The organism is Variovorax guangxiensis, from assembly GCF_003952165.1.
Classification (GTDB): Bacteria; Pseudomonadota; Gammaproteobacteria; order Burkholderiales; family Burkholderiaceae_C; genus Variovorax; species Variovorax guangxiensis.
The window spans coordinates 1-55,233 of sequence record NZ_RXFT01000006.1 but is presented as its reverse complement, the minus strand read 5'-3'; the positions used below and the strand labels follow the sequence as shown (position 1 = coordinate 55,233).

Here is a 55,233-nt window from a genome sequence, read left to right as displayed (position 1 = left end):
ATCAGCAGCGGGATGAAGCGCTTCGCCTGGTCGAGCATGGTGTCTTTTTTCTCGGGCATCAGCGCCAGCACGCGGTGGTAGCGGCGCTGCGCCGCGAGGTCGTTGGAGTCGGCGGTGCGCTGCGCCTCGTAGGCCGTGCCCAGTGCCGCGGCGAGGTCGCCCTCGGTGATGAACTGCGCCACCTCGGCGTCGATGCGCTGCGCCTCGATCTGCGCGGGCGTGCGGCGGTCGGCCGGCGCGCCGTCGGGCAGCTCGCTGCCCGGCACGGCGTCGAAGCCGAAGGCGTCGTGGTGCTGGAACATCACGTAGCCCAGCAGGCTCGCCATGACCCAGCCGAAGTAGATGAAGGCGAAGTTGACGATCGGCAGCACGATGCGTCCGTCGAACATCGGAAGCACCATCGCCAACGCCACCTGCGCGCCGGTGCTCAGCAGGAACAGGAAGAAGCAAAGCAGCGCATACGGCCAGCCGATGGTGCGCATCGCGTCCATCACGTGGCCGGGGTTGATCGCCTGGAAGAAGCTGCCCGACTGCACCAGCACGATCACCGCAGCCGGGAAGGTGAATGACATGACGAAAAGGCCCACGGTGCCGAGGATGGGCGCATACCAGGCGAGCCAGCCGATCAGGAAGGCCTGCACCAGGGAAATGGCGAAGAGCTTCCAGGGCAGGTAGGTCCACTCGTCGCTCGACTCGCGGCCGAAGTCGGCCGAGTCGCGGATGCCGCGCGCGCCCAGCGCGATGACCTTGAAGCCGTAGCGGCTGGACGCCAGCATGATGCCGACCTCGATCACGAAGAGCGCCAGCGCATCGGGCAGGAAGAAGATCGCGTCGAACAGCAGGCTGCAGAACGACAGCAGCAGGCCGTAGGCCAGCGGCCGCATCTGGAACGGAAAAGCGAAGAAGCTGTTGAGCCGGCGCCAGAAAGGCGGTGGCGGCGGCAGCGCATCCTTGACGACGATCATGGCAACTCCCTCGTTTCCTTTTCTTTTCTTCTTACTTGCGGAAGAAATCGCTCTGGCTCATGGCGCCGGCGCCGCCCATGCGCATCACCGTGGCCTCGTCGGCATGAACGAGGCGCATCTGGCCGAGTTCGCGCTCCAGGCGCTGGGTGAAACTGGTCTTGTACTGCAGCAGCGACTCGCCCATCTTCAGCACGCTGGTGCCCTTGACGGTGGCGCTCTTGCGGTCGGGGGCCACCTCGATGCCGTCGATGTTGTACTCGTACTCGATGGTGAGGATGCCGCCCATGCGTTCGCCGACCTTGCTGAAGGTCTCGAAGGCTTCTCGCGTCGCCTGGCAGGCCTCGTCGCGGTTGTGGGAGTGCTCGACCGTCTTGCCCATCATCGTGGTCCTGCTCTCGATGCGGGCCTTGCGGCTGAGCTGCTTGCACAGCGCCTCTGCATCGCGCGAGTAGATGGCGTGGGCCTCCTTCTGGTAGTAGTCGCGCACCATCGGCTCGTCGAGCTTGCGCCCGCCGATAAAGAAGTACCACGCGCCCACGCAGAGCGCGATCACGATCGCAATTTGCTTCATTCTTCTCCGTCCGCGCGTGCGCGCGCGGTCCCTCGGTTTTTGCGGGGCAGTATACGTTCACAAATGTTTCCAAAAGACTTCATTTGGCCGGCACAGTGAATCCGCCCGCCAGGTTGCTCCGTACTCCGGGCATGCGCATCGATGCCCCACAATCCCCGGATGCCCGCACCCAGCCCCGACGCCGAACTGATGGCGCTGATCGACCGGATCGGCCGTCGCGACGAAGCCGCCCTGCGGCAGCTCTACGACCGGACCGCGCCCCGGCTGATGGGCCTGGCGATGCGCGTGGTGCGGCAGCGCGAGTGGGCGGAAGACGTGCTCCAGGAAAGCTTCCTGACCGTCTGGCGCGTGGCCGGCGACTACCGCGCCTCGCTCAGCCCGCCGCTGGCCTGGCTCGGGCTCATCGTGCGCAGCCGGGCGCTCGACCTGCTGCGCCGCCGCGCCGCCGACCGGACCCGGCTCACGCAGGAATTCGACGAGCAGATGGCCGACCAGATCGAGGCCGACACCCCCGGCCCTGCCGAGAACGCCGATGCCAGCGAACAGGCCTGGGCACTGCACCAGTGCCTGAGCCAGCTGGAGGGCCGCCAGCGCGAGGTCGTGAGCCTGGCCTACCTGCGCGACATGAGCCACGGCGAACTGGCCAGGCAGCTCGAGCTGCCGCTGGGCACGGTCAAGAGCTGGATACGGCGCGGGCTCGAAAAGCTGCGCGTCTGCATGGGACGCTTCGCGTGACAGCGGTGACGACGAAGAAGGCGTTTCAAAAGGCGTTTGTCCCCTCATGAATCTCATCGCACACCCCGAATTGCTGGAGCTGCTGGCGGCGAGCCACGCGCTGGGCACCCTGCGCGGCGGCGCCCGCCGCCGCTTCGAGGCCATGGCGCGCGAGCAGGCGCCGGTGCGCGCCGCGGCGCTGGTCTGGCAGGGCCGGCTCGCGAGCATGACCGAGCTGCAGTCGCCCGTCGTGCCCGACGCGGCGGTGTGGACGCGCATCCGCAACATGATCGACGCCGAGCAGTCCGCGCTCGCGCTGGAACGCCAGCGCGCGGCGGCCAGTGCCGCCGGCGAGCCCCGCCAGGGCGGCTGGCTGCGCAGCCTCGCGCTGTGGCGCGGCGCCGCGGTGGCCGGCGCGCTGGCCACCGTGGTGGCCGTGACGGTCGGGCTGAACCTGCGCGACCAGCTGCAGAACGCGCCCGTGGTGCAGTACGTGGCCGTGCTCAGCGACGACAAGGCCGCCGCCTCGATGCTCGTGACCTTCGATCCGAAGAAGAAGCAGCTGGTGCTCCAGCGCGTCGGCGGCTACCAGGAAGGCGCGGACAAGTCGCTGCAGCTCTGGGCCCTGCCCCCGGGCGGCGCGCCGCGTTCGCTGGGCGTGCTCGGCAACGCGCCGGCCCTGCGCCTGACGGCGTCGGAATCCGACGTGCAGGCCGTGCCCGCGCTGGCCATCTCGCTCGAGGCCAAGGGCGGCGTGCCGCCGGGCAGCGGGCCGAAGGGTCCGATCCTGTTCAAGGGCGCGCTCATCGAGAAAACCATCTAGCCGGCGGCTGCCACTGTCAACGACCGCCCGGCCTGGGGCGTCGTGGTAGAAAACCCGCCTGCCCCGCCCTCCGCCTCTTTTTTCGTTCTTCCAATGTCTTCGATGAAAACCGCGCTGGCCGCGGTCGCCCTGCTGACCGCCGCGCTTGGAGCGCAAGCCCAGTCCAGCTTCTTCCCCCAGGAGTCCGAAACGGCCGCCGCCGAGGCTGCAGCCGCGCGCGACTACCTGGCCGCCAAGGACCGCTGGCACAACGAACTGGCCGCTTTCGCGCGCGCCGACCAGGAGCGCTTTCCGGCCCCCGGCGGCGTGGTGTTCGTGGGCAGCTCCACGGTGCGCATGTGGACGCGCCTGTCGCAGGATTTCGCGCGCGTGCCCGGCGGGGTGGTCAACCGCGGCTTCGGCGGCTCCACGCTGGCCGACTGCGCCCTCTTCGCGCGCGACCTGGTGGTGCGCTACAAGCCGCGCCAGGTGATGGTCTACGCGGGCGACAACGACCTGGCCGAGGGCCGCACCCCGCTGCAGGTGCTCGACAGCTTCGCGCGCTTCGCCAATGCGGTGCGCGCCGAACTGCCGGACACCCGCATCAGCTTCATCTCGGTCAAGCCCAGCCCCTCGCGCGAGCAGCTGCTGCCGCAGATCCGCGAGACCAACCACGTCGTTTCGGCCTACCTGAACCTGCTGCCGAACAGCGAATTCATCGACATCTACACGCCGATGCTGGGCGCGGACGGGCGCCCGCGCATGGAGCTCTTCCGTGGCGACAGGCTGCACCTCACGGACGAGGGCTACCGGCTCTGGCATTCGGTGATCGCGCCGCACCTGCCGAGCCCTCCGCCGGCGCCGACGGCCGGGCTGCCCTGAGCCGGGCGCTTCCGCTCAGGCCGGCGCGGGCTCCGACGGCACGTCGTCCGCCGGCGGCGGAACGTCCGCCCCGCGCGTGAAGCGCGCCACGAAGTACATCCCCGAGAACACCGCCGCCAGCAGCAGGCCGTCGCCCCACCAAGGCCGCGCCGTCTGGCTGTCGCCGTAGAAGGCCAGCACCAGCAGCACCGCGATCAGGTGCGCGCAGAACACCGGCAGCGAGGCCGAGCCCATCGCCTCCAGCCAGCGCAGCCGGGGAATGCGGCGCATCAGCCAGGGCCCGAAGCGCACCGCCAGGACGCCCAGCGCCACCAGGTTCACCAGCCGCAGCGGGCCCAGCTGCCACTTGTCGAACAGCAGGTTCAGCTCCACATCGCCGCCGAACGGCGCCTGTCCGTTGATGCCTGTGTGGCGCCAGTAGAAGCCGTAGAGGGCGATGCCCGCGGCCAGCGCCAGCAGCCACGCCGGAAAGCGCAGCGGCCGGGCACCGGGGTCATTGCGGGTCGCGCCGATGCACAGCCCCGCGAACCACAGGAACTGCCACGCATAGGTATTGAACGCGCCCATCTCGTGGAAGGGCACCGGCACGCCCAGGTAGCGCACCGCCAGCCCGTAGACCCATTCGCTGATGCCGAACTGCGCCGCCGCCCACACGGTGGCGCTCGCCACCATCACCCAGGTCCAGCCGTGGCGCATGGCGAAGGCCAGCACCCAGGGGCTCATGAGCATGAAAAAGATGTACATCGGCAGGATGTCGAGCAGTGCCGGTTCGTAGATGAGCAGCAGCCCGTAGATGAAGCCCTCGCGCGGCTCCGCCAGGTAGTACGAGACCAGGTTCTTCACCGCCGGCTGGTCGATGTGCAGGCCCACCGCCGTGATCACGGTGAACAAGAACAGCAGGGTCGCCGCCTGCGCCAGGTAGACCTTGAGCACGCGCCGCCAGAAGGCCTGGCGCATCGAGTCGACGCCGCGCACATGGCCGATGCGGCTGTACACCAGGCCGGCGACGAAGGCCGACAGCAGCACGAAGCCTTCGGCGGCCGATACGAAACCGAAGGGCTGGCCCAGCGGATCGGTCAATCGGGTGGGCAGATGGGTGACGGTCATCAGCACGAGCATCAGCCCGCGCAAGGCGTCAATTTCCCAGTAGCGTTTCATCGGTCGGCGGCGAGGTCTTGGTGGCGGTCCGCGCGGCGCACGCACGACGGCCCCGATTGTAAGAAGAGCGGCGTAAAGACCGCCGCACCCGCAACCGGGCCGACGGCCTATGACTGTTGGCACTCCCGAACCGTCGTGCAAATCGGCTACGCTGCGCGCTGCCTCTCAGGTGGAGATATAAAAAAGTGAACCGTTTCCTTCCAACATTGCTCCTGGCCGGCGGCGTTCTCGCGTCCAGCCCGGGCTTTGCCCTCCAGATCGTCAGCCTCTCGCCCCAGGGCGAAGTGGCGCGGGTTCGGCAGGTGGTCGCCAAGTTCGACCAGCCGGCCGTCAACTTCGGCGACCCCAAGGCCCCCGCCCCGCTCGCGGTGAGCTGCAACGACGCGCAGGCCGCCAAGGGCACCGGCCGCTGGACCGACGCCAAGGCCTGGGTCTACGACTTCGAGAACGACTTGCCGCCCGGCGTGCGCTGCACGGTCACCCGCATTCCCACCTTCAAGCCCGCCTCGGGCGAGCTCACCGGCCCCGAGCGCTATCAGTTCAACACCGGCGGCCCCTTCGTGCGCAACTACATGCCGGGCAGCTACAGCCGCATCGACGAGCAGCAGATGTTCATGCTGGAGCTCAACGGCGCGGCCACGCTGGAGAGCGTGCGCCAGAACGTCTGGTGCACGGCCGACGGCGTGGGCGAGCGCATTCCCGTCAAGCTGCTCGACGGCGAGCAGCGTGCCGGCCTGCTCAAGGCCTTCGGCCGCGAGAAGTCGGCCGAGAAAGACCCGCTGCGCTTCATCACGATGCAGTGCAACCGCACGCTCACGCCCGGCGCCAAGGTGCAGGTCGTCTACGGCAAGGGCGTGGCCACGCCCTCGGGTGTGGCCAACAACGTGGAACGCCGCCTCGAATTCCAGGTACGCGAGCCCTTCGCGGCTTCGTTCACCTGCGAGCGCGAGAACGCGCAGGCCGCCTGCCTGCCGCTGCGCCCGATGCAGCTGCAGTTCAACGCGCCCGTCACGCGCAAGCTGGCCTCGCAGATCCAGCTCAAGGGCGACAAGACCATCAAGGCCAAGCTGGACAACGAAGGCGGTTCGCAGAGCGACGACGACGTGGTCAACAGCGTGAGCTTCGAGCCGCCGCTGGCCGAGAGCGCGCAATACAGCATCGAGTTGCCTTCCAAGTTCGAGGACGCCTCGGGCCGCCCGCTGGCCACGCCCGGCAACTTTCCGATGAAGGTGGCGACCGGCGCGATGCCGCCGCTGGCCAAGTTCGCCGCCTCGCCCTTCGGCGTGGTCGAGCGACTGGCCGAGCCGGACACGCCGGCGATGATGCCGGTCACCGTGCGCCGCGTGGAGCCGAAGCTGATGGTGAACGCGCTCACGCCCGGCAAGGTGAGCGACATGAACCCGAAGACCGACGCGGAAATCATCGCGTGGTTCCGCAAGGTGCGCCGCTACGACAACTTCACCGTCTCGCGCGAACAGGCCCGCAAGGACGTGAAGGGCCCGCTGCCCCCGGTCATCGACAAGGACGACCGCACCACGCTGCAGACCCGCATGCTGTCGCTGCTGGCCGGCCAGCCGGGCGTGAAGGCGCTCGACATGCCCAAGGCCGACTCGGGCGATCCGCGCCCCTTCGAAGTCATCGGCATCCCGCTGACGCCGGGCTTCCACGTGCTCGAGATCGCCTCGCAGAAGCTGGGCGAGGCACTGCTCGACGAGCGCTACAACGCCGGGCGCACGATGTACGTGCGCACCACCGCGCTGGCCACCAACCTGGCGGTGCACTTCAAGCTGGGCCGCGAGAACTCGATGGCCTGGGTCACCACGCTGGACAAGGGCAAGGTCGTGGCCGGCGCCGAGGTGCGCGTTTCGAGCTGCGACGGCAAGGCCGTGGCCAGCGGCACCACCGACGCCAACGGCGTGGTCATGCTCGGCGGCGTCTCGCCGCAGGCGCCCTCGTGCAACGGCCCGAACGAATACGACAGCGGCGCATGGTTCGTCAGCGCCCGCGCCAAGGACGAGAAGGGCGTGGAAGACCTCGCCTTCACCTGGAGCGACTGGCAGCGCGGCATCGAGCCCTGGCGCTTCAACGTACCCACCAGCCTGCAGGCCGAGGCCGACCGCGTCGCCCACACCATCTTCGACCGCACGCTGCTGCGCGCCGGCGAGACGGTGTCGATGAAGAGCCTGATCCGCACGCAGACCAGCAAAGGCTTCGGCCTGCCCGAGAACCGCCCCGACACGCTGGTCATCACCCACGTGGGCAGCGGCCAGCGCTTCACCCAGCCGCTGAGCTGGCGCAAGACCGCCACCGGCGGCCTGAGCGCGGAGAACAGCTTCGCCATTCCGCCGGCCGCCAAGCTCGGCGTGTACGAGGTGATGCTGCGCAGCGGCAAGGGCAAGGACGCCAACGGCGAGGGCGAAGGTGAGGACGACGACGGCTACGGCCGCAGCTTCTCCACCGGCAGCTTCCGCGTCGAGGAGTTCCGCCTGCCCGTGCTCGAGGGCCGCATCGCGCCCACGGACAAGAAGCCGCTGGTGGCCGCCACCAGCGTGCCCGCCGACGTGCAGATCAACTACGTCTCCGGCGGCGGCGCAGCCAACCTGCCGGTGCGCGTGTCGGCCATGGTGCGTGGCAAGAGCCTGAGCTTCTCCGACTACGACGCCTTCAGCTTCAACCCGCCGCGCGCCTCGCAGGGCGACGGCAGCGAGGCGGCCACGGCGGTCACCGCCGCGGCCGAGGCCGGCTCGGGCGAGGAAGACCTCAACAGCGTGAACGACACCCGCGTGATCGCCGACAAGCTGCCGCTCACGCTGAACAAGGACGGCGCCGGCAAGGTCACGATCGACAAGGTGCCGAAGGTGAAGGCCGCGCGCGAGCTGCTGCTGGAGGCCACGTACGCCGACCCGAACGGCGAGGTGCAGACCATCCGCAGCACGCAGACGCTGTGGCCGGCCTCCGTCATCGCCGGCATCAAGACCGAGGGCTGGGTCTCCACCGCCCAGAAGCTGAAGTTCCAGGCGCTCGCGCTCGACCTCTCGGGCAAGCCCCAGGCCAACGTCACGCTCAACGTGCGCGCCGTGGCGCGCATCACCACCACCAGCCGCAAGCGCATGGTGGGCGGCTTCTACACCTACGACAACAAGACCGAGACCAAGGACATCGGCACCGTCTGCAGCGGCAAGAGCGACGCGCGCGGCCTGCTGCTGTGCGAATCGGAGCTGAAGGAAGCCGGCGAGGTCGAGCTCATCGCCAGCGCCACCGACAGCGAAGGCCGCGACGCCAAGGCCGTGAGCTCGGTTTACGTGACCAAGCAGGGCGAACTCTGGTTCGGCGGCGAGGACAACGACCGCATCGACGTGCTGCCCGAGAAGAAGAGCTACCAGCCCGGCGAGATCGCCAAGTTCCAGGTGCGCAGCCCCTTCCGCTTCGCGACCGCGCTGGTCGCGGTGGAACGCGAGGGCATCATCGAGACACACGTGGTCAAGCTCGACGGCAAGGACCCGACCGTCACCCTCGAAGTGAAGCCCGAGTGGGGCCCGAACGCCTACGTGAGCGTGCTCGCGCTGCGCGGCCGCCTGCGCGAGGTGCCCTGGTACAGCTTCTTCACCTGGGGCTTCAAGTCGCCGCGCGAGTGGTGGACGGCCTTCTGGTACGAAGGCAAGGAATACGTGGCGCCGACCGCCATGGTCGACTTGAGCAAGCCCGCCTACCGCCTCGGCATGGCCGAGATCCGCGTCGGCACGCGAGCGCACCAGCTCGACGTGAGCGTCACCAGCGACAAGCCCAGCTACCCGATCCGCAGCAAGGCGCAGGTCACCATCAGCGCCAAGCTGCCCGACGGCAAGCCGGCCGCCGGCGCCGAAGTGGCGCTCGCGGCGGTCGACCAGGCCCTGCTGGAGCTGATGCCCAACGACAGCTGGAACCTGCTCAACGCGATGCTGCAGCGGCGCAGCTGGGGCGTGAGCACTTCCACCGCGCAGATGGAAATCGTCGGCCGGCGCCACTACGGCCGCAAGGCCGTGCCCGCGGGCGGCGGCGGCGGCAAGGGACAGACGCGCGAACTGCTCGACACCCTGCTGGTGTGGAACCCGAAGGTGGTGCTCGACGCCAACGGCCAGGCCGTGGTGACGGTGCCGCTGAACGACGCACTCACCACCTTCAAGATCGTGGCCGTGGCCGATTCGGGCACCAACCTGTTCGGCACCGGCCAGGCCAGCATCCAGGCCACGCAAGATTTGCAGATCATCAGCGGCCTGCCGCCGCTGGTGCGCGAGGACGACCAGTTCCGCGCCCAGGTCACGCTGCGCAACACCACGCAGAAGCCGATGAAGGTCGAGGCCACGCCGCGCGCCACCCTGCTCACGCTGGAGCCGCAGACGGTCGACATCCCGGCCGGCGAGGCCCGCGAGGTGGCATGGACCGTGACCGCGCCTCCTCAGCTCGGGCAGACGCGTGCCGAAGCCATCCTGTGGGAGATCGAAGCGAAAGACACCCTCGGCGGCGCACGCGATGCGCTGAAGGTGCGCCAGCGCATCGTGCCCTCGGTGCCGCTCACGGTGCAGCAAGGCACGCTGGTGCAGGTCGACGGCCCGTTCACGCTCGACGTGGCGCCGCCGGCCGACGCCCTGCCCGGCCGCGGCGGCCTGAAGCTCTCGCTGCAGCCCAAGCTGGCCGAAGGCCTGCCGGGCGTGCGCGACTGGTTCGCCAACTACCCCTTCATCTGCCTGGAGCAAAAGACCAGCAAGTCGGTGGGCCTGCGCGACGCGAAGATGTGGCAGGGCGTGCTGGCGACGCTGCCGACCTATCTCGACAGCGACGGCCTGGCCAGCTACTTCCCGCCGCGCGACGGCGAGGCCAACCGCGGCAGCGACATCCTCACCTCGTACCTGCTCGCGGCGACGAATGAAGCGGCCCAGCTCAACCCGGCCTTCGCGCTCGCCGACGACGTGCGCGCACCGATGGAGTCGGGCCTGATCGCCTTCGTCGAAGGCCGCATCACGCGCGACTTCTGGAGCCCGCGCAAGGACCTCGACGTGCGCAAGCTGGCCGCGCTCGAAGCGCTCTCGCGCTACGGCAAGGCCAAGGGAAGCATGCTCGGCAGCATCACCATCGCGCCGAACCAGTGGCCCACCAGCGCGGTGATCGACTGGCTCAACATCCTCAAGCGCGTGAACGACGTGCCCCAGCGCCAGCAGCGCCTGGACGAGGCCAACAACGTGCTGAAGGCGCGCCTGTCGTACCAGGGCACCAAGCTGATCTTCAGCACCGAGCAGGACGACTACTGGTGGTGGCTGATGACCAACGGCGACGTCAACACCGCCCGGCTGCTGCTCAGCGTGATGGACGACCCGGCCTGGAAGGACGACATCGGCAAGCTCGCCAACGGCTTCATCGGCCGCCAGCAGAACGGCGCCTGGCACACCACCACCGCCAACCTGTGGGGCGGTCTGGCGCTGGAGAAGTTCAGCAAGGTGTTCGAGAGCACGCCGGTGGCCGGCGTCACCGCCGCCACGCTCGGCGCGGTGAAGGCGCAGGTCGACTGGAGCAAGGTCGAGCGCGTGAAGACCAGCGACGCGACCGGCGCGCCCAACCAGAGCACCTTCTTCGGCGCACCCGCCTCGCCGGGCAACCTGAAGAACAACACGATGTTCCTGCCGTGGGCATCGTCGCCATCTGGAGCCCCCGTGCGCGACACGCTGCTGGTCACCCAGCAGGGCACCGGCAAGCCGTGGCTCACGCTGCAGTCGATCGCCGCCGTGCAGCTGAAGGCGCCATTTGCCGCCGGCTACGCCATCAAGAAGACCATCACCCCGGTCGAGCAGGCCACCGCGGGCAAGTACACGCGCGGCGACGTGCTGCGCGTGACGCTGGAGGTGAACGCCAGCGCCGACATGACCTGGGTCGTCATCAGCGACCCGATCCCTGGCGGCGCCACCATCCTCGGCGGCGGCCTGGGCCGCGACTCGCAGATCGCCACCCAGGGCGAGAAGAAGTCGGGCGCCGGCTGGCCGGCCTTCGAGGAACGCAGCTTCGAGGCCTTCCGCAGCTACTACGAGTACCTGCCCAAGGGCGTGGTGAAGATGGAGTACACCGTGCGCCTGAACAACGTCGGCGATTTCGCCCTGCCGCCCAGCCGCGTCGAGGCGATGTACGCGCCCGAGATGTTCGGCGAGGCGCCGAACGCGCGGGTGAAGGTGGAAGCGGCGAAGTAAGCATCGCCAGGTACGGTGGAGGAGCGGCGGCCGGTCATCGCTCCTTCACCGGCCGCCGTCACCATCGCGGCGAACCAACAACCTGGAGGAAAACACCATGGGCCTGGCTGTCTGCGTCGGCATGCTCGCCGAACTGCTCGAGGACGATCCCGAAAGCGCCGAGGGCTTCGAGGAAGAACTGGCCGAAGTCAACCGCGTGCTGGCCGCCGCGGGGCTGCCCCCGCACACCGAACCGCGCGGTCCCCTCGAACTCGACTCGCGCGCCTCGATCGACGGTTTTCCCTATTCCTTCATCCACTACCTGCGCCGCGCGTACGCCCACCGCGTGCTGGCGCCCGACTGGGTCGCCACGCCGCTGGCTGACGACGTCGATCCCACGGCCGATCCGAAGATCCAGGCGCTGCTGGACGGCTCGGAAAGCCATCTGCTGTGCCACTCCGATGCCGAAGGCTTCTACGTTCCCATCGACTTCCAGGAAGTGCTGTTCGACAGTGACGGCAGCGACGAGGATGAAGAAGAAGACGACGCACAGGAAGAAGCGGACGAGGCCGAAGGCGACGCGGACCTCGAAGAACTGAGCGGCCTGCCCGGCGGCATGCTCGGTTCCTCCCAGCGCCTGCTCGAGGAACTCGTGTTCGTCGCTCCCGCCCTGGGCATCCGCCTCGAGAACGGCAAGCTCTCCGACGAGGAAGCCGAACGCATCGATGCACTCATCGACGACGACAACGGCCTGTACCGCGAATACGTGTCCTGGCTGCTGCTGTACGAATCGGCGCGGCTGAGCATCGAGCACAGGACGGCGATCGTTTTCTGCTGAATCGCCAGAGAATGCGCGGCATGGAGGCTCCACGACCTCACTCATGAGCTTTGCCACCACACTGCGCAGCTACTTCTCCCTGGCCTTCCGCTGGCAGCGCGGCCGCCAGGGCACGGGCTACGACAAGATGCTGCTGCTCACGGCGCGCTGGCCGCTGCCGTTCGACAGCTACCTCATCCGCTACCCCGAGGGCTCGGAGATTCCGCCGCACACCGACCCGGTGCAGGCCGGGCGGCACTACCGGCTGAACGTCGTGCTGAAATCGCCGCGCTCGGGTGGCGAGTTCGTGTGCGCCACGCCGATCTTCGCGACGCGGCGCATCAAGCTGTTCCGCCCCGATGCCTGCGAGCACAGCGTGACGCGGGTGGTGGGCGGCAGTCGCTATGTGTTCTCGCTCGGCTGGGTGTTGCCGGGCAGGTCCGACGCTGGGGAAAGGCCGCCGCCATGAAGCAGATGCTGCTGGAGATCCGAACCTACCGGCTCAAGCCCGGCACCCTCGATGCCTTCCACCAGGCCATGCACGAACGCGCCGTGCCGATGCTGCGCGGCAAGGGCATGGACGTGGTCGCCTACGGCAGGTCGGACCACGAGGAGGAGACCTACCACCTGGTGCGAGCCTATGCCGACCGCGCAGCGCTCGAAGCCGGGCAGGCCGCGTTCTACGGCTCCCCGGAATGGCGCGAGGGCCCGCGCGGCGCGCTGGTGGACCGCATCGAGACCTACCTGAACACCTTGCTGTGGGCCTCGCCCGAAGCCGTAGACAGCATGCGCGCGCTCAACGGCCCCGCTTCCTCCTGAGAAAGAAAAGCCGGCGAAAGACAGCCACCGCAGGCCTAAACTGCGCCCCCGGTCGTCGTTCATTCATTCATTCGCTCGCTCGTTCCCTCTCAACGTTCGCAGGAGAAACCCATGAACACCAAGGAAATCGCCGACAAGCTCGTGGCGCTGTGCAAGGACGGAAATTTCGAAGGCGCCCAGGTGCTCTATGCGCCCGAGGCCGTGAGCGTCGAGGCCAGCGCCCCGCCCGGCCAGGCGCGCGAGGCGGTCGGCCTTGCGGCCATCAGGGCCAAGGGCGAGTGGTGGACCGCCAATCATGAAGTGCACTCCATGCAGGTCGCCGGCCCGTGGCCGCACGACGACCGCTTCATCGTCGGCTTCCGCTTCGACGTGACGATGAAGGCCAACGGCCACCGCTTCACCATGGAGGAAATGGCGCTCTACACCGTCAAGGACGGGAAGATCGTGCGGGAAGAGTTCTTCTACGATGCCGGCTAGCAAGCGGCTGCTTCCGCCAATGCCGGTACGGGTCCGGCGGACGGCAAGTTCTCGTGCGGGCGCGACGCGGGCAGAATGCCCGCAGGTGCCCCCATGAACACAAGATTTGTAGAAGCCTTCCTCTGGGCCGCGCGGCTGGGCAGCTTCCGCGCGGCGAGCGACCGGCTCCACATCACGCAGGCGGCGGTGTCCAACCGCGTCGCCTCCCTCGAAGAAGACATCGGCGCACGCCTGTTCGAACGCGACGCGCGCGAGCTGCGGCTCACGCCCGTGGGCGTGCGGCTGATGGACTACGGCGAACGCCTGCTCGAGCTGCGCCGCGAGATCGTCTCGCTCGGCCGGCCGCGCGAAGACATCCTGGGGCTGGTGCGCATCGGCGCCATCGAAACCGTGGTCCACACCTGGCTGCTGGGCTTTCTCACCAACCTGCGCTCCACCTACCCGGGCATCGAGGTGCAGCTCACCTCCGAGACCACGCTGGCGCTGCACCGCGGCCTGCGCGAGGGCGCGCTCGACATCGCGCTGCAGACCGACCACATCGCCGGCGCGGGCATCGTGAGCACGCCCTGCCTGCCGATGCCCATGGGCTGGGTGGGCGCGCCCGGCGCCGAGCCCGTGCAGACGGTCGAGCAGCTGCTGCGACAACCCGTGCTCACGATGAGCCCCGGCTCGCAGCCGCACGAGGCGCTGAAGAACCTGTTCCGCGCGGCGGGCATTCCGCTGGGCAAGGTGCATTGCGTGAGCTCGATCTCGGCGCTGGCGCGGCTGGTGAAGGCGGGCTTCGGCAACGCGCTGGTGCCACTGCCGCCCTGCTATGAATATGTGGCGGCCGGCGACGTGAAGATCATCGAGTGCGACGCGCTCATCTCGCCGCAGCGCATCGTGGTGAGCCACCTGGAAGCCGCCGACTCCGACGCCATCCGGCTCGTGGCCGAGCTGGCCTGCCGGGCCTCCGACCAGTTCACGACATCGGCCGTCGCACCAACCTGGAGCACGGCCTCAGAGGGTTAACCCTCGGTTTGGCGCATTTCGGCCCCGAAAAGGGGCCAGTAATTCTTGTGGCTGTCGCCCAGAAAAACTCGTTTGTGACAGCCCGACCCTGCGACGGAAGATCGCGCCTTCATTTTTCGAAGGCCCGCCTCTTCTTCCGCCGCCATGAACACACCTGACTCCTCTTCCTCCGCAGCAGCAGTGAACGGCCTGCTGTTCGTCGCTTCCGGCGTCGACCCCGCCGACGAGGCCGACTTCAACCGCTGGTACGACCAGGAGCACGTGGAAGAGCGCGTGCGCATTCCCGGCTTTCTCTCCGGCGCTCGCTATTTCTCGCTCGAAGGCGGCCGCAAGTACCTGGGGCTTTACCGCACCGGGTCGCTGGCGGTGTTCGGCTCGCCCGGCTACCGCGCCGCGTTCGAGAAGCAGACGCCGTGGTCCGTCGCCAATCTCGACCGCATGCGCCAGCCGATGCGCCGCGTGTGCGCGGTGCGCGCCGTCACCGGCTTCGGCAGCGGCAGCCACGTGGCCGTGCTTCCGCTCGTGGCCGCCGCCGATGCCGAGGCGCAAGTGGCGCACGCCGCCGGCATCGGCGCGCAAATGCGCGAGGAGCAGGCAGGCTTCGTGCAGTCGTACCTGCTCGTGCCCGACGCCGCGCTCAGCACGCCGCTGCCGCGCGAATCCACCGAAGGCCGCGTGCTGCAGCCGCTGCTGGTGATCGAGACCAGCAGCGAAGCCGCCGCCCGCGCGGCGCGCGCCACGGCCGCCGCCGCATTCGACGCCGATCCCGCCGGCGGCTGGCTGCTCGCGCTCGGCTGGAAGCTGACAGCGGCCGAGCTGGCCTGACGCGGCGGCCATCCGCCCCCTCTCACCTCATCCCTCACCGAACAAAGGCATCCGATGACCGAACATGTTCTTCCCGCCGCGGGCTCCGCGGCACCCGGGCAGGCCGCCCCTGCTTCCGCCAAGATGGGCCGGCTGGCCATGGCCAGCTCCATCGGCACCACGCTGGAGTGGTACGACTTCACCGTCTACAACATCATGGCGGCGCTGGTCTTCAACGCGGTGTTCTTCCCCTCGTTCGACCCGCTCACCGGCACCATCCTCGCGTTCTCGACCTACGCGGTCGGCTACATTTCGCGCCCGCTGGGCGGCGTGGTGTTCGGCCACCTCGGCGACCGGCTGGGCCGGCGCTTCGTGCTGGTGGCCACGCTGGTCATCATGGGCGTCTCCACCGGCCTGATGGGCCTGCTGCCCACCTACGCGAGCTGGGGCATCTGGGCACCCGTCGCGCTGGTGGCACTGCGCTTCGTGCAAGGCGTGGCGCTCGGCGGCGAATGGGCCGGCGCGGTGCTGCTGTCGATGGAGCACGGCAAGCCCGACGAGCGCGGCCGCAACGCCTCGTTCACGCAGGTGGGCCCCTCGTGCGGCACGCTGATCGGCACCGGCTTCATTGCCGCCGTGTCGGCCTGGCTGAGCCCGGAGGACTTCCAGAACTGGGGCTGGCGCATTCCCTTCATCTCCAGCGTGGCGCTGGTGCTGTTCGGCCTGTGGCTGCGCCGCGGCGTGGACGAAACGCCCGTCTTCCGCGAGATGGAGGAGAAGAAGGCCACCGCCAAGACGCCGATCAAGGAAGTGCTGACGCAGCACTGGCGCCGCCTGCTGGTGGCCGGCGGCTCGCGCATCGGCTCCGACGTGCTGTATGCGCTGGTGGTGGTGTTCACGCTGACCTACGTGACCACCGTGCTGCTCCTGTCGCGTCCGCTGGCGCTCACCGCCACGATGATCGGCGCGGCCGGCAACGCCATTGCCGTGCCGTGGTTCGGCAGCCTGTCGGACCGCATCGGGCGCCGCCCGGTCTACATCGCCGGCGCGCTGCTGGGCATGGTCTGGGCCTTCGTGTTCTTCGTGCTGATGGACAGCGCGCACCCGGTCGCGATCTGCGCTGCTGTGGTGGTGGGCCTGCTGATCCACGCGATGATGTACGGCCCGCAGGCCGCCTTCGTCACCGAGCAGTTCCCGGGCCGCGTGCGCTATGCCGGCGCCTCGCTGGCGTACACGCTGGCGGGCATCCTGGGCGGCGGCTTCGCGCCGCTGATCATCGCGAGCCTGTTCAAGTCGTGGGGCAGCACGGTGGCCGTGTCGTTCTACGTGGTGGCCGCGCTGGGCGTGACGCTGATCGCCCTGCTGGTTGCGCGCGAAACCGCCAAGCGCCCGCTGGAGAGCTGATCGATGACGACGACGAACAACATGAATTCACGATTGCGCTTCGCCTGCGAAAGCATCGCCGACGACGGCACGCGCTCCACCTCCTTGCACCTGGTCGCGCCGCGCGCGCTGGTGGTGGCGGGCTGGACCGGGCGCGACATCGCCGCCATCGAACACCACATCGAGGAACTGGCCGAGCTCGGCGTGCCGCGCCCTTCGAGCGTGCCGCTGTACTACCGCGTGGCGGCCCAGCTGCTGACGCAATCGAGCGCCATCGAGGCGCTGGGCGACCGGAGCTCCGGCGAGGCCGAGCCGGTGCTGTTCTTCTCGCAAGGCGAGTGGTGGCTGAGCGTGGCCTCGGACCACACCGACCGGCAGGTCGAGAGCTACTCGGTGGCCGTGTCGAAGCAGATGTGCGCCAAGCCCGTGGCCGAGACCGCATGGCGCTGGCGCGACGTGCAGGCGCACCAGGACACGCTGGAGCTTCGCTCGCGCATCCTGGAGGATGGTCGCTGGGTCGACTACCAGCGCGGCACGCTCGCATCGATCCGCCCGCTGGCCGGCCTGCGCGACGGCATGCCCGGTGCCGGTGCCGCGCCCGAGGGGCTCTTCATGACCTGCGGCACGCTGGGCGCATTGCCCAACGCCAAGGGCGAAGGCATCCGGCCCGCGACGCAGATGGAGATCGAGCTGCACGATGCGAAGCTGCAGCGCCGCATCGTGCATCGCTATGCGGTGGAAGCACTACCGGTGGTGGCGTGACGATGACGATGAAGAACGGCAACACCATCGCGGCGCTGCGCGGGCGCATCGCGCGCGGCGAGCTCTCGCACGAGGCGCTGATCGACGAAGTGCTCGAAGCGGCCGGACAGCCTGCCGCGCAGCATGTCTTCACCCGCCTGTACGCCGACGCGGCCCGCGCCGCCGCGCGCCATGCCGATGCGGCACGCAAGGCCGGCATCGAGACCGCCCCGCTCGCCGGCCTGCCCGTGTCGGTCAAGGACCTCTACGACGTGGCCGGCGAAACCACCATGGCGGGCTCCGCCGTCTGCGCGGGCGAAGCGCCTGCCGCACACGACGCGACCGCCGTGGCGCGGCTGCGCGCACAGGGCGCGGCCATCGTCGGCAAGACCAACATGACCGAGTTCGCGTTCTCCGGCGTGGGCATCAACCCGCACTACGGCACGCCGCGCAACCCGGCCGACGCGCAGACGCCGCGCATTCCAGGCGGCTCGTCGTCCGGCGCGGCGGTGTCGGTGGCGCTCGGGCTCGCGGTGGCGGGGCTGGGCTCGGACACGGGCGGCTCCATCCGCATTCCCGCCGCGCTGTGCGGGCTGGTCGGCTTCAAGAGCACGCAGTCGCGCGTGCCGCGCACGGGCGCCTTCGAACTGGCGCGCTCGCTCGACACGGTGTGCGCCATGGCGCGCAGCGTGGAAGACTGCCTGATCGCCGATGCCGCCATCGCCGACGTGCCGCTCGCGGTGCGCCGCCGTCCGCTGCAGGGCATGCGCCTGGCCGTGCCGCGCACGCTGGTGTTCGACGACATCGAACCCGCCGTGGCGCGCGCCTTCGACCGCGCGCTGCAGGCGCTCTCGGCCGCGGGCGCGCAGGTCGTGGACATCACGCTGGCGGAACTGGCCGAGATCGCCAGCGTCAACGCGCCCGGCGGCTTCTCGCCGGTGGAAGCCGCCGCCGTGCACCGCGAGCGCTTCGCCGCGAAGCGCGACGGATTCGACGCGCGCGTGGCCGCCCGCATCGCGCTGGGCACCGAGGTGCGCGCCGCCGACTACATCGCCATGCAGGACCGCCGCCGCGACTGGATCGGACGCGTCGAGCGCGCCATCGAAGGCTTCGACGCGCTCGTGTGCCCGACCGTGCCCATCGTCGCGCCGCCTATCGAGGCGCTGGCGGAAGACGCCGCCTTCTTCAGGGCCAACGGCCTGCTGCTGCGCAACACCTTCGCGATCAACCTGCTTGACGGCTGCGCTTTCAGCCTGCCCTGCCATGCGCCGGGCGATCTGCCGGTGGGCCTGATGCTGGCCTCGGTGCGCGGCGACGACGCGCGGCTGGCGGCGGTGGCGCTGGCGGCCGAGGCCGCGCTGCAGCGGTGAACGGTGGGCGGCGGCCTCAGGCCGTGGCGGTGGTCACCGGCTTGGTGAGGGTGGCCGTCGCCTTGGCGCCGAGCGTCATCTCGGTGATCCACGACACCAGCAGCGCGCCGTAGGCCTGGCGCCACTCCTGCTTCGAGAGCGCGTGGTCCGCGTCGGAGAGCACGCGGTAGGTCACCGACTTCACGCGCTTGAAGGCGCCGAGGTAGTTCTCGACCACCGGGTGCGGCACGATCTGGTCGTGCTCCGATTCGACGATGAGCACGTCGCCGGCGAAGTCCGCGCAGGCCGCGAGCGCGCGGTTGTCCTTGGGCCCGACCAGCGATCGGCGGTAGGCGACCAGGTCGGAGCGGCTGAGCTGGCCCTTGGGCGTGTCCCACTCGCCGTCGCGGTAGAGCGCGGGCGCGCGCAACGCCAGCCAGCGCACCGGCCGCATGGCGCTGACCAGCGCCGCCAGGTAGCCGCCGTAGCTGCTGCCGACGATGGCGACGGCCGCCGGATCGACCGCCGGGTGGCCGACCAGCGCGTCGTAGGCCGCGAGCACGTCGCGCAGGTTGTCCTCGCGCGTCACCTCCATGCGTTGCGCGGCGTGGCGCGCGTGGCCGCGCAGGTCGAAGGTCAGGCACACGCAGCCAAGTGCGGCCAGTTCGTGCGCGCGCCTGGCGTACTGCTCCTGGCTGCCGTCCCAGCCATGCACCAGCAGCACCCCCGGCACGGTCGTCGAGGCCGCGAACAGCGTGCCCTCGATATGCTGGCCGTCGACCGGAATGTCGATGGTGCTATGGCGCGTCGGCATGGCGGTCTCCAGGCAGGATCGTGTACTTCGCGAGCGGGCCGACGCGGCTGTCCGTCCCCTGGTAGGCCACGATGGCATCGGCGGGCACGAGCACCGAGGGGCCGTAGACCTCGAAGCACGAGGCGCGTACCTCGCGCCGCCCGGGGTCGGCATGCAGCGCTTCGAGCCCCGCGATCTCGGCGCCGGTGGCGCCGCCCACGCGCCACGACTGCTCCAGCACGCCCGAGCGCCATTCGCCTCTGCCGTCGACGCCCTGCGCCACGTCGTAGTTCACGCGCGAGGCGAAGAAGCCGGGGTAGCAGTCGATCACCGCCCGGTGATAGCGCCGCGCCTGCTCGATGGCGCGGCGCAGCGAGGGCGACGCGACGCCGGCGATCAGCGCGTCGAAGTCGCCGCGCACCATCACCAGATCGGAGCCGCCGTAGACCTCCTCGCCGGCGTTGTCGCCGGTGGTGCGCTGCACGCCGCAGTAGCTGACGATCATGCCGGCCACCAGCAGCTGCCCGACGCTCCAGGTGACCGGGTCTTCCAGGTTCGCTTCGAGGACGAGGCCGCTTCGTGCGAGGCCGGCCTGGTCCATCTCGGCGATGCAGCTGCCGAGCGCCTCGGCGTGCTCGACGACGATCTGCCCGCGCCCGCCGGTGGCCGTCACCGGCTTGAGTCGCACGGGCCCCGCATCGAGCATCGCGCGCCCTGCCCTCAGCGCCTCGCCGGCCGAGAAGCACGAGAAGCCCGGCAGGACTGCGTCGCCGACCTCGCGGGCGAAGCGCGTCGACCAGCCGTCCGGTCTTGCGGCACTGTTCTCGTCGATCAGCGGGTGGCTGATGACCTTGGTGGCGACGAAGGCATGCGGCACCACGCCGCCGAACAGGTCCTCCACCCCGGCGATGCCCATGGCGTGCACCCGGGCCGGGTCGGAAAGGGTGTCGCTGGGCACGAAATAGTGCCGCGAGCCCGAGGGCGCCGGGGAGACGTACTCCCCTTCGAAAGCGCAGCCGATCAGCACCGCCAGCCGCCGCCCGTAGTTGGCGCGGGTGGCATGCTCGTGCTCGGTGCAGTAGCCGCGCGGGTCCACGTCCAGCGTGACGACGCTGCACGGGCCGGGCACTGTGCCCGCCGCCCTGGCTTCGGAGGAAAGCGCTTGCACGGCGGTGTGCCTGACTTCAGCCCTTGCCGGCCTTCGCCTTCTCTTCGGCGTCCTTCTTCTTTTCCGAGGACGGCAGCTTCACCTTCGTCACGGTGACGGACACAGGGTCACTGGCGGGAAAGGACTCTTCCACACCGCTGTCCAGCGCTTCCTCGCTGGCAGGCTGCTCGGTGGGCCTGGCCTTCTCGACCTTGCCCTGCTCAGGGTTGCCGGACGTGGGAAAGTGGAATTTCCCCGGCGATTTCCCTTCTTTCTCTTCTGGCTGTTGCTGCTTCGAAGTCATGGATGGCCTCCTGGCTTGTTCACCGCCCCATGTTGTGCGAGCGCAGCCCGCGGCTGGTGGGAGGGAGGTGCGGATGCGTGTGGGAACAGTCCGGCGCGGAGCCGTCGGTGGGCTTCATACGCGCAGCGCCCCGAGGGCTGAGCCCCTCCCGGCGCGCGGCGACGGTGCGCCGCCCTACCTGTTCTCGGGGATCGACGGCCCTGCACCGCGGGTGCTATCTTGCCGCCCGCCCAAGCCGGGCAGCCGATGACTCAACACCAAGGGACGGACCATGCCGACGCTCGATCAGGTGCTGCAACAGGCCTTGTGGAAAGACAAGACGATCGCTCGGGAAACCTTGCTGCGCGCTGGCGCCGACGTGGACACGGTACCGACCGCGGACGAAGTCGAGCAGTACAGCCGCCGCCTGCTGAGAAACGGGCGCTGGGTTCCCAGTGCCGAGGCTGCCGCCGCGCTGGACCTCGTGATCGGCGCGCGCCCCGACCCGCAGAACCAGCCGCACAGCTACCAGGGCGGTTTCCTGCGCGGAAACGCCGCGCTCCCCTGGCGGCATTTTTCGCGCGAGCGGATCGCGCTGCAGCTGATCGTGCGGATCGCGGACTACAGGTACATCGAGCAGCAGCACCATTCGCTGTGCGGCCCGGTCACGTTCATGCACGACATCGCGAAGCGAACCCCTCAGGCCTACGCGGCCTACGTGATCGGCCTGGCGGAAAACCGCCGCGGCCCCCTCGGGCAGATGACCGTGAAGGTCAAGTCGGGCTCCTCGCTGCTGGGCAAGCGCATCAACAGCGCCCCCGGCTCGCCGAGGATCTGCGAGGCCGACTACATCGCGCTGGCCAGCCTGCGCGACGGCAGCAACATCCTGGCCTACCGCTCGCCCTTCACTCACACGATGCTCGAAGGCGCGACCTCGCCGGCCGACATGGTCCGGTGGATGCGCGACACCGGCTACCAGCATGTGGAGGACCACAGTCACATGGGCAGCTGGCGCCTGCGTGGCCTGCTCATCAAGGCGCACCGCACCAGCGTCGGCCAAAACACCGTGGGCCCGCACCTGAACCAGATGCGCCACAAGCGCAACGCTGGCCACACCGTCATGATGTGTGCCGCAGGCAGCCTGGCCAACATGGCGCTGGGCCGCAGCCTGCGCGACGACATGACGATGCGCGTATTCGGCGGCCACTTCATGCTGGTGAATTCCGTCGATGTGACGGCCAACGGCGCCATCTTCGACCTCGTCACCTGGGGCCGCGACAGCAGCGAGAACCGGATCGAGATTCCATGGAGCAAGCTCGCGAGCTGGTACGGCGGCTTCGTCAGCGGGCTCCCCTGAATTCCGGCCGCTAGACTGGCGCCACCTCGCCATCGAACGGAGAGCGCCCATGTGCCGCAGCATCAAGACCCTCTACAACTTCGAGCCGCCCGCCACCGAGCAGGAGATCCGCGCCGCCGCGCTGCAGTTCGTGCGCAAGCTCAGTGGCTTCAACGTGCCCTCCAAGGCCAACGAGGCGGCATTCAATCGCGCGGTCGATGAAGTGGCCGCCACGGCGGCGCGGCTGATCGATTCGCTTGTCACCACGGCCGAACCCCGCGACCGTGCTGTGGAGGCGGAACGCGCCAGGGCCCGCTCGGCGATGCGCTTCGGCAGCGGCTCCACCGCCTGATCGTGCCTTGCCCCCTGTGGCCGATGGCTGCGCGCCCGCATGCCATCATCTTCGGATGAGCAACACCCCCCATAGCGCCTTCAGCACCTCGGACGCAGTCGCCAAATACGCCGAAGGCCCGAAGCGCAACGTGCCCGGATACAGCGGGCTCCTGCCGATGACGCGCATCCTTCTCGAGGAACACGTGCCCAGCGATGGCCGGGTGCTCGTGGTCGGCGCGGGCGGCGGCCTGGAGGTGGAAGACCTCTTCTTCATGGGCTTCACGTTCCGGGGCTGGGTCGCCCGCGCCTGAGCCGGCGGTGATGGCCGGGCCATGACCACAGCGCAGCGCCGCCCCCCGGCCTTTGATATGGTGCTTGCCAGCACCACCATGCGAAGTCCGAGCACATGAAAAAGACCTACACAGGCGGCTGCCATTGCGGCGCCGTGAGATTCGAGGCCGACATCGACCTCGGCCTCGGCACGCTGCGCTGCAACTGCTCGATCTGCACCCAAACCCGCTTCTGGCCCGCCATCGTCGCGACCGATGCCTTCCGGTTGATCGAAGGCGAATCCGAACTCAGCGAGCAGATGCTCGACACCCGCAACAGCCACTACATCGTCTGCAGGCATTGCGGCGTGCGGGCTTTCGGCGTGGGCCATTCGCCCGCCACCGGCGAGAGCGCCTACGGTGTGAACGTGACCTGCCTGGACGACGTGGATCTCGACGACCTCGCCAGCTCGCCCATCAGCTACGTGGACGGGCACCGCGGCACCTGGCACGCCGCGCGCGCGGCCATCGGCATCTGACGAAGAGAATCGCTTCCCGCAACAACAACCCACCACTACTGGAGACAGGCACATGTCCATCGAACTCTGGCTCGCCTTCGTCGCGGCCTCCGCCCTCATGCTGGTCATTCCCGGGCCCACCATCCTCACGGTGATCAGCTATTCGATGTCGCACGGGCGGCGCGCCAACCTGCCGCTGGTGGCGGCCGTGGCGCTGGGCGATTCCACCGCGCTGGTGGTGTCGCTGCTCGGGCTGGGCGCGCTGCTGGCCACCTCGGCCTTCTGGTTCACGGTGGTGAAGTGGGTGGGCGGGCTGTACCTGCTGTATCTGGGCATCAGGCTGCTGCGCGCGGGCATCACCTCCGCCGAGATCGCCACGCCGGCCGCGCCCGCCTCGCGCCTGCGCCTGTTCGCCAACACCTACCTGGTGACCGCGCTGAACCCCAAGGGCATCGTGTTCTTCGTGGCCTTCCTGCCCCAGTTCATCAACCCGGCCGCCGACGTGACGCGCCAGCTGTGGGTGCTGGCCATCACCTTCGTGGTGCTGGCCGCGACCAATGCCACGCTCTACGCGGTGTTCGCGGGATCGGCGCGCAGGCTGCTGTCGTCGCCGCGTGCGCAGCGGCGCTTCAACCTCGCGGGCGGCTCGCTGCTGGGCGCGGCGGGCATCTGGGCGCTGATGGCGCGCCGGCCGGGCTGAGCGGGCAGCCCTTCGGAACGCAAAAGCAACTCAAAAGAAAAGGCCGCGAAGCACGGAGCTTCGCGGCCTTTTCTTCATTTGTCGCAGCGCTGAGGATCAGTTGCGGTACGGGTTGTTGGGATTGCGGTCGTAGCGGTTCGGAACGCCGTCGTTGTCGCGGTCACGGTCGTAGCGGTTGGGCACGCCGTCGCGGTCACGGTCGCCGTAGTGCGGGCGCGGCGGCGGCGGGCGGTCGTAGGGTGCGACCACGCAGCCGGCCAGGATGGCCGATGCGGCCAGAAGGATCGCCAATGTCTTCGTCATGCGAGTTCTCCTTGGAGTGTTTGTGAAACCGGGGTTCGCCTCCTGCGAGCCGGTAGTGCATTGAAGGCCACGCCGGTACGCGCCGGGTTTCCGCATTGAAGCCCTTGCGTGAAGTTCGTTACGGGATGTGGCACCCGGCATTTACTTTGCCCCGGGGTGCGCAAGCCGCAAGGCAGCGCGCAGCCCGTCGCGCAGTAGGCGCGATTCCCGTGGCGGACCGGCGAGAGAGAATGGCGGCGCCCACGCTTTCGCTTCTGGATACCGCCTCCTTTCCTCCGATGCAGCCCGCGCCCTCCGCTTTCTCCCGCAAGACCCTCGCAGCCCTGCTGATCGCCGCGGCATGGACGCTCCCGGCCCGGGCCGTGGTGAGCTTCGAGGAAGTGAAGCGCGACTTCCGCTCGTCCGACACCGCCGTGCTCGACCGCAACGGCGAGCTGCTGCAGCGCGTGCGCACCGACCCCACGGTGCGCCGCGGCCAGTGGACCGCGCTGGCCGACGTGTCCCCGGCGCTGCGCACGGCCATGGTGCTGAGCGAGGACAAGCGCTTCTACGAACACAGCGGCATCGACTGGCGCGCCGTCTCGGCCGCCGCCTGGGGCAATCTCTGGAACACGCGCACGCGCGGCGCATCGACCATCACGATGCAGCTTTCGGGCCTGCTCGACGAGGACCTTCGCCGCAGCTCGGGCGGCCGCAGCTTCACGCAGAAGATCGGGCAGACGGTGGCGGCCGCGCAGCTGGAGCGCAACTGGCGCAAGGACCAGATCCTGGAGGCGTATCTCAACACCGTGCCGTTCCGCGGCGAGATCGTGGGCATCGACGCGCTCTCGCGCACGCTCTTCGGCAAGGCGCCCAGCGGGCTCGACGCGCGCGAGGCCAGCGTGGCGGCGGCACTGGTGCGCGCGCCCAACGCCAAGCCCGCCATGGTGGCGCAGCGCGCCTGCGAGGTGCTGCGCACCATGGAACCGCAGCAGAAGACCGACTGCGAGGCGCTGGACATGTTCACCAGCGCGGCCGTGCAGCGTCGTGCCTTCGAGCCGAACGAAGGGATCGCGCCGCATGCCGCGCGGCGCGTGCTGCGCGAGATCCGCGACGCGAACGCGGCGGCCGCGCCCGCTGCCGCCAGCGCAGCGCCCGCGCCGAAGGGCAAGGAGAAGGAGACTGGTGTGCGCACCACCCTGCGCGCGCCGCTGCAGCGCTTCGCGCTCGACACGCTGCAGCGCCACCTGCGCGAGCTGCGCGAGCGGCACGTGGAAGACGGCGCCCTCGTCGTGCTCGACAACGCGACCGGCGAGGTGCTCGCCTGGGTCGGCTCCTCCGGCCCGCTGAGCCAGGCGGCGGAGGTCGACGGCGTCACGGCGCTGCGCCAGCCCGGCTCCACGCTCAAGCCGCTGCTCTACGCCCAGGCGATCGCCGAGAAGCGCATCACGGCGGCATCGCTGATCGAGGACTCGTCGGCGCAGATCAGCACCGCCAGCGGCCTCTACATTCCGCAGAACTACGACCGCCGCTTCAAGGGCCCGGTGTCGGCGCGCACCGCGCTGGCGGCATCGCTGAACGTGCCGGCCGTGCGCACGCTGGTGATGGTGTCGCCCGAGGCCTTCGCGCGCGAGCTGCGCGCCGCCGGGCTGCCGCTGCGCGAAAGCGGCGACTACTACGGCTACAGCCTCGCGCTCGGCAGCGCCGAGGTGTCGCTGCTGTCGCTCACCAACGCCTACCGCATGCTGGCCAACGGCGGGCGCTACGGAACGACGACGCTGGCGCCGCGGCCCGCGGAGAAATCGAAAACCGCGCCGGCCTCGCCGCCGACGCTGATCGACCCGCGAGCGGCCTTCATCGTGGGTGACATCCTCTCCGACCCCAACGCGCGCACGCGCACCTTCGGCCTCGACAGCATTCTTTCCACCCGCTTCTGGACCGCCGTGAAGACCGGCACCAGCAAGGACATGCGCGACAACTGGGCCGTGGGCTGGTCGCAGCGCTACACGGTAGGTGTGTGGGTGGGCAACGCCAGCGGCGAGTCGATGTGGGACGTGAGCGGCACCAGCGGCGCCGCGCCGGTGTGGGCCGAGGTGATGCGCTTCCTGCACGCGCGCGAGCCGAGCCGCGCGCCTTCGCCGCCGCCGGGCCTGGTCCAGATGCAGGTGAGCTTCGGCCCTGGCGCCGACGGCAATCCGCTGGAGGCTTCGCGCAGCGAGTGGTTCCTGCAAGGCACGGAGCAGCCGCTCTTCGCGCTGGACACCGGCATGACGACGGATGCTTTCGCCCCGGCGCGCATCACCGCGCCGGCCGACGGCACCATCATCGCGCTGGACCCCGACATCCCGCCGCAGCGCCAGCGCGTGCGCTTCGATTCCGAGGGCCGTGGCGTGCAGTGGCGCATCGACGGCAAGCCGCTGGCGCGCGGCAACACCGTGCAATGGTTTCCATGGCCGGGGCGCCACCTGATCGAGCTGGTGGACGCCGGCGGCAAGGTGGTCGACCAGCGCCGGCTCGAGGTGCGCGGCGCGGGCGTGGTCGCGAAGAACAACGGCAGCGGCGCGCGGCGCTGATTCAAGAGGCCCTGAACACGTCGAGGAAGTAGTCGACGAAGGTCCGGATCTTCGGCGTGTTGCGGCGCGCGGGCAGGTAGCTCAGGTGGATGTCGTGCGGCTTCAGGGCCAGCGAGGGCAGCACCGGCACCAGCGTGGCGCCGTCGATCTGCGGGCGCGCGAGCGACTGCGGCACCAGCGCGATGCCGCGCGCCGACAGCGCGAGCCGCAAAACCATTTCAGGGTCGTCCGACTGGAACACGCTTTCCACGCGAACGCGGTGCGTCTTTTCGATGGTCGCGAGGCTGATCTCGCGCTTGCGCCCTTCGGCGTCGGTGGTCAGGAAGCGGTGTACGGACAGATCGGGCAGGTCCTGCACCGGAGCGTGGCGCGCGAGATACGCCGGCGCGGCGCACAGCATCAGCGGCTCCTGCTTCAGGTGGCGCACGACCAGCTCGTCGCCGCCCTCACGGCCGTAGCCGATGGCCACGTCGGCCGCGTCTCGCCGCAGGTCGGCGCGGTCCTTGCCGGTCTCGACCGTGACCTCCAGCCGCGGGTAGGCGGTCATGAAGGCGGGCAGGTGGTTCATCAGCAGCTCGCGGCCATAGTAGTGCGGCACGGCGATGCGCAACCGCCCGGTGACGGCGCTGCCGTCGGAAGACAGGTTGAGCATGACGTCGTCGAGGATCGTGAGCGCATGCTGGGCCGCCGCGAGGAACTCGCGGCCTTCCTCGGTCAGCGCGAAGCGGGTGGCGCCGCGATGCAGCAGCAGGTGGCCGACGGTGGCTTCCAGTCTCTGGAGCTGGCGCGACGCGGAGGCCTTGGGCACGTTGAGCACTTCGGCGGCCGGAGTCAGTCCCCCGAGCTGCGCGGCCTTGGCGAACAGCCGCACATCCGACAAAGAAAAGTCCTTCATATCGCCGCCGCGGTCCGTATTTCTCTTGCGCTCCCCTGAACGCTCCGCAGGAAGGTCGGGAAGGGAGGGCCGGACCGTGGAGCAGAACAACTTGCCGATTCACAAGCTACCTTTAGTTTCATTCTCTGACAGGACGCTCCAGACGAACAACACTTTCGGCAACAGCTGGCCAAGGCCGGGAAAAATTCACTTAATGAGGACAAATCCGCGAAATCGGCTTGCGCGATCTGCGGACAGGGGTTGCGGTTTTCTACGGGGTGCTACCCGGATCAATCGCCGCGCGGGGAGTCCGGTTTCTTTTGGAGGCAAAATTCATCCAATCATTGAACGACCAGGCTCACTCCCGATGCTTGCCCAAGCTCCCCGTACTTCACTTGCAGACACCGCCGCCGACAGCATCCGCGCCGAGATCTCCGCCGGCCGCTGGTCCGTTGGCTCCCGCATTCCGATCGAACCGCAGCTCGCCCAGCTGCTGGGCGTGAGCCGGGGCACGGTGCGCGAGGCGGTCAAGACGCTGGTGTCGCGCGGGCTGCTCGAAGTGCGCCAGGGCTCGGGCACCTATGTTCGCTCGGGCTTCGATCCTTCGTCCAGCCTGCAGAAGATGCGGCTCGCGAGCCTGCGCGACCAGTTCGAGGTGCGCCGCGCGCTCGAAGTGGAAGCCGCCCGGCTCGCCGCCGTGCGCCACACGGCGCGCGACCTGCGCCGCCTGCACGTGCTGCTCGACAAGCGCGGCGGCTTCGATCCCGCCGACAACGGCGCGGCCTTCATCGAGCGCGACCTGGCCTTCCACCTCGCCATCGTCGACATCTCAGGCAACCTCGCCCTGGCGGAGACCTGCCGCTTCATCACCGGCTACATCAAGGAGACCATCGCGAGCTCGATGGGCAGCGCCCTGCCCGAGCCCGACGATGCCGCGCACCGCGCCATCATCGAAGGCATCGCCAGCCGCGACCCCGACGTGGCCGCCGCAGCGGTGCGCACCTTCATGGCGCCGATGATCAACGCACTGGCGCTGGGTTCGTGATGAACTCGGCCACCCTCGCAGGCGGCAATGCCCGCTGCGGCGACGAACTGCTGATCAACGCCGAGGCCGACAGCCTGCCCGCGCCGCGCCCCACGCCCGCCCCCACCCTCGCGCGCCGCATCCTGCTCGGCGCCAGCGTGGTGCTGATCGCCTTCAACCTGCGCCCGGTCTTCGCCAGCCTCTCGGTGGTGCTGCCGGAGATCATCAAGGCCACCGGCCTCTCGGCCACGGCCGCCAGCCTGCTGACCACGCTGCCGATCGTCTGCCTCGGCGTGTTCGCGCCGCTCGCGCCGGGCCTGGGCCGCCGCTTCGGCACCGAGCGCACGCTGCTCGGCTGCATGGTGCTGATCCTGGTCGGCACGGTGCTGCGCGGCACCGGCAACATCCCGCTGCTCTTTCTGGCCTCGGCCATTGCGGGCAGCGGCATCGCGGTGTCGAACGTGCTGCTGTCGGGCCTGGTGAAGCGCGACTTCGCCTCGCAGGCGGCGCTGATGATGGGCCTCTACACCATGGCGGTGTGCGGCGGCGCGGCCAGCGCCGCCGGGCTCACGGTGCCGATCGAGCATGCGCTGGGCGGCGGCTGGACCATGGCGCTCGCGATGTGGGCGCTGCCGGCCGCGCTGGTCACGCTGATCTGGGCGCCGCAGGCGCTGCCGCTGAAGCCGGTGGCGAGCGAATCGGGCTTCACCGTGCGCGGGCTCTGGAGCGACAGGCTGGCCTGGCAGGTCACCTTCTTCATGGGCCTGCAGTCCGCCCTCGCCTACATCGTGATGGGCTGGCTCGCGCCGATCCTGCGCGAGCGCGGCCTGGGCAGCGAGACGGCCGGCTACGTGGTGTCGCTGTCTGTCATGACGCAGGTGGTGACCTGCCTCGTGGTGCCGGCGCTGGCGGTGAAGCTGCGCAACCAGCGCGGCCTGGCGGTCGTGCTGGCGCTGCTCACGGTGGGCGCGATGCTGGCGATGCTCTTCGCGCCGCTGGGCGGCTTCTTCGGGGTGTGGGCCTGGGCGGTGCTGCTGGGCATCGCGCAGGGCGGCACCTTCGCGCTGGCGCTCACGATGATCGTGTTGCGCTCGCCCGACTCGCACGTGGCCGCGCACCTCTCGGGCATGGCGCAGGGCGTGGGCTACATGGTGGCGGCCTTCGGGCCGCTGGTGGCCGGGCTGCTGCACGGCTGGACGGGAAGCTTCCGCGCCTCGTCGTGGCTCTTCATCGGGCTGGGCGTGGCGCTCGTGATCGCTGGGCTGGGGGCAGGACGCACGATGCACGTGGGCACGACGACCGTGCCGCGCCACTGAGGCGCGAGCCCGCTGTCTACTGCGGCCCGCCGCAGAAGCCCGCGCGCTCGGTGGTCCTGGCGGTGAACAACACGCGCGTGGTGGTCGCCGCGCTGCGCGGCTCGTTCTGCGGCCATTCGGTCTGCACCCAGGTGTATTGCCAGTCGTAGGGCGAGCCGGGCTTGAATGTCTCGCCGTAGGCGATGCGCAAGATGCCGAAGCTCTCGTCATGGCAGTGCTTCGAGGTCTTGTATTCCTTTTCGCTGAAACAGGCGCGGATCATCTTGGAGCACGAGAACGGAATGCCCTCCTGCACCGCCTTGCCGCCTTCGAGCGGCACGAAGTCGGCGGTGTCGAACGAGGCGCCGCCGCCCGAATAGCCTTCCGACACCGTCTGCAGCACGGCCACGGCCCACTTGCCCTCGGCCACCGGGTAGAGCGCCGGCGCGAGCGAGAGGCGCGCCTCGGACCGGCTGGCGTCGCTGTCTTTCTTCAGGGCCTGGGCGTAGCCGGAGAAATCATGAAGGCGAGCGAGCTGCCAGCCCTTGGCGTCTGCGGCATCCCGCCTGACCCGCGCCATGGCCAGCGGTTCGGCGGAGAGCACCGCGTAGTCGCCCGCCGCGGCGCCGCGCGGACGATAGAGGCCCAGTTGCTGCGCGTCGCAGGGCTGCGGCAGCAGGGCGCACAGGCGCGTGCGCCATTGCGCGTCGAGCGAATCGGGCTTCTTCACCGCATCGAACACCTGCGCCGACGGCGCGGAAAGATCGGGAGCGGCGAGCACCGCGGTGGCGAACGGCAGCAGGGCGAGCAGGAGCGGCAGCTTTGTCATGGAGCCGGATGGTAGCCACCGGCGGCGCGGCTGGTTGATAAAGTCGCACGCGACCATGAATCCTTCTTCTCCCGCCCTCCTCCGGATCGACGCGCTGCGCTTCGCCTACCCCGACCAACCCGCGCTGGTGTCGGGCTGGAATGCATCCATCGGCCCGGGCGTCACGCTGCTCTACGGCGATACCGGCACGGGCAAGTCGGCGCTGCTCAACGTGATTGCCGGTGCGCTGCCCGCCTCCGCCGGACGGCTGACCGTGGCCGGGACGAGCCTCGACGCCGCGCCCGAGGCCTATCGCCGCCAAGTGTTCTTCGTCGCTCCCGAAACCGACCGTTTCGACCAGCTCAGCGCGCGCGAATGCACGGCCTCGCTCGCCGAAGGCGACGCGGGCTTCGACCAGGCGAAGTGGCAGGCCATCGCCGACGGCTTCTCGCTGGCGCCGCACCTGGACAAGAAGATGTTCATGCTGTCCACCGGCTCGAAGCGCAAGGTCTGGATGGCCGCCGGGCTCGCGTCGGGCCGGCCGCTCGTACTGCTCGACGAGCCGACCGCCGGCCTGGACATGCCCTCTACACGCTGCCTGTGGGCCACGCTCTCGGAGATTGCTGCGCAGTCGAAGCAGGCGGTCGTCGTGGCCAGCGCGGCGCGCATCGACACCGTGCCGCTGGCGGCCACCATCGAACTGCCGCTGCGCTGAGGACTGCCTTCAGGCTGCAGCGTCGAAGTCGGTGCTGCGGCTCAGGGCTTCCCAGGCCTCCATGTCCTTGAGCAGCGCCCGCGCATGGGCGCGCACCGCATCGACCGAGTCGCCGCCCAGCTGCAGGCGCAGGGGCGTGTGCTCGGCCTCCAGCGCCTTCGCGATCGCCACCGCCGCCTTGCGCGGATCGCCGGCCTGCGTGTTGTGCATGCTGTGCGCGAACTCGCGGGTGGCGCCCACCACCGGCTGGTAGGCCTCGATCACCGGCATGTGGCGCATGCCGCTGCCCGCGAGCTGGGTGCGGAACTGGCCCGGCTCGACGATCAGCACCTTGATGCCGAAGGGCGCGACCTCCTGCGCCAGCGCTTCCGAGGCGCCCTCCAGCGCGAACTTCGAGGCCGAATACGCGCTGAAACCCGCGAACGACAGCTGCCCGCCGAGGCTGGAGATATTCACGATGGCGCCCGACTTCTGCGCGCGCAGCACCGGCAGCGCGGCGCGGGTGACGGCCATGGCGCCGAAGAAGTTGGTGTTCATCAGCGCGCGCAGCTCGGCGTCGGAGGTTTCCTCCAGCGCGCCGACCACGCCGTAGCCGGCGTTGTTCACGAGCACGTCGATGCGGCCGAAGCGGGCCACCGCGGCATCGACGGCGGCTTCGGCGGCGCCGGCGGCGTCCACGTCCAGCGGCGTGGCCAGCACGCGGTCGGGTGCCTGCGCCACGAGGTCGGCGAGGCGGCCGGCGTCGCGGGCGGTGGCGACCACGTTGTGGCCCAGGGCCAGCGCGTGCTCGGCGAAGGCGTGGCCGAAGCCGGAAGCGGCGCCGGTGATGAACCAGGTCTGGCGGGTCTGCGAAGAGCTGTTGCCGAGGGCGTTGTTGGTGGTGGACATGATGTTGGCTCCTTGGGGTGTTGAGGGTTGCCGCGAAGGCATGGCGTGACTGTTCCAGCAATCGCACTCAACGACTAGCCGGTTCAAATCGAATGCACTGTGCGATACAGTGCATGAATGGACCGAACCCTGCTCCCGCATCTCGCCATCGTGCTGGCGGTGCACCGGCGCGGCGGGTTCGCCGCCGCGGCCGCCGAGCTGGGCATGAGCGCCTCGGCCGTGAGCCACGCGGTGCGCGCCGTCGAGGACCACCTGGGCCAGCCGATCTTCGCGCGCACCACCCGCAGCGTGCGGCTGACCGAGGCCGGCGCCGGCTTCATCGGCATGCTGGCCCCGGCCATGGGCGAGATCGCCGACGCGGTGGACCGCTTCGGTGAATCGCTCGGGCGGGTAAGCGGCGTGCTGCGCATCAACGCACCCCATGTGGCGCTGCCGCTGGCCATGACGCCGCTGGTGGCCGAAATGGCGCGCCGCCACCCGGGCCTGGTGATGGAGATCACCTGCGACGACGGCCTGGCCGACATCGTCGCAAGCGGCCACGACGCCGGCGTGCGGCTGGGCCACACCGTCGCGCAGGACATGGTGGCGGTGCGGCTTACCCCGCCCTTCGAGGCCATCCTGGTGGCCACCCCGCGCTACCTGGCCACTGCGGGCGAGCCGCGCGGCATCGAGGAGCTGCAGCGGCACAACTGCATCGGCTTCCGCTTCGTGACCTCGGGCGGCGTGTACGCCTGGGACCTGCGCGACCAGGCCGGCGCCCACGTCTCGGTCGAGGTGCCGGGCACCGTGCGGGTCACCGACGCGCTCTACGCCCGCGACCTGGCGCTGGCCGACGTGGGCATCGCCTACATCTTCGAGCCGCTGGTGCGCGCCGAACTGCGCGAAGGCCGCCTGCGCCAGCTGCTGCCGCGCTCGGCCTTCGGGGAGCCGGGGCTGTTCCTGTACTTTCCGCGCCGCGCGGCCCAGGCGCCCAAGCTGCGCGCCTTCGTCGACCTGGCCCGGGAAATGCTCGAAAAGTCCGCTTCCGGCCAGCCGTAGCCCCGTTAAGACGCGCTTCGCGCCGGGGGCTTCGCAACCCGCATGGCGAAACACGGTCCCGGCGGGCGACAATCGGGGGCTCCGGCAAAAAACGGGCTACCCCCCGGAAAGCCGGAAGTTCCAGCCACCCCGACAACCAGGATCTACGGAAGAAGCGCATGAGCTCGAAGCAACCCACCATCGTCTACACCCTCACCGACGAGGCGCCCCTGCTGGCGACCTACGCGTTCCTGCCGATCATCCGCGCCTTCACGAACCCGGCCGGCATCAACGTCGAGACCAGCGACATCTCCGTGGCGGCCCGCATCCTGGGCGAGTTTCCCGACTACCTGAGCGACGAGCAGAAGGTGCCCGACAACCTCGCCGAACTGGGCAAGCTCACGCTCAAGCCCGAAGCCAACATCATCAAGCTGCCCAACATCAGCGCCTCGGTGGCCCAGCTCAAGGCGGCCATCAAGGAACTGCAGGGCAAGGGCTACAAGATTCCCGACTACCCCGAGAACCCGACCACGGACGAAGAGAAGGACATCCGCGCGCGCTACAACAAGTGCACCGGCAGCGCCGTGAACCCCGTGCTGCGCGAAGGCAACTCCGACCGCCGCGCCCCCAAGGCCGTGAAGGAATACGCGCGCAAGAACCCGCACAGCATGGCCGACTGGAGCCAGGCCTCGCGCTCGCACGTCTCGCACATGCACGGCGGCGACTTCTATCACGGCGAGAAGTCGATGACGCTCGACCGCGCGCGCAACGTCAAGATGGAGCTCATCACCAAGAGCGGCAAGACCATCGTGCTCAAGCCCAAGGTCGCCCTGCTCGACCGCGAGATCATCGACTCCATGTTCATGAGCAAGAAGGCGCTGCTGGCCTTCTATGAAAAGGAGATCGAGGACGCGCACAAGACCGGCGTGATGTTCTCGCTGCACGTGAAGGCCACCATGATGAAGGTCTCGCACCCCATCGTGTTCGGCCACTGCGTGAAGATCTTCTACAAGGAAGCCTTCGAGAAGCACGGCAAGCTGTTCGACGAGCTGGGCATCAACGTCAACAACGGCATGGTCGACCTCTACAACAAGATCGCCACGCTGCCGCAGAGCACGCAGGATGAGATCAAGCGCGACCTGCACGCCTGCCACGAGCACCGCCCCGAGCTGGCGATGGTCGACTCGGCCAAGGGCATCACCAACTTCCACTCGCCCAACGACGTGATCGTGGACGCCTCCATGCCCGCGATGATCCGCAACGGCGGCAAGATGTGGGGCGCCGACGGCCGCCTGAAGGACGTGAAGGCCGTGATGCCCGAATCGACCTTCGCCCGCATCTACCAGGAGATGATCAACTTCTGCAAGTGGCACGGCGCCTTCGACCCCAAGACCATGGGCACCGTGCCCAACGTGGGCCTCATGGCGCAGAAGGCCGAGGAATACGGCTCGCACGACAAGACCTTCGAGATCGCCGAGGACGGCGTCGCCAACATCACCGACCTGGACACCGGCGAAGTGCTGATGAGCCAGGAAGTGGAGCAGGGCGACATCTGGCGCATGTGCCAGGTGAAGGACGCCGCGATCCGCGACTGGGTGAAGCTGGCCGTCAACCGCGCCCGCAACTCCGGCATGCCGGTGGTGTTCTGGCTCGACGCCTACCGCCCGCACGAGGCGCAGCTGATCACCAAGGTCAAGATGTACCTGCACGAGCACAACACCACGGGCCTGGACATCCAGATCATGAGCCAGGTGCGTGCCATGCGCTACACGCTGGAGCGCGTGGTCCGCGGCCTGGACACCATCAGCGCCACCGGCAACATCCTGCGCGACTACCTGACCGACCTGTTCCCCATCATGGAGCTGGGCACCTCGGCCAAGATGCTGTCTATCGTTCCGCTGATGGCCGGCGGCGGCATGTACGAGACCGGCGCGGGCGGCTCGGCCCCCAAGCACGTGCAGCAGCTGGTGGAAGAGAACCACCTGCGCTGGGACTCGCTGGGCGAATTCCTCGCGCTGGCCGTGAGCCTGGAAGACCTGGGCCTGAAGACGAACAACAAGAAGGCGACCATCCTCGCCAAGACGCTGGACACCGCCACCGGCAAGCTGCTCGACAACAACAAGAACCCATCGCCCAAGACCGGCCAGCTCGACAACCGCGGCAGCCAGTTCTACCTGGCGATGTACTGGGCACAGGAACTGGCCGCGCAGACCGAAGACCTCGAACTGCAGGCCGCCTTCAGCAAGCTGGCCGAGACGCTCGCGGCCAACGAGAAGAAGATCGTCGACGAACTCGCCGCCGTGCAGGGCAAGCCGGTGGACATCGGCGGCTACTACCTGGCCGACCCGGTCAAGTTCTCGGCCATCATGCGCCCGAGCGCCACGCTCAACGCGGCGCTGGCTTCGGCGTAAGAAGGCCGATCGACATCGTGCGGATGGCAGTCGCCATGAAGCCCTTCAGGCTCGCGATGCTTCCCGCCGTGCTGGCCCTGGCCGGCGCGGCGGGCACAGCCCATGCGGCCGAGGACTGCGAGGCGCTGCGCACCCGCATCGAATCGAAGATCGCCGCGAGCGGCGTGGCGCGCTTCACCGTCACCGTCATCGATGCGAACGCATCGGCGAACGGCCAGGTGGTGGGCAGCTGCGAGCTCGGCACGAAGAAGGTCGTCTATCTGAAGGACGCGGGGGCTGCACCGGCTCCTGCTCCTGCATCCATCCCTGCATCTGTCCCGACGCCTCCTGCTACGGCTGCGGCCCAGGGCGCGGACGAACCCATGATCACCGAGTGCAAGGACGGCACTGTGACCATGGGCGATTGCAGAAAGCAGTAGCGGCAAGCTGGCGGCGCCTGCCGCCCGGCCCAGCCCCATCCATTGTTACGGCCGGAGTCTTCCGGCTCGTCAGCCCCTCGCCACCACCCGCGCGATCCACGCGAGCAGCACCGCCTCGACTTCGTCGCGGTTGGTCTCGTTCAGCGCCTCGTGACGCGCGCCGCCGAACACGTGGCATGACACGTCGCGCAGCCCCGCCTGGCGATATCGCTCCACCAGCGGATAGAACCACTCGGCCTTGTTGCTCACCGGGTCTTCGCCGCCGATGAACAGGTACAGGGGCAGCTCGGGCCGGATGGTCTTGCGCATGGCCTCGGGCGTCAGGTCGCCCAGCTTCGCGAACATCGAACCCAGCCCCTCGGCCGAGACCGTGAAGCCGCACAGCGGATCGGCGATGTACGCATCTACCTGCGCCGGATCGCGGCTGAGCCAGTCGAAGGGCGTGCGCACGTCGGGCAGCGCGGCGTTCATGTCTTCGAGCTTGAAGCCCGACTGCAGCGCGGTTCCCAGCAGGTCGAGCGCCGAGGTGCCCGACAGTGCCGCGCCCGCGAGCAGCGAACCGTGCTCGACCAGGTAGTACTGCAGCGCGAACGAACCCATGCTGTGGCCCAGCAGGATCAGCGGCAGGCCCGGATGCACGCCGCGCACATGGCGGCTCAGCAGCGCCATGTCGTCCACCAGCCCGGCGAACGCGCGCGGACCGAACTCGCCCAGCTCGCCGCGCGCCTGCGCGCCCTTGCCATGGCCGCGATGCTCGTTCGCATAGACCACATAGCCCGCCTGCACCAGCGATTCGGCCAGATGACGGTAGCGCAGCGAGTGCTCGCCCATGCCGTGCGCGAGCTGGACGATGGCGCGCGGCTTCGTCACCGTGCCAAGCCACCGATGAACCTCCACCGTGACGCCGTCGTTGGCGGAGAGTTCGAAGTGGGTCTCGGTGGTCGGCATGCAGTGCTCCATTCAGTGATTGATGGAGCCGATCCTAGGGGCTGGTGAGTGGCGCTTCGATCAGGGGTTTCCTGCTTTTGTCGCGTGGTGGACAGCAGACATGCATCCTCTTCTGCCGCTTTGGCCCTACAGCGTTCGGCGACTTCCCCTGGATATACTGCTGCGTCGCGCCGAGCTGGCGCGACCGGGTTTGGAAGCCTGATTCACCTCTGCGACACAACCGCACACATGGAGATCACTCGTGGCTCGACCCGCTTCCGTTTTCACGCACCCCGGCACCCCTGCCGCATCCCCCGACTCCGCAATCGACGCGCTCGCCCGCCAGGCTTGCGACGACGCAGCGCAATTGAATGAGGTTCTGCAAGCGCATGCGTGCATTGAAAAGCTCATCGCTCCCGAACGCACAAGCGAACTAGAAGAGATGGCGACCTCACGCAGCGAACTGGGTGCGCTGCTTCGTTTGGCCAACGCAGAGCTTCAGCGCTGCATCAGCGCAGTCGAGAGCAGCACATCGCAACTGCATGACGCGCTGATCACCGAAGAGACGCCCGCGAAACCCGCGTAACCCGCGTAACCCGCGTAACTCGCCGTCTATCGCGGCCTGACGCCGGCCAGCACCTCGGCCATCTTCTTCAACGCCGCCTCCGGCGTCGCCTCGATATGGATCGAACACGCCAGCATCAGGTTCAGCTGCTGCCCGAAGTCCTCGACCGCGATGCTGGTTCCGGCTTCGCGCAGCACGCCGTTCGCGTCGACCTCGCATGGCAGCGCGGCGCGCACGCGGTCTGCGTAGCTGCCTTCGGGCACGCCGTAGGCCACGACCGGGATGCCCAGCGCGATCGCCGCGCCGACCTCGAACACGGTGCCGGAATCGGGCTCCATGCCCCTGAAGCTCGCAAGATTGGCGACGACACCATCGGCGCCGCGAAGCCGCTGCATGTTGGCTTCGTAGATCTGCTTCTCGGGCGCCTCGGAGCTCAGCTCTTCGTTGCCGTCCGCGGGAAGCAGGGCCGCGAGGCCGGCTGCGTCGCAGGCGGCCGACAGCCTGACGAAATGCTCCTTGGCGTCGGGGCGAAAGACGTCCGGCCCCGCAAGGTAGATGCGCAGGCGGGCCGTGTTCCGGGGAGGCTGCTTGTCCATCGGCGCAGCATCGGCGATTTCGGGCTCTTGCTCAATCCTTGCGACATGGTGCAAAGCGAATTACCGATGGATGCATCGGCCCGCCGCCCCTGCCGCTGCTGCTTCGGGGAATCAGGCAAGAAGCTCGCACGAAGCGGCAAACGCTCCGCTTGAGCCTTCTCTACCGCGAAAGCACTACGCGGCACCGAGCGAGGGAAGCGGCGTGGCGCAGCCGGCATCGCGGTTTGCAGGATCAGGCAAAAACCGCGTTCGATTCGTCTACCGCTTCGGGCTCGCGAAAACGCACACTTCTCTGCATGCCCGGCCCACGCTCATTCCAGTGTGCGCCCCACGGCAGACAGATCAGCACGAGGAGTTCACCATGACCACGATCCAGGAAAAAGTCGTACTCATCACCGGCGCGAGCAGCGGCATCGGCGAAGCGACCGCCAGGCTGCTTGCGCGGCGCGGCGCCAAGGTGGTGCTCGGTGCGCGCCGCACCGACAGGCTCGCCTCGCTCGCGGCCGAGATCACGGCCACGGGCGGAACGGCGAGCTTCCAGCGCCTCGACGTGACGCACCGGCCCGACATGGAAGCATTCGCCGAATTCGCGCTCGAGACGCACGAGCAGATCGACGTGCTCGTCAACGCCGCGGGCGTGATGCCGATGTCGCCGCTGTGGAACCGCAAGATCGAGGAGTGGGAACTCATGATCGACGTGAACCTGCGCGGCGTGCTGCTGGGCATCGCGGCGGTGCTGCCGACGATGCAGGAGCAGGGCTGGGGCCACATCGTGAACGTGGCGCCGGTGGCGATGCACGGGCTGTCGCCGGGCTCGGCGGTGTACCACGGCACGCAGTATGCGGTGAACGCGGTCTCCGAGGGCCTGCGGCAGGAGCATGCCGGCCGGCTGCACGTGACGGTGGTGAGCCCCGACGTGCACGGCCCCATCGATCCGCTGGCCGAGCGCATCGCGGCCAGCTACGCACGCGAACGCATGCGCACCAACCGGCGCATCGCGGTGCCGGTGGATGCAGTGGCACGCTCGATCGCGGGCGCCATCGAGGGCTACGGCATCACGGCCGGGGCGATGCGCCCGCCTGCCAGGCAACAGAGGCCGCGCCCGGCCGAATACGCTCAGTAGGTCTTGTAGGGCAGGAACTTGCCCGACAGCACCACGTTGACGCGGTCGCCCTTCGGGTCGGCCTCGCGCTGGATGTCCATGCTGAAGTCGATGGCGCTCATGATGCCGTCGCCGAATTCTTCATGGATCAGCTCCTTGATGGTGGTGCCGTACACGCTCACCACCTCGTACCAGCGGTAGATGAGCGGATCGGTGGGCACCGGCGTGGGCAGCGAGCCCTTGTAGGGCACCACCTTCAACCACTTCTGCTCCTCGGCGGTGAGGCCGAAGATCTTGCCGATGATCTTCGCCTGCTTGTCGTCGAGCGTCATCTGGCCGAGGCAGGCGGCGGTGGTCCACTCCTTCGAGAGGCCGACCTTCGTGGCCACGTCGGCCCACTGGATGCCCTTGCTGACCTTGGTGGCGATGATCTTCTCGGTGACGTCGTTGCGGTTCATGGGGTTTGCTCCTGATCGATATGAACGTGATGAAGGGGTGAAGGCGAGGTCACGCCGCCTTCGCGCGCGTGACGAGGAAATCGACGATGTGGTTGCGCAGCGCGTAGTAGCCGTCGAGGTGGTGCAGCGAGGCGCGGGTGCGCTCGCGCGGCAGCGGGTTGACCACCGTCTCGACGATGTTCCCCGCGCGGTACCCGCCCTGCGGCAGGTCGGTGCCGTTGCTCATGAGCAGGATGCGGTCGGCCAGCAGGATGGCCTCGTCCACGTCGTGCGTGATCATGAAGACGGTCTGCTGCGTCTGCCGCACGATGGCCATCAACTCGTCCTGGATGGTGCCGCGCGTGAGCGCGTCGAGGGCGCCGAAGGGCTCGTCGAGCAGCAGCATCTTGGGGCTGATGGCGAAGGCGCGGGCGATGCCCACGCGCTGCTTCATGCCGCCCGAGAGCTGCGAGGGCTTCTTGTCGATGGCCGCCTGCAGTCCGACCATGGCGACGAAGCGCTCCACCTGCGCATCGACCTGCGCGGCCGACCACTCGGGCCAGCGCGAGACCACCGCGAAGGCGATGTTCCTGCGCACCGTGAGCCACGGCATGAGCGCATGGCTCTGGAACACCACGCCGCGCTCCAGGCTGGGGCCGGCCACCTCGCGCCCGTCCATGAAGACATGGCCCGCGCTCGCCTGGTCGAGGCCCGCCAGCACGTTGAGGATGGTGGTCTTGCCGCAGCCCGAGTGGCCGATGATGCAGACGAACTCGCCGCGCTCGAGCGTGAACGACACGTCGGCGAACACGGGCCGCGCGGGCACGAAGGCCTTGGCCAGACCCTCCACGCGCAGGAAGCCGCGGGCGCCCGGCGCCTCCACGGCGGCGGAAACGACGGGCTGGGTCATGGCTTCACCTCGGGCCGGAAGAACGGCGCGCTCACTCCACATAGGTCACCTTCCGCTGCAGTGCCGCGAAGGCTTGGTCGAGCAGCATGCCCACCACGCCGATCAGCAGGATCGCGAAGATCACGTTGGTGAGCGACAGGTTGTTCCACTCGTTCCACACGAAGTAGCCGATGCCCGTGCCGCCCACCAGCATCTCGGCCGCCACGATGACCAGCCACGCGATGCTCATGCTGATGCGCATGCCCGTAAGGATGGTGGGCGCCGCCGCCGGCAGGATGACGCGGAACGCGCGGCGCAGCGGCTTCACCTCGAGCGTGCTGGCCACGTTGAGCCATTCGCGCTTGACCGAGGCCACGCCGAAGGCGGTGTTCAGCAGCATCGGCCAGACCGAGCAGATGAAGATCACGAAGATGCCGCTGACCGACGAGTCCTTGATGGTGTAGAGCGCCAGCGGCATCCACGCCAGCGGCGAGATCGGCTTGAGCACCTGGATGAAGGGATCGAAGGCCTTGTGCAGCAGCGGCGACATGCCGATGACGAAGCCCAGCGGCACGGCCACCACGCACGCCAGCGCGAAGCCCAGGCCCACGCGCGCCAGCGACCAGGCCAGTTGGATGGCGATGCCCTTGTCGTTGGGGCCGTTGTCGTAGAACGGATTCGACAGGTGCTTCCACGCGGTGGCGGCCATCTCGGCAGGCGTGGGAAAGCCCGAGCTCTTCACCTGGCCCTGCGTCGGGTCCTTGCCGAGCATCTTCTGGTATTCGATCTGCTCGGCGGTCATGCCTGCCGCGGCGGAGGTGCCGCCGGCCGGTGCGGTGGCGACCTGCCACACGCCCACCAGCAGCAGGAACATCAGCAGCGACACCAGCGCCGCCTTGAACGAAAGAGCCTTCTTCCGCATGGCTCAGGCCATCTTCGCGATGGCGAAGCTCTTGAGGTAGTCGTCGGGCTTCGCGGGGTCGAACACCTTGCCCATGATGGTGAACTTCGGGTACGCCCCGTCGGGCACCAGCTGGCCCAGGTCCTTCATGCGCTTCTTCGCATCGGTGAGCAGGAAGACCTTCTCGGCGATCTGCCTGTAGTCGATGTCGCCCTTCACGTAGCCCCAGCGCTTCATCTGCGTGAGCATCCACACGGCCATCGACTGCCAGGGGATCGGGTCGAAGTCGGCGCGGTCGGGCACGGTGCGGATGTTGCCCAGCCCGTCGGCGAACTTGCCGGTGAGCACCTGCATGAGCACGGTCTCGGGCTGGTTCAGGTACTGCGCGGGCGCGATCACCTTGGCGATGAGCTCGCGGTTCTTCGGATCGCGCGCCATGGCCGAGGCGGTGAGCACCGAGCGCAGCAGCGCGGCGAAGGTGTTGGGGTTCTTCTCGATGAACTCGGTCGACGTGCCGAAGGCGCAGCAGGGGTGGCCGTTCCACAAGTCCCTGGTGAGCAGGTGGATGAAGCCGATCTCCTCGAACACCGCGCGCTGGTTGAACGGATCGGGGCCGAGGTAGCCGTCGATGTTGCCGGCGCGCAGGTTGGCCACCATCTCGGGCGGCGGCACCACGCGGATCTGGATGTCGGTGTCGGGGTTCAGGCCCGCTTCCGCCACGTAGTAGCGCAGCAGGAAGTTGTGCATGCTGTACTCGAAGGGCACGGCGAACTTGAGGCCCTTCCAGGTCTTGGGGTCGCGCCTGTCCTTGTGCTTGTTGGCCAGCGTGATGGCCTGGCCGTTGGTGTTCTGGATGGTCGCGACGTTCATGGGCACCGCGTTGGAGCCCGCGCCCATCGAGATGGCCAGCGGCATCGGCGAAAGGAAGTGCGTGGCGTCGTACTCCTTGTTGAGCATCTTGTCGCGGATGAGCGCCCAGCCCGCCGTCTTCACCACCTCCACGTCGAGGCCCTGCTTCTGATAGAAGCCCAGCGGGTGCGCCATGATGAGCGGCGTGGCGCAGGTGATGGGGATGAAGCCGATCTTGAGCTTCGTCTTCTCCAGCGGCGCCTTCTCCTGCGCCATGGCCTGCAGCGCGCCGAGCGGGAACACCGAGGCGATGGCGGCGCGCGCGGTGCCCGCGCCCACTGCGCGCAGGAAGCCGCGCCGCACGCTGTCGACGGGGAACAGCGCCTTCATGAGGCTGGCCTCGAGCTTGTCCTCCGGCAGCACGCCTGCCCGGTCCGCGCCATGCACGCGCCCGCAGGCGCAGCGCATGTTCAGTGGCCGGTCGGCATCGTAGGGATCGCAGGCGGTCGGTTCTTGCGGGTGGGACATGGTGGTGCACCTCGTTGGAAAGATGCAGCCGCCGTTGCAAGCGCCGGGCCGGAAAGGCGCTGTGGAAGCCGTTGCGCAGCCTGTGGCATCAGATCGTGCCGCCGATGTCGAGGCCTTGTAGGGCTGGCACTACAAGCCGGTGCACGCCAGTGGCGTATTCGGGGGTTTTTCAGCCGGTAGAGCCCTGCTTGCCGTGGCGTTCGGCATACAGGGCCAGCTCCACGTCGTTCTTGGTGCCGGTCTTCTCGAGGATGCGTGCGCGATATGTGCTCACGGTATTGGGCGCCAGGCCCAGCTGCGCACCGATTTCGCTCACGCTGTGCCCCGCGCTGAGCAGCCGGTACACCTGGTGCTCGCGGTGCGAGAGCACCTCGGCGCCCTGCCCGGCGCCTCGCCCCACGGCCGTGGCCAAGGCCTCGGCTGTGGCCGCGGACACGTAGAGGCCGCCGCCCGCCACCTTGCGCACCGCACCGACCATGTCGTCGGCGTCGGCGCTCTTGTTGAGATAGCCCGATGCGCCCAGCTTGATGCAGCGCACCGCGTATTGCTTCTCCGGATAGGTGCTCAGCATCAGCACCGGAAGCGATGGCCATTGCTTGCGCAGCGCCTGCAGCACGTCGAGCCCGTCGCGGCCGGGCAAGGCGATGTCGAGCAGCACCACGTCGAGGCCCTCGGGTCCGCCGAGCGCCTGTACGGCTTCCAGCACCTCGGGGCCGGTCTGCGCCTCGGCGCGCACGACCATCGCGGGCAGTCCGTTGGAGAGGTCGCCAAGCATCTGCTTCAGGCCCTCGCGCACGATGCGGTGGTCGTCGCCGATGAGCACGCGGATGTCGCTCATTGCGCGCCTCCGTGCGCATCCACGTGCAGCGGCAGTTGAAGGCGAAAGGTGCTGCCCTCGCCCACGCGGCTCTCGATGTCGATGCGCCCGCCGAAGTGGCGCGCTCGCTCGCGCATGCCGAGCACGCCGTACGAGGTGGCGGCCTCGAAGGCCTGCGCCGGCGCGCCAACGCCGTCGTCTCGCACGCTGATGCTCAGCCGCGCCTGCTCGACGCCGATGCGGATGCCGAGGCTGCTCGCCCTGGCATGGCGCCCGACGTTGCTCAGCATCTCCTGGAAGATGCGGAACACCGCGATGGCCGCGGGCTCGGGCAGCTCCACGCCGGGCGGCACGTCGAAGCGCCAGTCCAGCTCCAGCTCGGCCGCCTGCACGAACTCGTGCGCCTGCCATTCGAGCGCGGCCCACAGGCCCTGGTGGTCGAGGATGCTGGGGCGCAGGTCGGTGATGATGCGTCCCACGTTGTCGACCGCGCGCTCGATGAGCTGGCTCATGTTCGTGCACTTGCAGCGCATCTGTTCGCGCATGGCCTGCGCCGCGTCGGGCGTGCGCTCCTGCTGTTCGCCCAGGCGCTTGCCGATCCAGTTGACGTCCATCTTCAGCGCCACCAGCAGGCTGCCGAGTTCGTCGTGCACCTCCCGTGCGATGCGGGTGCGCTCCTCCTCTCGCACCTTGTCGAGCCATGCGGAGAGCTCGCGCAGCTGCGCCAGCGCATCGCTGAGCTCGCGGGTGCGCTCCTGCACGCGCAGGCCGAGTTCGTCCTTGGCCTGCTGAAGCGCCTCCGCCTGGCGCCGGCGTTCGGTGATGTCGACGAAGGTGATGACGGCGCCGCGCACCTGCGTGCCGTCCATGATCGGGTGGCTCGAATACTCGACCGCGAAGGCGCTGCCGTCGCGCCGCCAGAACACCTCGGTGTCGATGCGGCAGGGCAGGCCGCGCCGGAAGGCGTTGAAGATGGGGCAGTCGGTGTCGGCGTAATGCGAGCCGTCGGGGTGCGAATGGTGCGTGAGCTCGTGCATGTTGGAGCCGAGCACGTCGCCCACCTCATGGCCGAGCATCTGCGCGCCGGCCCGGTTGATGAACATGCAGTGGCCGTCGAGGTCGATGCCGAAGATGCCTTCACCCGTCGATTCCAGCAGCAGCCCGAGCTGGTGCTGCCACAGCGGGTGGCTGGCGGCGGGGTTCAGTACAGGCGTCTCCATGCACCAAAAGCAAGCAACAGCCGTGCCCGGGGGCTTGCTCCCTCTCCCCGAGGGAAGAGGGGACAACGCGGGAACAACGCAGTTCAGCGCGGCTCAACGCGCCCAGTGGAACTTGCGGTCCGATTCCTTGATGGGCTGGTCGTTGATGCTCGCGAAGCGCCTCTGCATGAGGCCGTTCTCCGCGAACTCCCAGTTCTCGTTGCCATGGCTGCGATACCACTGGCCCGAGTCGTCGTGCCATTCGTACTCGAAGCGCACCGCGATGCGGTTGTCCATGAAGGCCCAGAGCTGCTTCTTGAGGCGGTAGTCGAGCTCGCGCGTCCACTTGCGCGACAGGAACTCCACCACCTGCTCCCGGCCGTTGACGAAATCGGCGCGGTTGCGCCATTCGGTGTCGGGCGTGTAGGCCAGGCTCACGCGAACGGGGTCGCGCGAGTTCCAGGCGTCTTCGGCGGCCTGTACCTTCTGCGTGGCGGATTCGAGGGTGAAGGGCGGCAGCGGCGGGCGTGATTCCATGGTGGTTCTTTCGATGGAGGTTGAAGGGGAATGCGCCGGAATGTGCCACATGTAGACAGACCTGTCTACATGCCTACAATCGCGCCATGGACATCTCTTCCATCTCCGAACTGCCGGCGCGCGAGCGCATCCTGCGCACCGCGCACGACCTCTTCTACGCCGACGGCATACGCGCCACCGGCATCGACCGCGTCATCGCCGCGTCGGGCGTCACCAAGGTCACCTTCTACCGGCACTACCCGTCGAAGGACGACCTGGTGCGGGCCTTCCTTGATCACCGCCACGGCCTGTGGATGGCATGGTTCGTCGATGCGCTCGGCCGGCTCGGCGCGCAACAGCGCATCGGCGGCGGCCAGGCGCTGGAGGTGCTGGCCGACGCGATGGCCGAGTGGTTCGCCGATCCGGCCTTCCGCGGCTGCGCCTTCATCAACTCGGTGGTCGAGGTGGGCGGCAGCGTGAGCGGCGCGAGCGACATCTCGCGCGAGCACAAGCGCGAGATGGTCGAGGTGATCGCCGGGCTGCTGCCCGAATCACTGGAAAGCCCGCGCCGCATGGCCGTTGCGCAGGCCGCCGCGCTGGGCGTCGATGGCGCCATCGTCAAGGCGCAGATGGGCGGTGCCGCGCTCGCGCGCGAAGCGGTCGACGACCTGCGCCGGCTGATTCAGGCGCTGGCGGCCACGCTGCCCGCCTCGACAGCCGCTACTTCACGACCATCAGCGTGAACGGCCACACGTAGGCCTGCAGCGTCACGTAGAAGCCCACGAGGCAGGCCAGCGCAATGGAGTGGAAGAACACGTAGCGCAGGATCTCGCCTTCATGGTTGAACCAGCGCGTGGCGGTGGAAGCCACCACGATCGACTGCGCGTCGATCATCTTGCCCATCACGCCGCCAGAGCTGTTGGCCGCGCCCATCAGGTTGGGGCTCAGGCCGAGCTGGTCGGCCGCCACCTTCTGCATGCCGCCGAAGAGCACGTTCGATGCGGTGTCGGAGCCGGTGAGCGCCACGCCCAGCCAGCCCATCAGCGTGCCGAAGAAGGGATACAGCACGCCGGTGTTGGCGAAGGCCAGGCCCAGCGTGGTGTCCAGCCCCGAGTAGCGCGTGAGCGTGCCCAGCGCGAGCATCAGCACGATGGTGAGCAGCGAGAACTTCACCAGCCACAGCGTGCGGCCATAGGCGGCCACGAGCTGGATCGGGTTGTACTTCATCACCAGCCCGCCCACGATGGCCGACACCAGGATGCCGGTGCCCGTGGCCGAGAGCAGCAGCAGCTGGTAGACGGCGCCCTCCTTCGTCGGCTTGGGCACCACCGGCGCCACCTTCTCGACCATGTTGTGCAGCCCGTCGATGGGAAAGCTCGGCGCGAAGATGCCGTTGAGCCAGGTCTTCACCGAGGGCAGGCCCCAGATGAAAACGAACACGGTGAGGATGAGCCACGGCGTCCAGGCGCGGATGACGGCGGCGCTCGAATGCTTCGTCGGCGCGACGGCCGCGGAAGCCTCGCCGCCGTCGGCCTCGTGTCCCTTGAGCGACACCGAGGTCCAGACCTTCTTCGGCTTCCACACGCGCAGGAACGCGACCAGGCACACCATCGAGACGATGGCCGCGATGATGTCCACCAGCTCCGGGCCGATGTAGTTCGACACCAGGAACTGCGGAATCGCGAAGGACACGCCCGTGACCAGGATGGCCGGCCACACCTCCATCATTCCCTTGCGCCCAGCGAAGGCCCAGATGAGCCAGAACGGCACCAGCAGCGAGAAGAACGGCAGCTGCCGCCCGATCATCGCGGTGACCGCCATCAGGTCGTAGCCATGCACCTTGGCCAGCGTGATGACCGGCGTGCCCAATGCGCCGAAGGCCACCGGCGCGGTGTTGGCGATGAGCGAGAGCCCCGATGCCGCGAGCGGCGAGAAACCCAGCCCGATGAGGATGGCCGCGGTGACCGCCACCGGCGTGCCGAAGCCCGCCGCGCCTTCGAAGAACGCACCGAAGGCGAATGCGATGAGCAGCAGCTGCAGGCGCCTGTCTTCCGTGATGCCGGCGATGGAGTCCTGCAGCACCTGGAAGCTGCCGTTCTGCTGCGTGAGCTGCTGCAGGAAGATGATGTTCAGCACGATCCAGCCGATCGGCAGCAGGCCGGTGATGCCGCCGAGAAAGGCCGCCTTGCCCGCCATGTCGGCCGGCATGCCGAAGGCGAACACCGCGATGAGCACCGCGCTCAGCAGGCCCAGGCCCGCCGCGTAGTGCGCCTTGACGTGAAGCAACCCGAGGCACACCAGCATCACCACCACCGGTATCGCGGCCAGCGCCGTCGATACGATCATGTTGCCGAAGGGGTTGTAAACCTGTTGCCAGACCATGTGCTCGTCTCCTGTTGTTTTGGGAATTCTTCTGAGCCGATGCTCCGGCCGGGCAGGACCGGAAGCGTTCGATACCATCCTACCCCGCTACCCCCTCTGACAAAAGATGGTTTCTCCGCGTCTCCCCTCGACACAGGGCCTGCAGGCCTTCGAAGCCGTCGCGCGGCTGCGCAGCGTGAACCTCGCGGCCGAGGAGCTCGCCGTGACGCCCAGCGCGGTGAGCCACCGCATCCGCCAGCTCGAGCTGTTGCTGGGGCTCAAGTTCTTCACGGGCAGCGACTTCAGTCTCAGCGCCGATGGCATGGCCTATCTGGCGCGGGTGCGCGAAGCCATCGCGGCGCTGCGGCAGGTGCCGGGGCAAGAGCCCGAATCGCAGGTGCGGCGGCTGCGCGTGGCGGTCACGCCGACCTTCTCGCGCCAGATGCTGCTGCCCCGGCTGGCGCGCTTTCGCGATGCCTACCCGAACATCGAGCTGATGCTGCAGGTGACCATGCCGGTGCGCAACACCACGGTGGAAGAGGCCGACATCGAGCTGCGCTTCGGCACCGGCCCCTTCCACGACCGCGAGTTCGTCCAGCTGCTGGCCGACGACGTCTCGCCGGTGTGCAGCCCCGCCTACCTCGAACGCCACGGCCCCTTCGAAAGCTTCGAGACCGACGCCGAGGTGTCGCGCGCGCAGCTGCTGCGCACGCCGCTGGAATCGTGGCGCACCTGGTTCAAGGCCTGCGGCATCGGCCTGCCGGAGCCCGCCACGGGCCACCAGTTCAACGACCTCGGCCTGGCGCTCGATGCGGCCGCCGAAGACTTCGGCGTGGTGCTCATGCACCTGCGCCTGGGCAGCGCATGGCTCGACAACGGCCGGCTGGTGCGGCTGTCGCAGCGCAGCGTGCCCTCACCCAACGCCTACTTCCTGTGCTGGAAGCCGGGCGCCATGGAGCGCTGGGAGTGCGCCACCTTCGTCGAGTGGCTGCGCGAGGCGCTGCGCGAGCGGGCGAGCTGAATTCTTTTCAGCAGAGGGCTCGTCTTTTTTCAGATGGCGCCCCTGGGCGCCTGCAGATAATGGCCGGTTAGCTTCCGCCGATCCACCAAGAGAACCCGCCAGGAGACTGCCCGTGCCCGACCTTTCCAAGATCACCAACATCGAAGACCTGCGGGTGATCGCCAAGCGCCGCGTGCCGAAGATGTTCTACGACTACGCCGACTCCGGCGCGTGGACCGAGGGCACCTACCGCGCCAACGAGAGCGACTTCCAGAAGATCAAGCTGCGCCAGCGCGTGGCCGTGAACATGGAGGGCCGCTCGCTGCGCACCACCATGATCGGGCAGGAAACCGCGATGCCCGTGGCCATCGCGCCCACCGGCCTCACCGGCATGCAGCACGCCGACGGCGAGATCCTCGGCGCGCGCGCCGCCAAGGCCTTCGGCATTCCGTTCACGCTGTCGACCATGAGCATCTGCTCGCTCGAGGACATCGCCGAGAACACCGGCCGCCACCCCTTCTGGTTCCAGCTCTACGTGATGAAGGACCGCGACTTCATCGAGCGCCTGATCGAGCGCGCCAAGGCCGCCAACGTGACCGCGCTGCAGCTCACGCTCGACCTGCAGATCCTCGGCCAGCGCCACAAGGACATCAAGAACGGCCTCACCGCGCCGCCCAAGCCCACCATCAAGAACCTCATCAACCTCGCCACCAAGCCGCGCTGGTGCATGGGCATGCTGGGCACCAAGCGCCGCACCTTCGGCAACATCGCGGGCCACGCCAAGGGGGTGAAGGACCTGTCGTCGCTGTCGTCATGGACAGCCGAGCAGTTCGACCCCGCGCTGAGCTGGGCCGACGTGGAGTGGATCAAGAAGCTCTGGGGCGGAAAGCTCATCCTCAAGGGCGTCATGGACGTGGAGGACGCGCGCCTCGCGGCCGCAAGCGGCGCCGACGCGCTCATCGTGTCGAACCACGGCGGGCGCCAGCTCGACGGCGCCCCCTCCTCCATCGCGGCGCTGCCCGCCATCGTCGACGCGGTGGGCACCGAGATCGAGGTGTGGATGGACGGCGGCATCCGCAGCGGGCAGGACGTGCTCAAGGCCCGCGCTCTGGGCGCACGCGGCACGCTCATCGGCCGCAGCTTTCTCTATGGACTGGGCGCCTTCGGGCAGGAGGGCGTGACGCGCGCGCTGCAGATCATCCAGAAGGAGCTCGACATCACGATGGCCTTCTGCGGCCGCACGAACATCGACGAGGTCGATTCGAGCATCCTGCTGCCGGGTACTTTCTGAGCCTGCAGGGCTTCACCGGAAGGCCCCTGCGGAGGTAGGCCGATGCGGCATCGGCCGACACGCGGTCCCTTCGTGCCGGCGCAGAATGTTTTGGAAACAACAACATTGCCTGCACGGCACAAGAAGGCACCATGAGCGCAGTCACGCCTACCTCGGGAGGCCCAGTGGCCTCCTCTGCTTCATCTCCCCCGCACTACACGGCAGAAGAAAAGCGCCACCGCGTCTTCGCGATCATGGCGGCCTCCTCCGGCAACCTGGTCGAGTGGTTCGACTTCTACGTGTACGCCTTCTCGGCGCTGTACTTCGCGCCGGCCTTCTTTCCCAAGTCCGATCCCACCGCGCAGCTGCTGAACACCGCCGGCGTGTTCGCGGCCGGCTTCCTCATGCGGCCCATCGGCGGCTGGCTCTTCGGGCGCCTTGCCGACCGGCTCGGGCGCAAGACCTCGATGCTGATCTCGGTGACGATGATGTGCGGCGGCTCGCTCGTCATCGCCTGCCTGCCCACCTATGCGCAGATCGGCGCGTGGGCGCCTTTCCTGCTGCTGGTATGCCGGCTGTTCCAGGGGCTCTCGGTGGGCGGCGAATACGGCACCACCGCCACCTACATGAGCGAGGTGGCGCTGCGCGGCCAGCGCGGCTTCTTCTCTTCTTTCCAGTACGTCACGCTGATCGGCGGGCAACTGCTCGCGGTGCTGGTGATCGTGGTGCTCGAACAGTTGCTGACCGAGGCCGAGCTCAAGGCCTGGGGCTGGCGCATTCCCTTCGTGATCGGCGCCATCGCGGCGGTGGTGGCGCTGCTGCTGCGCCGCACGCTGCACGAGACGCAGACCGACGAGGCCAGGAAGAACAAGGAAGCCGGAAGCATCGGCGGCCTCTTCAGGCACCACACGCCGGCGTTCCTCACGGTGCTGGGCTACACGGCCGGCGGCTCGCTGATCTTCTACACCTTCACCACGTACATGCAGAAGTACCTCGTGAACACGGTGCACCTGCCGATCAAGACGGCAAGCTACGTGATGACCTGCGCGCTCTTCGTCTACATGTGCATGCAGCCGGTGTTCGGCGCGCTGTCCGACCGCATCGGGCGGCGCAACAACATGCTGCTGTTCGGCGGCCTCGGCGCGCTGACGACGGTGCCCATCCTGACCGCGCTGCAGCACACGACCAGCCCCGTGCTGGCCTTCGTTCTCATCATCGCGGCGCTGGCCATCGTGAGCTTCTACACCTCGATCAGCGGCATCGTGAAGGCGGAGATGTTCCCGCCCGAAGTGCGCGCCCTGGGCGTGGGGCTGGCCTACGCGGTCGCGAACGCGATCTTCGGCGGCTCGGCCGAATACGTGGCGCTGGGGCTCAAGTCACTGGGACACGAGTCGGCCTTCTTCTGGTACGTGAGCGCGATGATGGTCATCGCCTTCCTCGTGAGCCTGAGGCTGCCGAGGCAGGCGAGCTACCTGCATCACGATCACTGACGCAGGAAGAAAACAGGGCTGAAGGGCTGAGGCGGGCTACTCGGCCTCGCCCAGCCGCTGCGCCACCTGCTGCCTGCCCAGTCCGCGCACGGAGGCGAGGCTTTCGAGCTGCGCGGCCCGGGGCCGGGCCTTGCCCTGTTCCCAGTGGTAGATCGTCTGGCCCGACACGCCCACCAGCTTTCCGTAGGAAGCAGCGGAGATACCCAGCTTCGCCCGGTGGGAAGCCAGCCTGCCCGCGCTGAACCTGCGCTTCGGTCCGTCTTCGCCGGACTCGTCGGGCTCGCTCGCGCGCGCGCCGCGCGACGTGCCCTTGGCGACATTGCGCAGTTCCTTTTCCAGCGAGCTTATCTGGCGGCGCAATGCAGCGATGGCCGCGCGATGGTGAACAGATGCCTTCTTGAGGGTTTCCATTTCCGCGCGAACTTCCTTGCGGGCCACGCGCGAAATCTCCGATTTAAGAATGGATGCAATATTTGGCATGGCGGCATTTTGCCCAGCAAATGTAAACACATGGCAAAAATACCGATCCCCGATCAAATTTGAATCTTTTGATTACAAACAGAATATCCGCCTCATTGCAGTCCATTTCTCGCCTTCCGGCGTCCATGGCGTGGGCACCTGGAACTTCCACATCAGCTCTTCCCACTGCCTGATCTTCGGGTCGGTGCGCGTAGCGAGCGCCATCGCCTGGGCGTCATAGCGGGCGTCGTCGGTTTCCATCAGCATCACCATGCGCGTGCCGAGCCGATGGATCTCCATGGCCGTCACGCCATGCGAATGCAGATGCGCGCGCACCTCGGGCCAGATATCGCGGTGATAAGCCTCGTATTCGGCGATGAGTGCCGGGTCGTCCTTCAAATCCAGCGCAAGGAAATGGCGCATGCACAACTCCAGTCGAGACTGCGAAACGATCAGGTCAACGCCCGGTCGAGATGCGTGTAGCCGCCATCCACGAACACCCATTGCCCCGTGGTGTGCGAGGCGCGCTCCGAGAGCAGGAACACGACGTTGTCCGCGATCTCCTCGGGCGTGGTCATGCGCCGGCCCAGCGGGATTTTGTCGGTGATGTCGGCCAGCTTGCGGTCGGGTTCGTCGAAGGCGGAAATCCAGCGCTGGTAGAGCGGCGTCATCACTTCAGCCGGGATCACCGCGTTCACGCGCACGCCGTCTTCCAGCAATGAAGCCGCCCACTCGCGCGTGAGCGACAGCTGCGCGCCCTTGGCCGCCGTGTAGCCGCTGGTGTTGCCTTGTCCCGTGACGGCCGTCTTCGACGAGATGTTGACGATGGCGCCCTTGCTGGCCTTCAGGTGCGGCAGGCAATGGTGCGCCATCACATAGCAGTGGATCAGGTTGCGTTCGAGCGAAGAAACGAAGGCATCGCGCCCCGCCTCGAGCCCCACGCTGTCGTTCACGCCCGCGTTGTTGACCAGCCCGTCGATGCGGCCGAACGCGGTGGCCGTGTCGGCAATGGCCTTGACGCAGGCGGCCTCTTCCATCAGTTCGAGCTGGAAGAAGCGCGTGCGAGGCTGCAGCTTGCGCAGCGCTTCCTCGAAAGGCGCATCGAGCGGGTTCTTGCCGAAGATCACCGGCACCGCTCCTTCCTGCGCCAGCGTCATCGAGATGGCCGCGCCGATGCCGCTGCCGCCACCAGTGACGATCACCACCTTGTCCTTCAGATGCAGGTCCATGCCTGTCGATGCCTTTCCTTGCTGTCTATCCCTTGAAGCGGTACTGCTCCAGCGACTGCGGCTTCATCGTGATCGAGAAGCCCGCGCCCTTGGGCGGCATGTAGGCCGCGTTGCGAACCTCGCAGGGCTCCACGAAATGCTCGTGCAGATGGTCGACGTACTCGGCCACCCGGCCCTCGCGCGTGCCCGAGATGCAGAGGTAGTCGATCATCGACAGGTGCTGCACGTACTCGCACAGCCCCACGCCGCCCGCGTGCGGGCACACGGGCAATTTGTACTTCGCTGCCATCAGCATCACCGCCAGGATCTCGTTCACGCCCCCCAGCCTGCAGGCGTCAATCTGCACCACGTCGATGCCGCCGCGCATGATGAACTGCTTGAACATGATGCGGTTCTGGCACATCTCGCCGGTGGCCACCTTCACCGGCGAGATGCCCTCGCGGATCCTGCGGTGGCCTTCCACGTCGTCGGGGCTGGTCGGCTCTTCGATGAACCACGGCTTCGCGAAGGCGAGCTGCCGCACCCAGTCGATGGCCTGCCCCACTTCCCACACCTGGTTGGCGTCGATCATCAGGTGCCTGTCGGGCCCGAGCACTTCGCGCGCCACCTTCAGTCGGCGGATGTCGTCCTGCAGGTCGCGCCCCACCTTGAGCTTGATGTGGCTGAAGCCCGCGTCGATCGCCTCCTGCGCGAGCCGCCGCAGCTTCTCGTCGGGATAGCCCAGCCAGCCGGCGGAGGTCGTGTAGCAGGGGTAGCCCTCGGCCTTCAGCGTGGCGATGCGTTCCTGCTTGCCCTTCGATGCTTCGCGCAGCAGTGCGAGCGCCTCGTCGGGCGAGATGCAGTCGGTGATGTAGCGGAAGTCGATGCAGCGCACCAGTTCCTCGGGCGACATGTCGGCCACCAGCTGCCACACGGGCTTGCCTTCGGACTTGGCCCAGATGTCCCACATCGCATTGACGATCGCGCCCGTCGCAAGGTGGATCGCGCCCTTGTCGGGGCCGATCCAGCGCAGCTGGCTGTCGGAAGTCACATGCCGCCAGAAGCGCCCCATGTCCTCGGCCACCCATGCAAGGTCGAGCCCCACCACCAGGTGCCGCATGGCCTCGATGGCTGCGCAGCAGATCTCGTTGCCGCGGCCTATGGTGAATGTGAGGCCGTGGCCTTCGAGTCCGGGCTGGTCTGTCTCCAGCACGACGTAGGCCGCTGAATAGTCGGGGTCGGGGTTCATCGCATCCGAGCCGTCCAGATGCTGCGAAGTGGGGAAGCGCACGTCTAGCACGCGCATGGAGCGGACGATGGTCATTGGAATTTGTCTGGAGGGTCGGAGAGGGATCGGGCAGCCGGACGCAGAGGACGCGAAGGTTTCGCGAAGGTCGCAAAAGAAGTCAAAAAAGTTGATCTGGTTCTTTTGCCCTTTTTCGCGTCCTTCGCGTCGCTTTTGTCTTACTTCTGCGTTCGGCTGTCCGCGTTCCGCCTAGTCGTAGAGCACAGCCGCGATCTTGGGATCGGCGATGTTGGTCTTGTCGTACCAGAAGAAACCGGTGTCGACGATCTTCGGCAGCTTCTCGCCCTTGACGGCCTTCACCGCCATCTCGACGGTCTTGTAGCCCATGCCCACCGGGTTCTGCGTGATGGCGCCGGCCATGCTGCCGTCCATGATCGCGTTCTTCTGCTGCTTGCCCGAGTCGTAGCCGATGACCACGACCTTGCCGGTGCGCTTCATCTCCTT

At 68.3% G+C, this 55,233-nt stretch carries 56 protein-coding genes (1 of these 56 only partly in view); 31 read left to right on the top strand and 25 right to left on the bottom strand.

Annotation, left to right across the window (positions count from 1 at the left end):
- Both EJP67_RS15515 and EJP67_RS15510 read right to left on the bottom strand, forming a co-directional pair.
- Positions 1-965, bottom strand: the 5' portion of a protein-coding gene (locus EJP67_RS15515) for a hypothetical protein (RefSeq protein ID WP_126022612.1). 358 nt of this gene lie to the left of the window's left edge; only the first 965 of its 1,323 coding nucleotides appear in the window; the start codon lies at positions 963-965; its stop codon lies beyond the left edge, outside the window.
- A gap of 31 nt (positions 966-996) precedes the next feature.
- Entirely contained in the window at positions 997-1,536 is a 540-nt protein-coding gene (locus tag EJP67_RS15510) for a hypothetical protein (protein ID WP_126022611.1), read from the bottom strand.
- Between the two features lie 141 nt (positions 1,537-1,677).
- Between EJP67_RS15510 and EJP67_RS15505 the strand changes: the two genes are divergently transcribed.
- The 3 genes from EJP67_RS15505 to EJP67_RS15495 all read left to right on the top strand — a co-directional run bounded on the left by EJP67_RS15505 (position 1,678) and on the right by EJP67_RS15495 (position 3,934).
- Positions 1,678-2,271 carry an RNA polymerase sigma factor gene (locus tag EJP67_RS15505; protein WP_126022610.1) on the top strand — a complete coding sequence of 198 codons (594 nt, stop codon included), beginning with the start codon at positions 1,678-1,680 and terminating at the stop codon, positions 2,269-2,271.
- Positions 2,272-2,317: 46 nt separating this feature from the next.
- Positions 2,318-3,073 (top strand): anti-sigma factor, encoded by a 756-nt coding sequence (locus EJP67_RS15500; RefSeq protein ID WP_126022609.1) that lies wholly within the window; start codon positions 2,318-2,320, stop codon positions 3,071-3,073.
- Positions 3,074-3,175: 102 nt separating this feature from the next.
- Positions 3,176-3,934, top strand: coding sequence for an SGNH/GDSL hydrolase family protein (locus tag EJP67_RS15495; protein WP_126022927.1), 759 nt, complete (start codon positions 3,176-3,178; stop codon positions 3,932-3,934).
- A gap of 15 nt (positions 3,935-3,949) precedes the next feature.
- Here the strand turns inward: EJP67_RS15495 and opgC are convergent, their stop codons facing one another.
- The gene (gene opgC, locus EJP67_RS15490) at positions 3,950-5,092 is read right to left on the bottom strand and encodes an OpgC domain-containing protein (RefSeq protein WP_126022608.1); all 1,143 of its coding nucleotides are present in this window, start codon (positions 5,090-5,092) and stop codon (positions 3,950-3,952) included.
- Between the two features lie 185 nt (positions 5,093-5,277).
- Between opgC and EJP67_RS15485 the strand changes: the two genes are divergently transcribed.
- The 10 genes from EJP67_RS15485 to EJP67_RS15440 all read left to right on the top strand — a co-directional run bounded on the left by EJP67_RS15485 (position 5,278) and on the right by EJP67_RS15440 (position 18,705).
- Entirely contained in the window at positions 5,278-11,304 is a 6,027-nt protein-coding gene (locus tag EJP67_RS15485; RefSeq protein ID WP_126022607.1) for an alpha-2-macroglobulin family protein, read from the top strand.
- 97 nt (positions 11,305-11,401) lie between these two features.
- Positions 11,402-12,121, top strand: a complete 720-nt coding sequence (locus EJP67_RS15480) for a hypothetical protein (protein WP_126022606.1) — start codon at positions 11,402-11,404, stop codon at positions 12,119-12,121.
- A gap of 43 nt (positions 12,122-12,164) precedes the next feature.
- Complete coding sequence (locus EJP67_RS15475; protein WP_126022605.1) at positions 12,165-12,569, top strand: 2OG-Fe(II) oxygenase family protein; 405 nt, start codon at positions 12,165-12,167, stop codon at positions 12,567-12,569.
- Positions 12,566-12,919 (top strand): NIPSNAP family protein, encoded by a 354-nt coding sequence (locus EJP67_RS15470; protein ID WP_126022604.1) that lies wholly within the window; start codon positions 12,566-12,568, stop codon positions 12,917-12,919. The genes EJP67_RS15475 and EJP67_RS15470 overlap by 4 nt, the downstream gene beginning before the upstream one ends.
- A gap of 111 nt (positions 12,920-13,030) precedes the next feature.
- Positions 13,031-13,396, top strand: a complete 366-nt coding sequence (locus tag EJP67_RS15465; protein WP_126022603.1) for a nuclear transport factor 2 family protein — start codon at positions 13,031-13,033, stop codon at positions 13,394-13,396.
- 93 nt (positions 13,397-13,489) lie between these two features.
- Positions 13,490-14,407 carry a LysR family transcriptional regulator gene (locus tag EJP67_RS15460; protein WP_126022602.1) on the top strand — a complete coding sequence of 306 codons (918 nt, stop codon included), beginning with the start codon at positions 13,490-13,492 and terminating at the stop codon, positions 14,405-14,407.
- A gap of 144 nt (positions 14,408-14,551) precedes the next feature.
- Entirely contained in the window at positions 14,552-15,232 is a 681-nt protein-coding gene (locus EJP67_RS15455; RefSeq protein ID WP_126022601.1) for a DUF4286 family protein, read from the top strand.
- Positions 15,233-15,286: 54 nt separating this feature from the next.
- Complete coding sequence (locus EJP67_RS15450) at positions 15,287-16,615, top strand: MFS transporter (protein WP_206169506.1); 1,329 nt, start codon at positions 15,287-15,289, stop codon at positions 16,613-16,615.
- 3 nt (positions 16,616-16,618) lie between these two features.
- Positions 16,619-17,356 (top strand): DUF2848 domain-containing protein, encoded by a 738-nt coding sequence (locus tag EJP67_RS15445; RefSeq protein ID WP_126022600.1) that lies wholly within the window; start codon positions 16,619-16,621, stop codon positions 17,354-17,356.
- A 2-nt stretch (positions 17,357-17,358) separates the two neighbouring features.
- On the top strand, positions 17,359-18,705 hold the full coding sequence (locus EJP67_RS15440) for an amidase (protein ID WP_126022599.1): 1,347 nt from the start codon (positions 17,359-17,361) through the stop codon (positions 18,703-18,705).
- 16 nt (positions 18,706-18,721) lie between these two features.
- Here the strand turns inward: EJP67_RS15440 and EJP67_RS15435 are convergent, their stop codons facing one another.
- From EJP67_RS15435 to EJP67_RS15425, 3 genes are read right to left on the bottom strand one after another with little or no spacing between them, the layout of a single operon-like run.
- Positions 18,722-19,498, bottom strand: coding sequence for an alpha/beta hydrolase family protein (locus EJP67_RS15435; RefSeq protein WP_126022598.1), 777 nt, complete (start codon positions 19,496-19,498; stop codon positions 18,722-18,724).
- Positions 19,482-20,645: a DUF3182 family protein gene (locus EJP67_RS15430; protein WP_126022597.1), complete on the bottom strand. Its 1,164-nt coding sequence runs from the start codon at positions 20,643-20,645 to the stop codon at positions 19,482-19,484. The genes EJP67_RS15435 and EJP67_RS15430 overlap by 17 nt, the downstream gene beginning before the upstream one ends.
- Positions 20,646-20,661: 16 nt before the next feature.
- Positions 20,662-20,928 (bottom strand): hypothetical protein, encoded by a 267-nt coding sequence (locus EJP67_RS15425; RefSeq protein ID WP_126022596.1) that lies wholly within the window; start codon positions 20,926-20,928, stop codon positions 20,662-20,664.
- 271 nt (positions 20,929-21,199) lie between these two features.
- On the opposite strand from EJP67_RS15425, the gene EJP67_RS15420 reads away from it, so the two are divergent.
- The 5 genes from EJP67_RS15420 (at position 21,200) to EJP67_RS15400 (ending at position 24,063) form a co-directional block, all read left to right on the top strand.
- Positions 21,200-22,264 (top strand): hypothetical protein, encoded by a 1,065-nt coding sequence (locus EJP67_RS15420; protein ID WP_126022595.1) that lies wholly within the window; start codon positions 21,200-21,202, stop codon positions 22,262-22,264.
- Positions 22,265-22,313: 49 nt separating this feature from the next.
- On the top strand, positions 22,314-22,595 hold the full coding sequence (locus EJP67_RS15415) for a DUF2277 domain-containing protein (RefSeq protein WP_126022594.1): 282 nt from the start codon (positions 22,314-22,316) through the stop codon (positions 22,593-22,595).
- 55 nt (positions 22,596-22,650) lie between these two features.
- Positions 22,651-22,887 (top strand): hypothetical protein, encoded by a 237-nt coding sequence (locus EJP67_RS15410; protein ID WP_126022593.1) that lies wholly within the window; start codon positions 22,651-22,653, stop codon positions 22,885-22,887.
- Between the two features lie 95 nt (positions 22,888-22,982).
- A complete protein-coding gene (locus EJP67_RS15405; protein WP_126022592.1) occupies positions 22,983-23,384 on the top strand; it encodes a GFA family protein in 402 nt (133 codons plus the stop codon).
- A 52-nt stretch (positions 23,385-23,436) separates the two neighbouring features.
- On the top strand, positions 23,437-24,063 hold the full coding sequence (locus tag EJP67_RS15400) for a LysE family translocator (protein ID WP_126022591.1): 627 nt from the start codon (positions 23,437-23,439) through the stop codon (positions 24,061-24,063).
- 96 nt (positions 24,064-24,159) lie between these two features.
- Here the strand turns inward: EJP67_RS15400 and EJP67_RS15395 are convergent, their stop codons facing one another.
- Positions 24,160-24,366 carry a hypothetical protein gene (locus EJP67_RS15395; RefSeq protein WP_126022590.1) on the bottom strand — a complete coding sequence of 69 codons (207 nt, stop codon included), beginning with the start codon at positions 24,364-24,366 and terminating at the stop codon, positions 24,160-24,162.
- Positions 24,367-24,644: 278 nt separating this feature from the next.
- Between EJP67_RS15395 and pbpC the strand changes: the two genes are divergently transcribed.
- Positions 24,645-26,918, top strand: coding sequence for a penicillin-binding protein 1C (gene pbpC, locus EJP67_RS15390; RefSeq protein ID WP_126022589.1), 2,274 nt, complete (start codon positions 24,645-24,647; stop codon positions 26,916-26,918).
- 1 nt (position 26,919) lies between these two features.
- Here the strand turns inward: pbpC and EJP67_RS15385 are convergent, their stop codons facing one another.
- On the bottom strand, positions 26,920-27,813 hold the full coding sequence (locus EJP67_RS15385; protein WP_126022588.1) for a LysR family transcriptional regulator: 894 nt from the start codon (positions 27,811-27,813) through the stop codon (positions 26,920-26,922).
- Between the two features lie 346 nt (positions 27,814-28,159).
- Here EJP67_RS15385 and EJP67_RS15380 point away from each other — a divergent pair, with 346 nt between their 5' ends.
- Complete coding sequence (locus EJP67_RS15380) at positions 28,160-28,837, top strand: FadR/GntR family transcriptional regulator (RefSeq protein ID WP_126022587.1); 678 nt, start codon at positions 28,160-28,162, stop codon at positions 28,835-28,837.
- On the top strand, positions 28,837-30,132 hold the full coding sequence (locus EJP67_RS15375) for a CynX/NimT family MFS transporter (RefSeq protein WP_126022586.1): 1,296 nt from the start codon (positions 28,837-28,839) through the stop codon (positions 30,130-30,132). Before EJP67_RS15380 ends, EJP67_RS15375 begins: the two co-directional genes overlap by 1 nt.
- Before the next feature lie 16 nt (positions 30,133-30,148).
- Here EJP67_RS15375 and EJP67_RS15370 read toward each other — a convergent pair whose 3' ends face one another.
- On the bottom strand, positions 30,149-30,940 hold the full coding sequence (locus EJP67_RS15370; protein ID WP_126022585.1) for a hypothetical protein: 792 nt from the start codon (positions 30,938-30,940) through the stop codon (positions 30,149-30,151).
- A 55-nt stretch (positions 30,941-30,995) separates the two neighbouring features.
- On the opposite strand from EJP67_RS15370, the gene EJP67_RS15365 reads away from it, so the two are divergent.
- On the top strand, positions 30,996-31,634 hold the full coding sequence (locus EJP67_RS15365) for an ABC transporter ATP-binding protein (protein WP_126022584.1): 639 nt from the start codon (positions 30,996-30,998) through the stop codon (positions 31,632-31,634).
- Positions 31,635-31,643: 9 nt separating this feature from the next.
- Here EJP67_RS15365 and EJP67_RS15360 read toward each other — a convergent pair whose 3' ends face one another.
- Entirely contained in the window at positions 31,644-32,522 is an 879-nt protein-coding gene (locus EJP67_RS15360) for an oxidoreductase (protein WP_126022583.1), read from the bottom strand.
- Between the two features lie 117 nt (positions 32,523-32,639).
- On the opposite strand from EJP67_RS15360, the gene EJP67_RS15355 reads away from it, so the two are divergent.
- The 3 genes from EJP67_RS15355 to EJP67_RS15345 all read left to right on the top strand — a co-directional run bounded on the left by EJP67_RS15355 (position 32,640) and on the right by EJP67_RS15345 (position 36,369).
- The gene (locus EJP67_RS15355) at positions 32,640-33,560 is read left to right on the top strand and encodes a LysR family transcriptional regulator (RefSeq protein ID WP_126022582.1); all 921 of its coding nucleotides are present in this window, start codon (positions 32,640-32,642) and stop codon (positions 33,558-33,560) included.
- A 158-nt stretch (positions 33,561-33,718) separates the two neighbouring features.
- Positions 33,719-35,950 (top strand): NADP-dependent isocitrate dehydrogenase, encoded by a 2,232-nt coding sequence (locus EJP67_RS15350; protein ID WP_126022581.1) that lies wholly within the window; start codon positions 33,719-33,721, stop codon positions 35,948-35,950.
- Positions 35,951-35,973: 23 nt separating this feature from the next.
- On the top strand, positions 35,974-36,369 hold the full coding sequence (locus EJP67_RS15345) for a DUF1161 domain-containing protein (RefSeq protein WP_240650672.1): 396 nt from the start codon (positions 35,974-35,976) through the stop codon (positions 36,367-36,369).
- A gap of 69 nt (positions 36,370-36,438) precedes the next feature.
- Here the strand turns inward: EJP67_RS15345 and EJP67_RS15340 are convergent, their stop codons facing one another.
- On the bottom strand, positions 36,439-37,317 hold the full coding sequence (locus tag EJP67_RS15340; RefSeq protein WP_126022580.1) for an alpha/beta fold hydrolase: 879 nt from the start codon (positions 37,315-37,317) through the stop codon (positions 36,439-36,441).
- 241 nt (positions 37,318-37,558) lie between these two features.
- Between EJP67_RS15340 and EJP67_RS15335 the strand changes: the two genes are divergently transcribed.
- A complete protein-coding gene (locus EJP67_RS15335; RefSeq protein ID WP_126022579.1) occupies positions 37,559-37,882 on the top strand; it encodes a hypothetical protein in 324 nt (107 codons plus the stop codon).
- 26 nt (positions 37,883-37,908) lie between these two features.
- On the opposite strand, the gene EJP67_RS15330 is transcribed toward EJP67_RS15335, so the two are convergent.
- Entirely contained in the window at positions 37,909-38,457 is a 549-nt protein-coding gene (locus EJP67_RS15330; protein ID WP_126022578.1) for a nucleoside 2-deoxyribosyltransferase, read from the bottom strand.
- A gap of 361 nt (positions 38,458-38,818) precedes the next feature.
- Between EJP67_RS15330 and EJP67_RS15325 the strand changes: the two genes are divergently transcribed.
- The gene (locus tag EJP67_RS15325) at positions 38,819-39,580 is read left to right on the top strand and encodes an SDR family oxidoreductase (protein WP_126022577.1); all 762 of its coding nucleotides are present in this window, start codon (positions 38,819-38,821) and stop codon (positions 39,578-39,580) included.
- Here the strand turns inward: EJP67_RS15325 and cynS are convergent.
- The 7 genes from cynS to EJP67_RS15290 all read right to left on the bottom strand — a co-directional run bounded on the left by cynS (position 39,574) and on the right by EJP67_RS15290 (position 45,716).
- Positions 39,574-40,017, bottom strand: coding sequence for a cyanase (gene cynS, locus EJP67_RS15320; RefSeq protein WP_019654195.1), 444 nt, complete (start codon positions 40,015-40,017; stop codon positions 39,574-39,576). The two genes, EJP67_RS15325 and cynS, sit on opposite strands and share 7 nt — an antisense overlap.
- A gap of 49 nt (positions 40,018-40,066) precedes the next feature.
- A complete protein-coding gene (locus EJP67_RS15315) occupies positions 40,067-40,906 on the bottom strand; it encodes an ABC transporter ATP-binding protein (RefSeq protein WP_126022576.1) in 840 nt (279 codons plus the stop codon).
- A 31-nt stretch (positions 40,907-40,937) separates the two neighbouring features.
- A complete protein-coding gene (gene ntrB / locus EJP67_RS15310; RefSeq protein ID WP_126022575.1) occupies positions 40,938-41,807 on the bottom strand; it encodes a nitrate ABC transporter permease in 870 nt (289 codons plus the stop codon).
- Between the two features lie 3 nt (positions 41,808-41,810).
- Positions 41,811-43,163, bottom strand: a complete 1,353-nt coding sequence (locus EJP67_RS15305) for a CmpA/NrtA family ABC transporter substrate-binding protein (protein WP_126022574.1) — start codon at positions 43,161-43,163, stop codon at positions 41,811-41,813.
- Positions 43,164-43,332: 169 nt separating this feature from the next.
- Positions 43,333-44,001, bottom strand: a complete 669-nt coding sequence (locus EJP67_RS15300) for a response regulator transcription factor (RefSeq protein ID WP_126022573.1) — start codon at positions 43,999-44,001, stop codon at positions 43,333-43,335.
- Entirely contained in the window at positions 43,998-45,200 is a 1,203-nt protein-coding gene (locus EJP67_RS15295; protein ID WP_126022572.1) for a sensor histidine kinase, read from the bottom strand. Before EJP67_RS15295 ends, EJP67_RS15300 begins: the two co-directional genes overlap by 4 nt.
- 93 nt (positions 45,201-45,293) lie before the next feature.
- Complete coding sequence (locus EJP67_RS15290; protein ID WP_126022571.1) at positions 45,294-45,716, bottom strand: nuclear transport factor 2 family protein; 423 nt, start codon at positions 45,714-45,716, stop codon at positions 45,294-45,296.
- Between the two features lie 86 nt (positions 45,717-45,802).
- Here EJP67_RS15290 and EJP67_RS15285 point away from each other — a divergent pair, with 86 nt between their 5' ends.
- Positions 45,803-46,438, top strand: a complete 636-nt coding sequence (locus EJP67_RS15285; protein WP_126022570.1) for a TetR/AcrR family transcriptional regulator — start codon at positions 45,803-45,805, stop codon at positions 46,436-46,438.
- Here the strand turns inward: EJP67_RS15285 and EJP67_RS15280 are convergent.
- Positions 46,416-48,077 (bottom strand): L-lactate permease, encoded by a 1,662-nt coding sequence (locus EJP67_RS15280; protein WP_126022569.1) that lies wholly within the window; start codon positions 48,075-48,077, stop codon positions 46,416-46,418. The two genes, EJP67_RS15285 and EJP67_RS15280, sit on opposite strands and share 23 nt — an antisense overlap.
- Before the next feature lie 106 nt (positions 48,078-48,183).
- Between EJP67_RS15280 and EJP67_RS15275 the strand changes: the two genes are divergently transcribed.
- The 3 genes from EJP67_RS15275 (at position 48,184) to EJP67_RS15265 (ending at position 51,816) form a co-directional block, all read left to right on the top strand.
- On the top strand, positions 48,184-49,077 hold the full coding sequence (locus tag EJP67_RS15275) for a LysR substrate-binding domain-containing protein (RefSeq protein ID WP_126022568.1): 894 nt from the start codon (positions 48,184-48,186) through the stop codon (positions 49,075-49,077).
- Between the two features lie 112 nt (positions 49,078-49,189).
- On the top strand, positions 49,190-50,347 hold the full coding sequence (locus EJP67_RS15270; RefSeq protein WP_126022567.1) for an alpha-hydroxy acid oxidase: 1,158 nt from the start codon (positions 49,190-49,192) through the stop codon (positions 50,345-50,347).
- 131 nt (positions 50,348-50,478) lie between these two features.
- Positions 50,479-51,816, top strand: coding sequence for an MFS family transporter (locus tag EJP67_RS15265; protein ID WP_126022566.1), 1,338 nt, complete (start codon positions 50,479-50,481; stop codon positions 51,814-51,816).
- Positions 51,817-51,852: 36 nt separating this feature from the next.
- On the opposite strand, the gene EJP67_RS15260 is transcribed toward EJP67_RS15265, so the two are convergent.
- The 5 genes from EJP67_RS15260 to EJP67_RS15240 all read right to left on the bottom strand — a co-directional run.
- Positions 51,853-52,296, bottom strand: coding sequence for a helix-turn-helix domain-containing protein (locus EJP67_RS15260; protein ID WP_126022565.1), 444 nt, complete (start codon positions 52,294-52,296; stop codon positions 51,853-51,855).
- Between the two features lie 72 nt (positions 52,297-52,368).
- Positions 52,369-52,698 (bottom strand): L-rhamnose mutarotase, encoded by a 330-nt coding sequence (locus EJP67_RS15255; RefSeq protein WP_126022564.1) that lies wholly within the window; start codon positions 52,696-52,698, stop codon positions 52,369-52,371.
- A 29-nt stretch (positions 52,699-52,727) separates the two neighbouring features.
- Positions 52,728-53,504, bottom strand: coding sequence for an SDR family oxidoreductase (locus tag EJP67_RS15250; protein ID WP_126022563.1), 777 nt, complete (start codon positions 53,502-53,504; stop codon positions 52,728-52,730).
- Positions 53,505-53,529: 25 nt separating this feature from the next.
- The gene (locus EJP67_RS15245) at positions 53,530-54,807 is read right to left on the bottom strand and encodes an L-fuconate dehydratase (protein ID WP_126022562.1); all 1,278 of its coding nucleotides are present in this window, start codon (positions 54,805-54,807) and stop codon (positions 53,530-53,532) included.
- A 171-nt stretch (positions 54,808-54,978) separates the two neighbouring features.
- A partial coding sequence (locus EJP67_RS15240; RefSeq protein ID WP_165909634.1) for a substrate-binding domain-containing protein occupies positions 54,979-55,233 on the bottom strand: 255 nt, incomplete at its 5' end.

Bases quoted from the DNA above. Each gene is read 5' to 3' on its own strand.
- EJP67_RS15445 (WP_126022600.1), top strand. From the start codon at position 16,619: ATGACGACGACGAACAACATGAATTCACGATTGCGCTTCGCCTGCGAA.
- EJP67_RS15255 (WP_126022564.1), bottom strand. From the start codon at position 52,698: ATGCGCCATTTCCTTGCGCTGGATTTGAAGGACGACCCGGCACTCATC.
- EJP67_RS15260 (WP_126022565.1), bottom strand. From the start codon at position 52,296: ATGCCAAATATTGCATCCATTCTTAAATCGGAGATTTCGCGCGTGGCC.
- EJP67_RS15475 (WP_126022605.1), top strand. From the start codon at position 12,165: ATGAGCTTTGCCACCACACTGCGCAGCTACTTCTCCCTGGCCTTCCGC.
- EJP67_RS15395 (WP_126022590.1), bottom strand. From the start codon at position 24,366: ATGACGAAGACATTGGCGATCCTTCTGGCCGCATCGGCCATCCTGGCC.
- EJP67_RS15405 (WP_126022592.1), top strand. From the start codon at position 22,983: ATGAAAAAGACCTACACAGGCGGCTGCCATTGCGGCGCCGTGAGATTC.
- EJP67_RS15380 (WP_126022587.1), top strand. From the start codon at position 28,160: ATGCTTGCCCAAGCTCCCCGTACTTCACTTGCAGACACCGCCGCCGAC.
- EJP67_RS15415 (WP_126022594.1), top strand. From the start codon at position 22,314: ATGTGCCGCAGCATCAAGACCCTCTACAACTTCGAGCCGCCCGCCACC.
- EJP67_RS15265 (WP_126022566.1), top strand. From the start codon at position 50,479: ATGAGCGCAGTCACGCCTACCTCGGGAGGCCCAGTGGCCTCCTCTGCT.
- EJP67_RS15295 (WP_126022572.1), bottom strand. From the start codon at position 45,200: ATGGAGACGCCTGTACTGAACCCCGCCGCCAGCCACCCGCTGTGGCAG.
- EJP67_RS15330 (WP_126022578.1), bottom strand. From the start codon at position 38,457: ATGGACAAGCAGCCTCCCCGGAACACGGCCCGCCTGCGCATCTACCTT.
- EJP67_RS15375 (WP_126022586.1), top strand. From the start codon at position 28,837: ATGAACTCGGCCACCCTCGCAGGCGGCAATGCCCGCTGCGGCGACGAA.
- opgC (WP_126022608.1), bottom strand. From the start codon at position 5,092: ATGAAACGCTACTGGGAAATTGACGCCTTGCGCGGGCTGATGCTCGTG.
- EJP67_RS15465 (WP_126022603.1), top strand. From the start codon at position 13,031: ATGAACACCAAGGAAATCGCCGACAAGCTCGTGGCGCTGTGCAAGGAC.
- EJP67_RS15360 (WP_126022583.1), bottom strand. From the start codon at position 32,522: ATGTCCACCACCAACAACGCCCTCGGCAACAGCTCTTCGCAGACCCGC.
- EJP67_RS15470 (WP_126022604.1), top strand. From the start codon at position 12,566: ATGAAGCAGATGCTGCTGGAGATCCGAACCTACCGGCTCAAGCCCGGC.
- EJP67_RS15280 (WP_126022569.1), bottom strand. From the start codon at position 48,077: ATGGTCTGGCAACAGGTTTACAACCCCTTCGGCAACATGATCGTATCG.
- EJP67_RS15340 (WP_126022580.1), bottom strand. From the start codon at position 37,317: ATGCCGACCACCGAGACCCACTTCGAACTCTCCGCCAACGACGGCGTC.
- EJP67_RS15420 (WP_126022595.1), top strand. From the start codon at position 21,200: ATGCCGACGCTCGATCAGGTGCTGCAACAGGCCTTGTGGAAAGACAAG.
- EJP67_RS15400 (WP_126022591.1), top strand. From the start codon at position 23,437: ATGTCCATCGAACTCTGGCTCGCCTTCGTCGCGGCCTCCGCCCTCATG.
- EJP67_RS15350 (WP_126022581.1), top strand. From the start codon at position 33,719: ATGAGCTCGAAGCAACCCACCATCGTCTACACCCTCACCGACGAGGCG.
- EJP67_RS15410 (WP_126022593.1), top strand. From the start codon at position 22,651: ATGAGCAACACCCCCCATAGCGCCTTCAGCACCTCGGACGCAGTCGCC.
- EJP67_RS15315 (WP_126022576.1), bottom strand. From the start codon at position 40,906: ATGACCCAGCCCGTCGTTTCCGCCGCCGTGGAGGCGCCGGGCGCCCGC.
- EJP67_RS15385 (WP_126022588.1), bottom strand. From the start codon at position 27,813: ATGAAGGACTTTTCTTTGTCGGATGTGCGGCTGTTCGCCAAGGCCGCG.
- EJP67_RS15305 (WP_126022574.1), bottom strand. From the start codon at position 43,163: ATGTCCCACCCGCAAGAACCGACCGCCTGCGATCCCTACGATGCCGAC.
- EJP67_RS15355 (WP_126022582.1), top strand. From the start codon at position 32,640: ATGGACCGAACCCTGCTCCCGCATCTCGCCATCGTGCTGGCGGTGCAC.
- EJP67_RS15290 (WP_126022571.1), bottom strand. From the start codon at position 45,716: ATGGAATCACGCCCGCCGCTGCCGCCCTTCACCCTCGAATCCGCCACG.
- EJP67_RS15345 (WP_240650672.1), top strand. From the start codon at position 35,974: ATGGCAGTCGCCATGAAGCCCTTCAGGCTCGCGATGCTTCCCGCCGTG.
- EJP67_RS15505 (WP_126022610.1), top strand. From the start codon at position 1,678: ATGCCCCACAATCCCCGGATGCCCGCACCCAGCCCCGACGCCGAACTG.
- EJP67_RS15460 (WP_126022602.1), top strand. From the start codon at position 13,490: ATGAACACAAGATTTGTAGAAGCCTTCCTCTGGGCCGCGCGGCTGGGC.
- EJP67_RS15480 (WP_126022606.1), top strand. From the start codon at position 11,402: ATGGGCCTGGCTGTCTGCGTCGGCATGCTCGCCGAACTGCTCGAGGAC.
- EJP67_RS15450 (WP_206169506.1), top strand. From the start codon at position 15,287: ATGACCGAACATGTTCTTCCCGCCGCGGGCTCCGCGGCACCCGGGCAG.
- cynS (WP_019654195.1), bottom strand. From the start codon at position 40,017: ATGAACCGCAACGACGTCACCGAGAAGATCATCGCCACCAAGGTCAGC.
- EJP67_RS15325 (WP_126022577.1), top strand. From the start codon at position 38,819: ATGACCACGATCCAGGAAAAAGTCGTACTCATCACCGGCGCGAGCAGC.
- EJP67_RS15440 (WP_126022599.1), top strand. From the start codon at position 17,359: ATGACGATGAAGAACGGCAACACCATCGCGGCGCTGCGCGGGCGCATC.
- EJP67_RS15285 (WP_126022570.1), top strand. From the start codon at position 45,803: ATGGACATCTCTTCCATCTCCGAACTGCCGGCGCGCGAGCGCATCCTG.
- EJP67_RS15300 (WP_126022573.1), bottom strand. From the start codon at position 44,001: ATGAGCGACATCCGCGTGCTCATCGGCGACGACCACCGCATCGTGCGC.
- ntrB (WP_126022575.1), bottom strand. From the start codon at position 41,807: ATGCGGAAGAAGGCTCTTTCGTTCAAGGCGGCGCTGGTGTCGCTGCTG.
- EJP67_RS15365 (WP_126022584.1), top strand. From the start codon at position 30,996: ATGAATCCTTCTTCTCCCGCCCTCCTCCGGATCGACGCGCTGCGCTTC.
- EJP67_RS15455 (WP_126022601.1), top strand. From the start codon at position 14,552: ATGAACACACCTGACTCCTCTTCCTCCGCAGCAGCAGTGAACGGCCTG.
- EJP67_RS15495 (WP_126022927.1), top strand. From the start codon at position 3,176: ATGAAAACCGCGCTGGCCGCGGTCGCCCTGCTGACCGCCGCGCTTGGA.
- EJP67_RS15425 (WP_126022596.1), bottom strand. From the start codon at position 20,928: ATGACTTCGAAGCAGCAACAGCCAGAAGAGAAAGAAGGGAAATCGCCG.
- EJP67_RS15275 (WP_126022568.1), top strand. From the start codon at position 48,184: ATGGTTTCTCCGCGTCTCCCCTCGACACAGGGCCTGCAGGCCTTCGAA.
- EJP67_RS15510 (WP_126022611.1), bottom strand. From the start codon at position 1,536: ATGAAGCAAATTGCGATCGTGATCGCGCTCTGCGTGGGCGCGTGGTAC.
- EJP67_RS15435 (WP_126022598.1), bottom strand. From the start codon at position 19,498: ATGCCGACGCGCCATAGCACCATCGACATTCCGGTCGACGGCCAGCAT.
- EJP67_RS15250 (WP_126022563.1), bottom strand. From the start codon at position 53,504: ATGGACCTGCATCTGAAGGACAAGGTGGTGATCGTCACTGGTGGCGGC.
- pbpC (WP_126022589.1), top strand. From the start codon at position 24,645: ATGCAGCCCGCGCCCTCCGCTTTCTCCCGCAAGACCCTCGCAGCCCTG.
- EJP67_RS15370 (WP_126022585.1), bottom strand. From the start codon at position 30,940: ATGACAAAGCTGCCGCTCCTGCTCGCCCTGCTGCCGTTCGCCACCGCG.
- EJP67_RS15245 (WP_126022562.1), bottom strand. From the start codon at position 54,807: ATGACCATCGTCCGCTCCATGCGCGTGCTAGACGTGCGCTTCCCCACT.
- EJP67_RS15500 (WP_126022609.1), top strand. From the start codon at position 2,318: ATGAATCTCATCGCACACCCCGAATTGCTGGAGCTGCTGGCGGCGAGC.